This is a genomic window from Pseudomonas sp. NKUCC02_KPG (assembly GCF_019345465.1).
Classification (GTDB): Bacteria; Pseudomonadota; Gammaproteobacteria; order Pseudomonadales; family Pseudomonadaceae; genus Aquipseudomonas.
In genome coordinates this window covers 1-55,132 of the sequence record NZ_JAHKRC010000023.1, presented here as the reverse complement: position 1 = coordinate 55,132, position 55,132 = coordinate 1, and the positions used below count along the sequence as shown (strand labels likewise).

Sequence of the window (55,132 nt, the reverse complement as noted above, 5' to 3'; positions counted from 1 at the left end):
GGCAACGCGGTCTGGCTGAGCCACCGCGTTGACGCCATCGCGAGCAAGCCCGCTCCCACCGTTTGATTAGTGTTGTGCTTTCAGCCAGCTTAAAACCCCCAACCCTGCGGCACGGCCACTGGCAAAACAGCCTGTGAGCAAGTAGCCGCCGGTGGGGGCTTCCCAATCAAGCATTTCGCCCGCGCAGAACACCCCCGGCAATGCCTTGAGCATCAGGTTTTCATCCACAGCCTCAAACTTCACCCCACCGGCGCTGCTGATGGCTTCGTCCAGCGGACGGGCCTTGATCAGTTTCAGGGGCAATGCCTTGATGGCCTTGGCCAATTGCGCCGGGTCGTTGAAGTGCTCCGCTGGCGCTAACTCGCGCAACAACGCGGCTTTCACGCCATCGAGCCCCAACTGGCTGTGCAAGTGCTTGCTCATCGAGCGCGAGCCGCGGGGCTTGGCCAGTGCGGCCTGGATTTTATCCACAGGCTTGTTGGGCAACAGATCGATCAGGATCGTGGCTTCACCCCGTTGATTGATCGCCTCGCGAATCGGCGCCGACCAGGCGTAAATCAAACTCCCTTCAATCCCGCTGGCGGTGATCACGCACTCGCCCAGGCGCGGCGGGCTGTGCTCCAGGGCAATGGCGATGTTTTTCAGCGGGGCACCGGCAAACTTGCTGCGCAGCACCTCGCTCCAGCCCGCCACATCAAACCCGCAATTGCTCGGCTGCAACGGCGCCAGTTCAACACCGCGCTCGGCCAGTAATGGCATCCAGGCACCGTCCGATCCCAGTCGGGCCCAACTGCCGCCGCCCAGCGCCAGCAACACCGCGTCCGGCTTCACGTGCTTCTCGCCTTCAGGGCTGTGGATCCGCAACGGGCCATCGGCGTCCCAGCCCAGCCAGCGATGGCGAGTGTGGATAACGACGCCGGAGTCGCGCAGGCGCTTGAGCCAGGCGCGCAGCAGCGGTGCGGCTTTCATATCGGTGGGGAACACCCTGCCTGAGCTGCCGACAAAGGTCTCGATGCCCAGTTCATGAATCCACTGGCACAACGCATCGGCATTGAAGGCGCGCAGCAGCGGTGCCATCTGCGGAGCACGTTCGGCGTAGCGCGACAGGAACGCCGGGTAGGCTTCGGAGTGGGTGATATTCATCCCGCCCACCCCGGCCAGCAAGAACTTGCGGCCCACCGACGGCATGCCGTCGTACAGATCAACTCGCACGCCAGCCTGGCTCAACACTTCAGCGGCCATCAAACCGGCCGGTCCACCGCCAATAATGGCGACGTGATGGGGAAGGTAGGCAGTGGAATCAGTCATGGCAGGGCTGCAAATCGGCGAAATAGGCCGGGCATTCTACCCCAAACCCTGTAGTCGCTGACGAGGTACGAGGCTGCGATGGCCTGCGAAGCAGGCCCGAAAATATGAAAGACCTTCGGCCCTTATCGCAGCCTCGTGCCTCGTCAGCGACTACATGTGCTGCAGTTGTACGAAAAACATACAGCCCTCTGAGAGCCATGTGCTTTGTGGCCTGCAGGGGCTTTCACTCAGGTTATCCACAGGCAGTTCCACAGGCATTGTGGGTAAAAAATCACACCCTAGTGACAACCCGATGACAGCCAGACCTTTTGCGCACGGTGATGCAAAATGCCATGGCGCCGGGCCAGTGCCTTGCGGTCCTTGCTGTAACCACCGCCAATCACGCCCACCACCGGAATATCGCGGCCCAGACAGTGGCGCATCACGCTTTCGTCACGGGCGCCAACCCCTTCATCGGTCAGCTTCAAATAACCCAGGGCATCGTCTTTGTGCACATCCACGCCAGCGTCGTAGAGCACCAGGTCCGGCTGATACAGGGGCAGCAGGTAATTGAGCGCCTCGTCGACCACTTGCAAGTAGTCGGCATCACCCATCCCCATCGGCAGGCCGATATCCCAGTCACTTTGGGCCTTGCGCGCCGGAAAGTTCTTTTCGCAGTGTAGGGAAACGGTAATGGCGTCCGGGGTATGTTCAAGGATCCGCGCAGTGCCATCGCCCTGATGCACGTCACAGTCAAAAATCAGCACCCGGTTGACCCGGCCGCTTTCCAGCATATAGCGGCTGATAATGGCCAGATCATTGAAGATGCAAAAGCCTGCCGGGTGATCGTAGTGGGCGTGATGGGTACCGCCCGCCAAATGGCAGGCAAGCCCGTGCTCCAGCGCCTGCTCGGCGGCCAGCAGTGAGCCGCCTACCGCACGAATGGTGCGTCGCGCCAGCGCCTCGCTCCAGGGCAAACCCAGGCGGCGCTGATCTTCGCGGGCCAGTTCGCCCGCCATATAGCGCTCGATATAGTCGCGGTCATGGGCCAGCGCAAGGATATCCACAGGGCACAGCTCGGGCCGAAGCAGGGCCGCATCGCTGGTCAGCCCGGACTCCACAAGGTGATCGCGCAACAGGCGGAATTTGTCCATAGGGAATCGATGATCCGCCGGGAACTGCGGGCTGTAGTCATCGTGGTAAATCAGCGGTACAGGCATAGGGATTTTCGCGTCGTAACGAGCGCTGGATATTAACAGCGCTGTACACTGCCGACATATGTAAAGCCCGGTAACAAATCGGAGAGAACCGATGGAGCAAATCAAAGAGCTCGAGAGTGCCCGTTTGCACTTGCGCCCCTGGCGAGACACAGACTTGCCCGAGTTCGCTGCCATGTGTGCTGACCCCCAGGTGATGCGCTATTTTCCGGCGCCCTTGAGCCGCCTCGAAAGCGCAGCGCTGATTGGGCGGATTCGCGGCCACTTTGCCGAATACGGCTACGGGTTGTGGGCGCTGGAGCGCAAGGACACGGGTGCCTTTATCGGTTTTACCGGGCTGATGAATGTCTCTTTTGACGCCTCGTTCGCCCCGGCCGTCGAAATCGGCTGGCGCCTGGCGCCTGAGCATTGGGGCCTGGGCTACGCCAGTGAGGCGGCATGGGCGGCATTGCGCTGTGCCTTCGATCGATTGGCGCTGGATCAGGTGGTGTCGTTTACCAGCCAGGTGAACCTGGCCTCCCAGAAAGTCATGCAGGCCATTGGCATGCAGCACGATCCCGACGCTGACTTTGAACATCCACGGCTGCTTGAAGGTGACGTGTTAAAGCCCCACGTGCTGTACCGCATTTCGCGGGCGCAGTGGTTGCAAACCCTGCACGGTTAAGCAGGTGCAGTAGAGCGGCGAAAGCCGGAATTTTTGACCGACGTAACGAAGATTGCGACGGTATTGCTCTGTGTGAGGAGAATCTGAATGAGCCAAGTGTTGGATGATCTGGTCAATTTGCTGACCCTGGAACCGATCGAAGAGAACCTCTTTCGCGGCAGCAGCCAGGACTTGGGATTTCGCCAGCTGTTCGGTGGTCAGGTACTCGGTCAATCACTGTCAGCCATGAGCCAGACGGTTGAAGATGCCCGTCATGTGCACTCGATGCATGGCTATTTTCTGCGCCCGGGCGATGCAAGCTTGCCCGTGGTGTATCAGGTTGACCGGGTGCGTGACGGCGGTAGCTTCAGTACGCGCCGGGTGACCGCCATTCAAAAGGGCCAGCCGATCTTTACCAGCAGCGCTTCGTTTCAATACGACGAGGGCGGTTTTGAACATCAGATCCCTATGCCTGATGTTGTAGGACCTGAGAACCTGCCTTCGGAGCTCGACATGATTCGCCAGCGCGCGGATCTGATTCCTGAGTCGATGCGTGAAAAACTGCTGTGCGCCAAGCCCATCGAGTTTCGTCCGGTGGTGGGCGAAGACCCGTTCAACCCCAAGGTCAGCGACCCGATCAAGTACGTGTGGTTTCGCGCCGACGGCACATTGCCCGACACGCCTGCGCTGCATAAATATCTGCTGGCCTACGCCTCGGACTTTGGCTTGCTGACCACCTCCTTGCTGCCCCACGGCAAAGGCGTGTGGCAAAAGGATATGCAGGTCGCCAGTCTTGATCACGCACTGTGGTTTCACGCTGACCTGCGCGCCGATGACTGGTTGCTCTATGCAATGGACAGCCCGTGGGCCGGTAATTCTCGCGGATTCTCCCGTGGCAGCGTCTACAACCGCGCAGGCCAGCTGGTTGCGTCGGTCACGCAGGAAGGTTTGATTCGCCACCGCAAGGACTGGGCATGACACTCAAGGACGTCAAACACTGGGTTTTCGACATGGACGGCACCCTGACCGTCGCCGTGCATGATTTTGCCGTGATTCGTCGGGAGCTGGAGATCCCCGTGGGTGAAGACATCCTGACCCACCTCAACGGCTTGCCCGCCGAGGTGGCGGCGGCCAAGCACGCCTGGTTGCTGGAGCACGAACGCGAACTGGCGCTGGCCTCAACGCCTGCGCCGGGGGCGGTCGAACTGGTGCGCGATCTGGTCGCCCAGGGGTGTCGTCTGGGTGTACTGACCCGTAACGCCCAGGAGCTGGCACACATCACGCTCAAGGCCATTGGCCTGGACCAGTGCTTTGCGCCACAGGATGTGTTGGGCCGTGACAACGCGGCACACAAACCTGACCCCGATGGCCTGCTACAGCTGGCGCGGGCGTGGGACATATCCCCGGCGAAGATGGTGATGGTGGGGGATTATCACTTTGACCTGGCTTGTGGTCGCGCTGCCGGCAGCAAAACCGTACTGGTCAACGTCCCCGAAAACCCGTGGCCCGAACTGACTGACTGGCACGCCAAAGACTGCTTCGAGTTGCGCCAGTTGCTCGACTGACAGGACGCTGTGGGAGCGGGCAAGCCCTGCTCCCACAGGGTTGCTCGCTAAAGCCGTGCTGCCGAAAACGTATCGCACTGATTGATATTGCCTTGCGCAAAACCGGTCTTGAACCACTTCACCCGTTGCGCCGACGTGCCGTGGGTAAAGGAGTCGGGCACTACACGGCCCTGGCCTTGTTGCTGCAAGCGATCATCGCCAATGGCGTTTGCGGCATTCAAGGCCGATTCAATGTCACCGGGTTCCAGCCAGTTCAGGCGTTTTTGCGCATGATTGGCCCACACCCCTGCCAGGCAGTCGGCTTGCAACTCCTGACGCACCAGCAAGCCGCCATCGCCTTCCATGCGTTTACCCTGCTGGCGAGCCATCTGCATTTTCGACGAGACACCCAGCAGGGTCTGCACGTGATGGCCCACCTCATGAGCGATCACATACGCCTGGGCAAAATCCCCCCCGGCCTTGAAGCGTTGCGTCATCTCCTGGAAGAAACTCATGTCCAGATAGACCTTCTGGTCGGCCGGGCAATAAAACGGCCCGCTGGCTGCCGTTGCAAAGCCGCAGGCCGAATTGACCTGGCCGCGAAACAGCACCAGGGTCGGGTCTTTATAAGTGCGACCGGCTTGCTGAAAAATCTGGCGCCAGGTGTCTTCCGTATCGCCCAGCACTGCGCGTACAAAATCGGCCTGTTCATCATTGGCCGCAGGCGCACGCCCGGCCTGTTGAGTGACCTGGGGCGAGGACTGCCCGGTGAACTCACCGCTTAACTGCCCGAGTATCTGCATGGGGTCCTGCCCGGTTAACAGACCGAAGCCGACAATCAGCACCACGGCCATCAGGCTCAGTCCCTTGCCGCCGCCAATCCGCATGCCGCCACCGCCACCGGTGCCTTGATCGCGCACGTCTTCGACGTTATCGCTGCGTCGGCCTTTTTTCCAAAGCATGGGGGTAATCCTCTGATGAATCGTAGTCACAAGTGTTGTTGCTGAGTCGGGGCTGCGCCAGCCCGGCTGTCAGACGCTTTTGGAGAGCGTTGTATCCCGTTAAAAAGACCTGAACGCCTTAATTCAGTTCCGGGCCCCGGACTGAAGTGGTTGAATACGGCACGCCGATCCCCGCCCCGGAGTTGTTAGCCCTGTGAACATTGATACCCGCATCAAGTACCGCCACCTTGTGTGCTTTCTGGAAATGGCGCGCCAGGGCAGTTTGGCGCGGGCAGCCGATGTGCTGGCAGTCAGCCAGCCAGCCATGTCCAAAACCCTCAAGGAGCTTGAGGCGCTGCTGACGGTCAGCCTGTTTGTTCGCAGTAAAAGCGGGATCACCCTGACCGAAGCCGGCGTGGCGTTCCTGCGGTATGCGACGCCCTCGGTGCAGGCATTGCGCGAAGGCGTCAATGCCCTGCGCGGCGGTGAGTATGTAGGCGGCACGGTGCGGCTGGGGGTCTTGTCGACGGTCGAAAGCCTGTTGATACCCGAACTCGTGCAGCGTCTGCATGCACGGCATTCATCGCTGGTGGTCAGCGTTGTCACCGGGCCAAGTGCCTATCTGTTATCGCAGTTAAGGGTAGGCGATGTCGATCTGGTCGTAGGGCGCATGACCGACAGCCCGGAAATTCAGGGTATGAATTTTGAACATCTCTACAGCGAATCCATGACCCTGGTAGCCCGCGCGGGTCATCCCCTGACCCAGGGCCCGCTGGACCGTACCCTGCTTGAAAACTATCCGCTGGTTTTACCGCTGGCCAACACCACCATTCGCGCCTTTGCCGACAGCCTGTTTGTACAGTGCGGCATCAGCCAGTCCCGCCAGCGTCTGGAAACCCTGTCGATTACTCTGAGTCGGCGTTATGTGCTGCGCAACGATGCGGTGTGGATTGCACCGCTGGACGCCGTGCGTCTGGATCTGGCCAGTGGCGAACTCCAGGAAATCGACCTGGGCCAGCGCGAGCCGGGCGGTTCGATCGGTATTTGCAGTAACGCCCATGTACCGATGTCGGTGGCGGCACAGGGCTGTGTGGAAGTCTTGCGCGAATTGGGGCAGGCCTACGGTGAAGGCATTTATCCATAACTAAATGGTTATGTTTAGAGCTGGCCTTTTCAGTAGTCCTGCCTCCCCTGTTGTTTGAAACTGGCGCCTGGCCTTTATAAAAACAACAGGAGATCGACATGTCTGATGCAGACAGCCGGCGCTTTATCATCCGTGACCGCAACTGGCACCCCAAAGCCCTGACCCCCGATTACAAGACATCCATTGCCCGTTCCCCGCGCCAGGCGCTGGTGAGCATTCCGCAATCGGTCAGTGAAACCAGCGGGCCTGACTTTTCCCATCTGAAGTTCGGCAAGTTCGACAACGACCTGCTGCTTAATTTCAACAATGGTGGTTTGCCGATAGGCGAGCGGATCATCCTGGCGGGGCGCGTGCGCGATCAGTACGGCAAGCCGATTCCTCATACCCTGGTTGAAATCTGGCAGGCCAACGCAGGCGGCCGGTATCGCCACAAAAACGACCGCTACCTGGCGCCGCTGGACCCAAACTTTGGCGGCGTGGGCCGCACCCTGACCGACAGCGAAGGGTATTACAGTTTTCGCACCGTCAAACCGGGGCCCTATCCTTGGCGCAACGGACCAAACGACTGGCGCCCGGCGCATATCCACGTCTCCATCAGTGGCCCGGCAATTGCCACGCGGCTGATTACCCAGCTGTATTTCGAAGGTGATCCGATGATCCCCATGTGCCCGATCGTCAAGTCGATTACCAACGCCGATGCCGTGCAAAGCCTGATCGCCCGGTTGGACATGGCTGCGGCCAATCCGATGGATTGTCTGGCGTATCGTTTTGACATCGTGCTGCGCGGTCAGCGCCAGACTCACTTCGAAAACTGCTGAGGAGCTCCGTCATGCCTATCGAACTGCTACCCGAAACCCCATCGCAAACGGCTGGCCCCTACGTGCATATCGGCCTGGCCCTGGCTGCGGCCGGCAACCCGTCGCGACCTGATGAAATCTGGAACGAGATGGCCAAGCCCGGTGCAGCGGGCGAGCCTATCGTGCTGTTTGGCAACGTTTATGACGGCAATGGCCATCTGGTGCGCGACTCCTTTCTGGAGCTGTGGCAGGCCAACCATGAAGGGGTCTATGACGAGGCGTTTGACTCGGAAAAAGCATTCAACAGCTTTGGTCGTACCGCCACCACCTTCGATGCGGGTGAGTGGACGCTGAACACCATCAAGCCGGGGGTTGTGAACAACGCAGGCGGTGTGCCGATGGCGCCGCATATCAACGTGTCGCTGTTTGCCCGTGGCATCAACATCCATTTGCAAACTCGCCTGTACTTCAGCGACGAGCCCGAGGCGAATGCCAAGTGCCCGGTGCTCAACCTGATCGAGCAGCCACAACGGCGCGAAACCTTGATCGCCCACCGTTGCGAAGTCAATGGCAAAACCGCCTACAAGTTTGATATCCGCATTCAGGGCGAAGGGGAGACGGTGTTCTTCGACTTTTAAGCGCCTGAGACACCAGCGCAAACCTTGTAGCCGCTGAGGGAGCAGCGAGGCTGCGATCGAGCGCGAAGCGGTCGTAAACTCAGAGAACGCGGTTTTTCAGGTAATAACGCGTTCACCGATATACGACCGCTTCGCGCTCGATCGCAGCCTTCGTACCTCGGCAGCGACTACGTGACTTATGTGCGGCCGCGCCGCTGCTGCCATGCCGCCGCCAGCCCGCTGATGCAGATAATCGCAATGCCGATGCGGCTGGCCAGGTCAGGCGTGTGGTCAAAAAGCAACCAGCCCAACACCCCTGAAAACACAATCTGGCAGTAGCTGAACGGCGCCAGCAATGCGGGAGCTGCCACACGAAAAGATTGGGTCAGCAGCAAATGCGCGGTCATGCCCAGGCTGCCCAGCGCCAGCATTTGCAAGCCGTGGATCAGCGTCGGCGTTTGCCAGAAAAACGGCACCAGCGCACTCATCACCAGCACATTGAACAGCCCGGCAAAAAAGTTGCTGGTGGTGGGGCTGTCGTACGCACTGAGTTTGCGCGTGAGGATCTGATAGCAGCTGAAACACAGCGCTGCCGTCATGGGCAATAACACCGCAGGCGTAAACAACTCGCCTCCCGGATGGATGATGATCACCACCCCGATAAACCCGCACACCACGGCCATCCATTGCCCGCGGGTCACGGTCTCGCCCAGTAATGGCCCGGACAATGCCGCCACCAGCAGCGGCGCCAGAAAGTTGACCGCCGTATTTTCAGCCAGTGGGATAAACAGCAACCCATAGGTGAAAAAAAGCCCTGAACCCAGCAGGCAAATGGCCCGCAACACCTGAAGCAAAGGCCGTTTACTGCGCAGTACACGCAACCCGGACTGGGGCAGAAAGATTCCCGCCATCAGTACGGTATGCACCAGGTAACGTGCCCACACCACCATCACCACCGGGTAGAAACCACTGAGGTACTTGGACAGCGCATCGTGACTGGAGAACAGCGCTGTGGCTGTCACAATCAGCAGGATGCCCTTCAGGGGTTGGTTCACCCCCGAGAGGGGTGTGGGTAGTGTCATCGAATACCTCGTTGTTCTATGCGCTAAACCTGTGGGATTTTTCGCGGCGCCATGAAGTACATCCACACTAACGCAATGAAGTACATTGCTGGAATCATGGTGAACAGTAAGGTGTAGTTATTGTTCGTGACAGTCAGCACGTAACCCACAAACTGGGTCATGAACATCCCGCCGATGGCGGCGCACATGCCGCCAAAGCCGAACACGGTGCCCATCATGTGCTTGGGCGTGTAGTCCATCACCATGCTCCACACGTTGGCCGTCCAGGCCTGGTGCGCACCCAGTGCCAGGGCAATGGCGCCCACGGCGACCCACAGTTCGCTGGAGCCTGCGGCCATCACCACGCCGATGATGCTGATCGCGCACAACAGCATCGATACCAGCCGCGCCTTGACCGCCGCCATGCCGCGCTTGATCAGGACCGAAGACAGAATCCCGCCGCCCACACTGCCGAAGTCGGCGGTGATGTAGATGATGATCAGCGGGATGCCCATTTGGGTCACGCTGATGCCCAGGTTGTATTGCTGGTTGAGAAACGGCGGCAGCCAGTACAGGTAGAACCAGAACACGGGAGCCGTCATGGCGTAGGACAAGGCGAATGCCCAGGTGCCGCGCATCTTGAGGATGGTGCCGAAAGAGACGGTGGTTTGCTCAGGCTCTTTTTCTTGCTGGATGTAAGCCAGTTCCTCTTTGCTAACGGTTGGGTGATCTTCAGGGTTGTAGTACTTCAAGCCCCAAAAGATCAGCCAGACACCGCCCAAGGCCGCCATACACAGAAAGGCTGCCTGCCAGCCCCACACGTGCAGCACCAATGGCAGCATCATGGGGGTGAACATGGCGCCCACGTTGGTACCGGCGTTGAAGATCCCGCTGGCCACGGCCCGCTCGCTGGCCGGGAACCACAGCCGCGTGGTTTTTACGCAGGCCGGGTAATTGGCTGCTTCAGTCAGGCCGAGAATGAAGCGGCAAATCATAAAGCCCGCCGCTGACGTGGCCAGGCCATGAGCACCGGTGGCCAGGCTCCAGAGCAACACGGCGCAGAAGAACACGCGCTTGACCCCAACCCGGTCGATCAGGCGGCCTTGCAGCACGAAGCCAATGGCATAGCCCACCTGAAACCAGAAGTTGATGTTGGCGTAGTCCATCGCCGTCCAGCTCATCTCTTTGGCCAGGATCGGTTGCATGACGCCCAGGGCGGCGCGGTCGATAAAATTCAGTGTGGTAGCGAAAAACACCAGTGCGAGCATGCCCCAACGGGTTTTGCCAGTCGCCAGGGTGCCGCGAATCTTGTCACCCATTCCTGCGTTTGGAGCGTGGGCAGGGGTAGTGCGTGCAGTCGGAGAAGGGACCATGGATGTTTACCCGTTTCTTGGAATTTTTATGTGGTGTTGCACAACAGTTGACGCAAGAAGTACGGGGTTGATGGTGGCGAGTGGACAAAAAATCGTCAATTCAAGATAGGCCATAATGTTCGATAATCGCACGCAAAACTAACCGGTTGGTACAGATTGGTTGCTCAATAATAGGGCGCCCTTAATAATCAAGCCATTAAGAAATGCCGTCGCCTGCAGGCTGCGCCAATCCTGGGAGTTTTAAATGAAGCGTTCGATCGCCACGGTTTCCTTGAGCGGCACCTTGCCAGAGAAGCTGGACGCCATTGCGGCGGCAGGTTTTGACGGGGTCGAGATCTTTGAGAACGACCTGCTGTATTACGACGGCAGCCCCCGTGAAGTCCGTCAGATGTGCACCGATCTGGGGCTTGAAATCAGCTTGTTCCAGCCGTTTCGTGATTTCGAGGGGTGCCGCCGCGATCGTCTCGCCCGCAACCTTGATCGCGCCGAGCGCAAGTTTGATTTGATGCAGGAGCTGGGCACCGACCTGGTGCTGGTGTGCAGTAACGCTTCGCCCGACTCGGTGGGCGATCGCCAGATTCTGCTGGATGACCTGAGCATGCTCGCCGAACGTGCGGGGGCGCGCAACCTGCGCATTGGTTACGAAGCGCTGGCCTGGGGGCGTCACGTCAATACCTGGCAACAGGTCTGGGATCTGGTGCGCCAGATCGACCATCCGAATCTTGGGGTATTGCTCGACAGCTTCCACACCCTGTCGCTCAAGGGCGATCCAGGCGCCATTGCGCAGATTCCCGGCGACAAGATCTTCTTTGTACAAATGGCTGACGCACCGATTCTGGCCATGGATGTGCTGGAATGGAGTCGTCATTTCCGTTGTTTCCCAGGGCAGGGCGAGTTTGATCTGCCGGGCTTTTTGGCGCCGATCATACAAAGTGGCTACACAGGGCCTTTGTCGCTGGAAATCTTCAATGATGGTTTTCGGGCAGCTCCACCGCGGGCCAATGCGGCCGATGGCTTGCGTTCGTTGTTGTACCTCGAAGAGAAGACCCGCGAACGGCTTGTGCAGCAAGCGGCCCCGGCCGCGACGCTTGAACCCTTGTTTGCACCGCCTCAAGCCAGTCAGTACGACGGTATCGAGTTCCTCGAATTTGCCGTGGATGAAAGCCAGGGCGCGCAGCTGACTCACTGGCTCGAACGCCTGGGGTTCAGCAAGGCCGGGCAGCACCGTTCAAAGAACGTGAGCTTGCTGCGCCAGGGCGACATCAACCTGATCCTCAACGCTGAACCCTATTCGTTCGCCCATAACTTTTTTGAGGCCCACGGCCCATCGTTGTGCGCCACTGCACTGCGTGTGCAGGACAGCAGCAGCGCCCTGGCCCGTGCCGTGGCCTACAAGGGGCAGCCCTATCGCGGGCTGGTCGGCCCCAATGAGCTGGAGCTGGCGGCGGTGCGCGCACCGGATGGCAGCCTGATTTATCTGGTGGACAAAGACGCTGCCGGCAAGCCGCTGTATGAGTCGGACTTCACCATCACGCCAACTCCTTCAGCCCAGGGCGGGCTCAAGCGCATCGACCACATGGCAATGGCTCTGCCCGCCGACAGCCTCGACAGCTGGGTACTGTTCTATAAAAGCCTTCTGGATTTCGAGGCTGATGATGAAGTGGTGCTGCCGGACCCTTATGGGCTGGTCAAGAGCCGGGCATTGCGCAGTCGATGCAGCTCGATTCGTTTGCCGTTGAATATTTCAGAGAACAGAAACACCGCCATCTCACATGCCCTGTCGAGTTATCGTGGCTCAGGTGTGCATCACATTGCCTTTGAATGTGACGACCTGTTTGCTGAAGTCAGCCGTGCCAAGGCTGCGGGCGTGCCGCTGCTGGATATCCCGCTCAACTACTATGACGACCTGGCCGCGCGGTTTGATTTCGATGATGAGTTCTTGAGCGAACTGGCCTATTTCAACGTGCTGTACGACCGGGATGCCCAAGGCGGCGAGTTGTTTCATGTGTATACGGAAGCCTTTGAGGGGCGTTTCTTCTTCGAGCTTCTGCAGCGCAAAAATGGCTATGCCGGGTACGGTGCTGCAAACGTAGCGGTGCGTCTGGCCGCCATGGCCAAGTCGCGCAGTGGCGCGGTGCGTCAGGCAAAACTGTAGGGCGACTTCCTTCATTGAGCAGGGCGCCCCATAATCGCGGGCATTCCAATATGGCCGTGAACCTTACATGACCGACATTCCAGAACTCGACACCGGCGCCACGGCACCGGTCGTCGAACCGCGCAAGAGCCGTAAGAACAACCCTGAGAAGACGCGGGAAAATATCCTGCAAGAAGCCATTGTCGAGTTCGTGGAACAAGGGTTGGCGGGCGCTCGCGTGGACGCCATCGCAGAGCGTACCAAGACCTCCAAGCGCATGATCTATTACTACTTCACCAGTAAGGAGCAGCTCTACGTCGAGGTGCTGGAGAAGCTCTACGGCGAAATCCGCAGCATCGAAAGTCGCTTGAACCTGGATCAGCTCGAGCCGGTAGAAGCCATTCTGCGGCTGGTGGAGTTCACCTTCGACCACCACGACATGAACGCGGATTTTGTGCGCATTGTCAGCATCGAAAATATCCACAAGGGTGAGTACATCAAGCGTTCGGAAGGCATCAAGGCCATGAACGACACGATTGTGCATGCCCTGGAGAACATCCTGCGACGCGGCGTTGAACAAAAGGTATTCCGTGCGGGGCTGAACCCGCTGGATGTTCATTTACTGGTCAGTTCATTCTGTTTTTATCGAGTGTCGAACCGGTACACCCTGGGTGAGATTTTTCAGGTCGACTTTTCCGATCTGCAGGTCAAGCAGCGTCAGCGCGACATGATGTGTGACGCAGTGTTGCGTTATTTACAGGCATGACCGGGCGCCACATTTCTGGAAATGAAATCCAATACTAATTGAAAATCATTCTCGACAAAAAGTAAGATAGCCGCCCCTTTCCTTCATGCTCAGGGAGTCGGTTTGTCGGATATGGATCTCAAAGGCTTGTTCCTCAAGCATGCCGGTACCCTGCGCGGGTATCTGGCGCGCAAGGTGCGAGACCCTCAGCTGGCCGCAGACCTGGTGCAGGAAAGTTTTCTGCGCATGGCCGAGCGTGGGCGCAAGGAGCACATCGACAACACCCCCGGCTATCTGTATCGCATCGCGGGCAACCTGTTGGTCGATCACATTCGCCAGGAAACCCGACGCAAGACCGACTCGGTTGCCCACGAAGCACTGGCCGAAATCGAAGATGAACTGGCAGGGCTGGAGGCCCAGGCGATGGCTGAACAACAGCGCATGGCTCTAAAGCAGGCATTGTCCGAATTGCCGGAACGCACGCAGGAGATCTTTCGCCTCAATCGCATCGAGGGCATGACCCATGCTCAAGTTGCGCGCCATCTTGAAATTTCTGACAGCTCAGTGCAAAAGCATCTGTCAAAAGCCTTGGCCTACGTCATGCAGCGCCTACAAGAGCCTGAGAAATAATATTCAAATATGTAGATGAATGGCTTACTGAGTTTTAGCCGGCGAGACGTCACTGCTTATATATAACGAGAAATAGAGATTCACACCTGATGAGCCAAGGCCCCGAACAGCAGAGCATTACTGAAGCGGCCGCCGAGTGGGCGGTGCGTCTGCACGCGGGTGCGTTGAGCGAAGACACCCGGGCGCAACTGGACCTGTGGCTGGCCGCCGATGAGCGCCATGCCCCGGCGTTACGTTTCGCCGAGCAGACCTGGGCGGCGCTGGGGGCGCTGGCGCTGGAGGCCAGGCCCGCCGGGCATCGCCTGTCACCGCCCGCCGCCCGCCCCGTGCCGGTGACTCGACGCCGGCGCCCGCTGCGTTGGGCCGGGCGTGCGGCGGTGCTGTCGCTGGTGCTGGCGGTCGGCTGGATCAGCGGCCCGACCCTGCTGCTTCAAATGCAGGCGGACTACCGCACGGGTGCAGGAGAAATCCGAACCGTTCAACTCGCCGATGGCAGTTCGGTCGAGCTGGACGCATCCAGTGCAATCAGCATCGACTACGACACCCGCGAGCGGCGGATCAGATTGCTTTCGGGGGCGGCCGTATTTGACGTGTCGCCCATGGGCGAAGCCGAAACCCGGCCTTTTGTAGTGCAAAGTGCGGGTGGGCGAACCCGGGCGCTGGGCACGCAATTTGTGGTTGGTCGGGAAAGCAGCGACCAGGCATGGGTCGGGGTGTTGCAGCACAGCGTTGCGGTCAGCCTGTTGACCCCGCCGGTTCAAGGCGCGGCGCAGCAAACCCTGGAAGAAGGCCAAAGCGCCCGCTACAGCGCACAGGAGGGTGTACAAAAACTACCCGGTTTCGACCTCAACGCGGCCACCAGTTGGCGCCGTGGTGTACTGGTCTTTGACCGTCAACCGCTGGCCCACGTGATCGAACAGCTCAACCGCTATCGCCCCGGCCAGATTGTATTGGCCAATCCTGCCCTGGCCAGTCGACAGGTCAGCGGCGTATTCCGCCTCGAAATGCTCGACAGCGCGCTGCACACCCTCACCCAGGAGTTGCATGTGCAGCGCGTCGAACTGGCGGGCGTGAGCCTGGTGTACTGAGCCACCACCCATCCTGTGGGAGCCGGCTTGCCTGCGATGCAGACCGCGCGGTGTGTCAGGCAGATTGCAGTGCTGCTATCGCGAGCAAGCCCGCTCCCACAGGGCCCTCCAGCGCTTTTTGAACATTAATCGCAAAAACCTTTACTGACTTCACCCCGACGTTACGTCTTGCTATTGAGATTCATTCGCAAAGCAGCTCGTAAGCCTGGGGAAAATAAAAATGATGGGTAGTCAGCGCAAAGGGGTGCATTCCGCAAGCCGGTTAGCCTTTGCTGTTCATATCGCACTGTTTGCGTCGCTGGCGGTGCAAGCGCCGGTACAGGCCGCTGAAAAAGTCAGCAGCGCCGTGCAACAAGAATTTATCGCCTTCCATATTCCGGCCCAGCCGCTGGACAAGGCCGTGCTGATTTTTGCCGAGCAGGCTGGCCTGCAAGTGCTGTTCGACAGCCAGATGCTGCAAGGCCTGAAATCCGTAGCACTCAATGGCGACTTCGGCGTACAGGAAGGTCTGGCCCGTTTGCTGGGCGGCAATCCGGTGGAGTACCGCTTTACCGGCGAACGCCAGGTCACCCTGACCCGCGTCAGCGGCGAACACAATGGCGCACTGGCATTGGGCACTACTTCGGTAACGGCCAGCGAAGGCAATAGTGGGGATTGGGTGTATCAGACGCCATCTTCTGTAGCGGTCATTACTCGCGAGCAAATCAACAAGCGCGCCCCACGCCACGCAGCGGACATGCTCGAAGAAACCACGGGCGTGTACACCGCCGTCAATCAGCGTGACCAGGGCCTGTCGGTCAACATCCGCGGTATTCAGGACTACGGCCGGGTCAACATGAACGTTGACGGCATGCGCCAGAATTTCAACGTTAACGGCCACCAGCAGCGCAACGGCGTGATGTTGATCGACCCGGAAATGGTCTCCAGCGTTGAAATCGATAAAGGCGCCCAGTCCGGCATGGGCGGTGCGGGCGTATTGGGGGGCATTGCCAGCTTTAACACCCTGCAAGCCAGCGAGTTCCTGGAAGACGGCAAAGAGTACGGCGGGCGCATCCGGGCCGGCAGCGGTATCGGTAAATTGGGTAACGGCACCTATTTCAATGGCGGTGGCGTCTTCGCATTTGGCAATGAACTTGGCGATATTTTGGTTGCTTATAGCGAACGCCATTTTGGTGACTACCGTACCGGTCGGCAAAACGCCGATAACCTGGGCGTAAATATTCGCAACAAGAACAAATATCGCGAAGCCTGGACAGACTGGCTGACCAGTGAAGTAGGCGATACCGGCAGCGTGACCCGTTCGCAGATGGTCAAGCTCGGGCTGAACCTGCCCAACGACCAGCGAGCGCAGTTCACTTACCTGGAAACCGACAGCGATAGCGCTGACGCATGGACCAACCTCAATGCGACGCAGGATGGTTACGACTATGTGCGTACCGGTAAAAGCAATATCAATACCGGCAACCTGGCGCTGGATTACAGCTACAACCCGGATAACGAGCTGATCGACTTCAAAAGTAAACTTTATTACGTCAATACGCAGCTTGATCGGCGTAATGCCCCCCACAAAGCGTCGGCTAATAGTGGTAATGCATTTGATGGTTACGAAGATGAGTTTCGCACCAGCACATGGGGTTTTCAGGTAGAAAACACGTCCCGGTTTGACTTCAACAACTACGGGCAACTGAGCTGGAACTATGGCCTGGAAAGCTATCAGGACATTTTGAAATCCAAGAACAATCTGGTGCCGGCCGAGAACGAGAACGATCTGCCCTGGGTCGAGGGGGCAGACCCGGAAGGCAAACGCACCATGGCCAGCCTGTTCAATAACCTGCACTACCAGTACAGCTATTGGCTGGCGCTGGATGCCGGGTTGCGTTATGACCGCTATCGCCTGGAAGGCAAAACGGGCATGAGTTTATGGCAAGCGCCGGTCACTCCAGGGGAGAATGGTGGCGAGGTGATGACCTCGGGTTCTTCTGTAAGAAATGTTTATTTCTATGATTCAGATCGTGAAGAAGGCAAGTTTTCACCGACGTTTGGTATAGGGATAAAGCCCGGAGTTGACTGGTTGCAGTTCTATGGGCGATGGGGCCAAGGCTGGCGCCCGCCGGCGGTGACTGAGGTGTTTATGACCGGGCGGCCCCATGGGGGGAATGCACCGGAGCGGGTTTACCCCAATCCATACCTGAAAGCTGAGGAAAACCGGGAATGGGAGTTCGGTTTAAATATCTTTAAAGAATCCCTGTTCTTTAATAATGACCGGCTTGGAGTAAAAGTTGCTTACTTTGATAATAACATCAAGAATTTTTCATTTTTACACTATGGTGTCTCTCTTCCAGGGTCGGCGGATGTCGTCGGGTCGGGTCGCTCTGCGTATGTGAATAACCAAGCGGAGACCCGGTTTCGCGGCGTTGAATATCAGTTGAATTACGATATGGGACGGTTGTATACCAACCTGAGTTACACGCATATGATTGGCAGTAATGAGTTTTGCTCAAGTGGGTACTATATGGGCGGCGCCAAGAAAAGGGGCGAGGTTGTTAAGATAATCAGGACGCCCTACACCCGGCCTAATGGCAAGATTGGCTACATCAATACTAGAGTCTCTGAATGGCTCGATGACCCGGACAGAAACAACAAAATCGATTGCGGATCTACTATGGGTAATGCGGCATATATGCCCGCAGATCGAGGGTCTCTAACAGTGGGTGCTCGTTTCCTTGAGCGGCGCCTGGACACGGGGATACGCTTTCGCTACAGCCCTGGTAATGGCGCGGGTCTGAATGAATGGAGTTACTCCGGTATAGAGCAAGCACACTGGCCTAAATACAGCGTGTACGACCTGTATGCAAGTTACTGGCCGACGGACACGTTGAATATTACCTTGTCATTAGAGAACGCTACCGACGAAGCCTACTTTGTGGCCATGGGCGATGCCAATAACTTGAGTATGGCGCGCGGTCGGACATTGAGTGGCATGCTCGAATATAAATTCTAAATAACGGACTGTTTGCTTCGTTATATAAAAGATTGCTCGTTGTGAGCAAGGGCGTGCATCGCTGTGCGCCACTTCACTGAAACTATCTAAGGAAGAAGTTCAAGTCATGACTATTTCAATTAACTATAGTTCGTTTGTTGGTTCTGATTCGATTGGTGACGTGCTTAGCGATTGGGCTCAAGGTTTTAAAACTGCGGGTCACGGTCTAAGCAATACCGGTGGTTTCAATAGTGGCGGTCGTGCTCAAGATGGTGAGCAGTATGCGACGCATGGTGCCAATAATTCGGACTACGCCTTTATCGCAGGAAGCGATACCAGCAATGGCCTGCATTATGTGTATGACCCTAAAGTCTCTGCTGGCGACAACATGAATCATTACCTGTGGGGTGAACTGGACAGCGTGAGTTTGGGTGAAGTGCTGACTGGTGGTTCGGGCAGCGCGTTTGGCCTGGACGACTACACCGTCTCCTTCAACGGCCTCGACCTGTCCGCCGCCAGCGATGCCGGCCGTGCAGGCAACGCTGTTCAGGACGTGATCTACGGCCTGATGAAAGGCAACGTATCGGGTCTGGAAGGCGTGCTCAACAACCTGTTGAGCGAGTTCGGCCTGTCCACCGATTCAACCTTCGACCAGTTGGCCGCTGCTGGCCTGGCCCACTCCGATGCACCGCAGGTTGCTGATATCAGCCTGGTGGGCGTGCAAGAAGTGGTTCAGGACTGGGCTCTGGCGGCGTAACTCCCGCTCACTTCAGTGAACTCCAATCCTGTGGGAGCCGGGCTTGCCCGCGATTGCATCGCAGGCAAGCCAGCTCCCACAGGGTTTTCGGCCCACTTCCTCGGAATCCTTCCATGACCCGGCCCAAAGCCAACGAGATGCTGGCTGCCTTGACGGCCTACAAACGTGCTTTCTTCAATATCGGCCTGTTCTCGGCCGTGATCAATTTACTGATGCTGGCACCGGCGTTGTACATGTTGCAGGTGTATGACCGGGTGCTGGCATCGGGCAATCAAATGACCCTGTTGATGCTGACGCTGATGATCCTCGGCCTCTTTGGCCTGATGGGCGCGTTGGAATGGGTGCGTAGTCAGGTGGTGATCCGCCTCGGCACGCAGATGGATATGCGCTTGAATCAGCGCGTCTACGACGCCGCGTTCGAAGCGCAATTGCGCACTGGCAACCCGGCGGCCGGGCAGGCGCTGAATGACCTCACCAGCCTGCGCCAATTTGCGACCGGCAATGCCCTGTTCGCGTTCTTCGATGCGCCGTGGTTTCCGGTGTACCTGTTTGTAATTTTTATGTTCAGCCCGTGGCTGGGGCTGCTGGCCCTGGGCGGGGCGGTGCTGTTGATGATACTGGCGTGGGTCAATCAGCGCGTCTCGCAAGCCCCACTTAAAGCCGCCAGTGAGTTGTCAGTGCAAGCCACCCAGCAAGCCAGCGCCCATCTACGCAATGCCGAGGCCATCGAGGCAATGGGCATGCTCGATACCTTGCGCGAGGGTTGGTTGGCACAGCACACGGCCTTTTTGGCGCAGCAGAATCTGGCCAGTGAAAAAACCGCCACCGTCAGCGCCTGGTCAAAAGGCGTGCGCCTGGCGCTGCAATCCCTGGTGCTTGGGTTGGGCGCGCTGCTGGCCGTACAAGGCCAGATCACGGCCGGGATGATGATTGCCGGCTCCATTCTGATGGGCCGGGTACTGAGCCCCATCGACCAGTTGATCGGTGTATGGAAGCAATGGACGTCGGCACGGCTGGCCTATCAGCGCCTCGAAGCATTGCTGCACAGCTATCCGCCGCGAGCCCGGCGCATGGCATTGCCTGCGCCTCGGGGCGAACTGGCGGTGGAGCAATTGAGCGCCAGCGCTCCCGGCACCCGTCGCGCCACCCTGGCCAACTTGAGCTTCACCTTGCCGGCCGGGCAAGTGATAGGGGTGATCGGGCCTTCTGGCTGCGGCAAGTCGACCTTGGCCCGGCTGTTGATTGGGGTATGGCAACCGCTGGCGGGCAAGGTGCGGCTGGACGGGGCTGAGTTGTCGCAGTGGGACAAGCATCAGCTCGGTCCGCATCTGGGGTATTTGCCCCAGGACATTCAGTTGTTTGCCGGGACCATCGCGCAAAACATCGCACGCTTTGCCGAGGTGGATGCCGACAAGGTGTTGGCCGCTGCGCAACTGGCCGGAGTGCATCAGCTGATTCTGCAATTGCCCGACGGCTATGAAACACGCCTGGGTGAAGGCGGCGCGGGGCTGTCCGGCGGGCAGAAGCAACGCATCGGCCTGGCCCGTGCACTTTACGGCTTGCCAGCGGTGATCGTGCTCGACGAACCCAACTCCAACCTCGATGAAGCCGGGGAACAGGCCTTGTTACAGGCCATTGCCCAGCTCAAACAGCACAAGCGAACACTGATTTTGATCACCCACAAACCCAATGTGCTGACCCTCACCGACTACCTGTTGATTCTGCGCGAAGGCCAGCTACAAGCCTTTGGCCCGACGGCCAAGGTGCTTGGTGCGCCCGCTGCAGCGAAACCTGCGGCGCCCAAGCCTGCGATGAATGTGAGCTATCGGCTCGGTACGGCAGAGGCGGGCAAGGCATGAAGTATTCGAACGCCAAGGTCCCTGGGGACAGCAATGTGCTGCAACTGGATGACACCCGCTATTCGCGTTTGGGTTGGCTGCTGATGCTCGGCGGCTTTCTCGGGTTTCTCGGCTGGGCCGCTTTGGCGCCGCTGGACAAGGGCGTCGCGGTGTCGGGCAAGGTGATGGTTTCGGGCCATCGCAAAGTGGTGCAACACCCCAGCGGCGGGATTGTTGAGCGGATCGATGTGCGTGACGGCGACAAGGTGGATGCCGGTCAGGTCTTGATCCGGTTGAAGGAAACCCCGCTGCTGGGGCAGGCTCAGTCGTTGCGCAGCCAGTTTTATGGCTCGCTGGCCAGTGAGGCGCGGCTAAATGCCGAGCGCGATGGCGCCGCCAGCGTGAACTTTCCTGTCGAGTTGACGGCCTTGGCGACCGAGCCGGAAGTGGCATCGAATCTGGTATTGCAGCGGCAACTGTTTGATAGCCGCCGTCAGGCGTTGCTGCTGGATCAGCAAGGGGTCGACGAGAGTATCGCGGGCGCCGAGGCGCAGTTGCGCGGGGTGCGTGAATCCCAGACCAGCAAGGTGTTGCAACGCACGGCCCTTGCCGAACAACTGCAAGGTTTGCGTGAGCTGGCGAGGGAAGGGTATATCCCGCGCAATCGCCTGCTGGACAGCGAGCGGGTGTACGCCCAGGTACTGGGCTCCATCAGTGAAGACTACGGTCGCATCGGTCAATTGCAGCGACAAGTGTTGGAGATGCGTCTGAAAATTCGGCAACTGGCCGAGGAGTATCAAAAGGAAGTCCGTACCCAACTGGCCGACACCCGAGTGCGCACCGAGGATCTGCGCAACCGGCTGGCTTCGGCCGAGTTTGAGTTGGCCAACAGCCAGTTGCGCGCTCCCGTGGCCGGAATTGTGGTGGGGCTGGATGTGTTTACGGAGGGCGGCGTGATCAAGCCCGGTCAGGCACTGATGGAAATCGTGCCCCAGGGAGAACCCCTGCTGGTCGAGGCGCGCGTGCCGGTTGAACTGGCCGACAAGGTTCACCCGGGCTTGCCGGTGGAGTTGATGTTCTCGGCCTTCAGCCAAAGCACCACGCCAAGGGTGGCGGGCGAGGTGACACTGGTGTCGGCGGATCGCCAGGTCGATGAGCGCACGGACGAGCCGTATTACACGCTGCGCGCACAGGTCAGCGATGCGGGCATGGCCCAACTGGCCGGGCTGCAGATTCGCCCGGGCATGCCGGTTGAAGCATTTGTGCGCACGGGCGAGCGTTCGATGCTCAATTATCTGTTCAAGCCGTTGCTCGACCGTACGCATATGGCGTTGGTGGAGGAATGACGGTGCGCCAGTTCTTATGTGGATTACTGATGGCGTGTGCTGGGCCGGTACAGGCGATGGGGTTGCTGGAAGCCTACGATCTGGCGATTCGCAACGACCCGACCTTTCAGGCCGCCATTGAAGAGCGGGCGGCAGGGGAGGAGAACCGCGCCCTGGGTCGCTCGGCGTTGCTGCCCACCCTGTCGTGGAACTACAACAATTCGCGCAACGAGTCCGAAGTCACCCAGGCCAGCACTCGGACCGACCGCGACTACCGCAGTTATGCGGCGACCTTGACCTTGCAGCAACCGCTACTGGACTACGAAGCCTACGCACGATTCCGACAGGGAGCAGCGCAGGCGCTGTTTTCTGATGAGCGCTTTCGCAGCAAAAGTCAGTATCTGGCGGTGCGCGTGCTCAGTGCCTACAGCCAGGCGCTGCTGGCGCAGGAGCGGATCGAATTGAGCCGGGCGCAAAAGCGCGCCTTTGCCGAGCGCCTGCAACTCAACCAACGGCTTCTTGAAGGCGGTGAGGGTACTCGCACCGATGTGCTGGAAACCCAGGCGCGCCTGAGCATGGCGGTGGCTGAAGAAATCGAGGCGCAAGATAATCAGGACGCAGCCTTGCGTGAGCTGGAGGCGATGCTTGGTGAGCCGCTGCAGGTCGAGCAGCTTGCCCCACTGGTGGCGCATTTTGTGATTCTGCCACTGGAACCTCGGCGCTTCGAAAGCTGGCGCGAACTGGCGCTGGCCAATAACCCGGAGCTGGCGTCGCAGCATCACGCGTTGACCTCGGCCGAGTATGAGGTGGAACGCAAGCGGGCCGGGCATCTGCCCAAGCTCAGCTTGTATGCCAGCAGCCGTCAGACCAGCTCCGATTCGGAGAGCACCTACAACCAGAAGTACGACACCAACAGCGTGGGCATTCAGCTCACCGTGCCGTTGTTTGCAGGGGGATCGGTGTCGGCATCGACCCGTCAGGCTGCGCGGCAACTGTCCCAGGCTCAGTACGAACTGGACGCGCAAACAGCGACCACGCTGGTGGACCTGCGCAAGCAATACAACCTCAATAGCAGCGCGGCGGCCAAGGTGCGTGCGTATGAAATGGCCGTTGAGTCTGCCGGTGCACTGGTGCAGGCGACGCAGAAAAGCGTGAGTGGGGGCGAGCGGGTCAATCTGGATGTGCTGGATGCCGAACAGCAGCTGTTCAGTGCCAAGCGGGATTTGGCTGAGGCGCGCTATGCCTATTTGCTGGCGCGGGTGCAGCTCAAGTACTACGCGGGGTTATTGAATGAAGGGGATTTGCGGCAGGTGGCGGGGTATTTTCGGGCCCATTAAACATGGCCATAGTGCGGCGTGGCCATCGCGGGCAAGTCCGCTCCCACAGGTATTGCGCTGATCCTGTGGGAGCGGGCTTGCCCGCGATTCGGTCGACACGGTGTATCAGAACCTGTGTTTACCGGCGAACCAGCAACACGCCCGACTCCATGTGGTGAGTCCACGGGAATTGGTCAAATACTGCGCAGCGCTCAATCCGGTGAGTATCGTGCAGTTGGGCGATGTTCTCGGCCAATGTTGCAGGGTTGCACGAGATATACAGGATGTTATCGAAGCGGCGTGTCAGTTCGCAGGTGTCCGGGTCCATGCCCGCACGCGGCGGGTCAACGAAAACGCTGCCGAACTCGTAGCTTTTCAGGTCAATACCCTGCAAGCGACGGAATGGACGTACTTCATTCAGGGCTTCGGTCAGTTCTTCTGCCGACAGGCGCACCAGCGTGACGTTATCCACAGCGTTGTCGCGCAGGTTGTTGAGCGCGGCGTACACCGATGTCTTGCTGATTTCGGTAGCCAGCACTTTGCGCACGCGAGTTGCCAGCGGCAGGGTGAAGTTGCCGTTGCCGCAATACAGTTCCAGCAGATCATCCGAACGTTCGCCCAGCGCTTCGTATGCCCAATTGAGCATCTTCTGGTTGACCGTGCCATTGGGCTGGGTGAACGCGCCTTCGGGCTGTTGATAAGTGAAGGTGCGACCCGCCACTTCCAGCGCTTCGACCACATGATCGCGGCCGATCACGACACGTTTGCCCTTGGAGCGGCCGATCACGCTGATATCGAGGTCTTTGGCCAACTGCTCGGCAGCGGTTTGCCAGTGCTCGTCCAGCGGGCGGTGATAGCACAGAGTGACCATCGCATCGCCTGCCAGGGTGGTCTGGAACTCAACCTGGAACAGCTTGTGGCTCAGGGCTGAGCTGGCTTTCCAGGCGGCCTTGAGTTGGGGCATCAATTGGTTGATGCGCAGGCTGGCAATCGGAAACTCTTCGATCAGGATCGGTGTGCGCTTGTCATCTTGCGCGAACATGGCGTAGTGACGCTCGCCCCCTTCGCGCCACAGGCGAAATTCGGCCCGCAGACGAAAGTGCTTCAGGGGCGAATCGAACACCTGGGGTTCTGGCGCATCGAAAGGCGCCAGCAACTCGCGCAGACGATTGGCCTTGGCCTCAAGCTCAACGGCGTAGGTAGCAGGATCAAATGGCAGAGCACTCATGCAGGAAACCAACCTAGCTTGACGACAAACAGAACCGACAGAATGATCAGCGGCGCATTCAGCTCACGGGCGCGGCCCGACAGCAGCTTGATCACGGTCCAGGAAATAAAGCCGAAGGCAATGCCGTTGGCGATGGAGTAGGTAAACGGCATGGCCAGTGCGGTGATCACTACCGGTGCGGCAACGGTGACGTCGTCCCATTCGATTTCGGCCAGGCCGCTCATCATCAGCACGGCAACAAACATCAGCGCAGGTGCGGTGGCGAAGGCTGGAACGCTGGCGGCCAATGGCGAGAAGAACAACGCCAGCAGGAACATGATGCCGACCACGATGGCCGTCAGACCGGTACGGCCACCGGCGCTCACGCCTGCCGCCGACTCGATGTAGCTGGTGGTGGTCGAAGTACCCAGCAACGAACCGGCCATGGCTGCGGTGCTGTCAGCGATCAGGGCGCGGCCCATTTTTGGCATGTGGCCGTCTTTGCCCATCAAGCCAGCGCGCTTGGCGACGCCGATCAATGTGCCGGAGTTGTCGAACAGGTCAACGAACAGGAAGGCGAAGATCACGCTGATCAGGCCTATGTCCAGAGCCCCCTTGATGTCCAGTTGCAGGAAGGTCGGGGCCAGGGAAGGTGGCATCGACACGACGCCACCGAAATCGGTGACGCCCATTGCAATGGAAGCAATGGTCACGGCCAGAATGCCGATCAGCACCGCGCCGCGGACTTTCATTGCCTCAAGGGCAACAATCAGGGCAAAGCCCAGGGAGGCCAGGATCACTTTTGGCTGAGCCAGATCGCCCATGCCGACCAAGGTTGCCTTGTTGGCAACCACGATACCGGCGTTACCCAGGGCAATCAGCGCCAGGAACAGGCCGATACCGGCGGCAATCGCCGAACGCAGTGGCAGGGGGATGCTGTTGATGATCCATTCGCGGATGCGAAAGATCGACAACAGGAAGAACAGCACCGCCGAGATAAACACCGCACCCAGCGCTACCTGCCAGGTGTGGCCCAAGTGCAGCACCACGGTGTAGGTGAAGAAGGCGTTCAGGCCCATGCCCGGTGCCAGTGCAATCGGGTAGTTGGCGATAATGCCCATGGTCGCCGAACCGATAGCCGCCGCCAGACAGGTGGCAACAAATATGGCGCCTTTGTCCATGCCCGTCTCGCCGAGAATGCTCGGGTTGACGAACAGGATGTAGGCCATCGCCAGGAAGGTGGTGATACCCGCAAGAATCTCGGTACGCACATTGGTGTTGTGTGCTTTGAGTTGAAACAGCCTTTCCAGCATGCCAGTCCCCGTGGCGCCAAATGCGCCGTGATTAAATCGTTTTCAACAGCAAAGCACAGACGTGGACCGTCTGAAGAATTTCTGTCTGTCGGAAAAAGCCGCGCATCATACCAGCAGCTCGTACATATGGCTGCTTTGGTTACCCTGCTGGGCCTTGTTTTATAACCTTGATGTCGCAGGCATACTGCGTGCCAGTTTTAGGAGGGATCCATGAAGCACGTCATCACGTCGATTTCAGCCTGTGTCGGCTTCCTTATAAGTGCCGCGATCAGCGCCGCGCCCGCGACACCCCTGAGCACCCTGGAAATTCTCAAAGTGGCGTCTGTTTCCTGCGCTGTAGAGGATGTGTCCGATGGTCGTGAGCAGACCCGCTGCGACCACAAGGGCCCTGGTATCAAGGTCTATGTGCTGGAGCGCGGTTACGGCGGCCAGCCGAATGTCACGCTCGATGGCCAGGAAGTGGACGGTGTGCGGGCTGCGGTCTGTAACCAGGGCGAGGGGCTGGTGGCCTGCAACGGTGCGGGCACCACGGTGGGGCACGTGTATACCTTTGACCTGGGTAACAAGGACGGTGGCTGGTTCGAGTTCAGCAACACCTCGCTGGTGCCGCCGCACAACCGGCTGGGTGTGCGGCTATATATAAAGTGAGATCCTCACCTGTAGTCGCTGCCGCAGGTTGCGATCGGGCCCGCAGGAGCCGCTCTTTTTAAAGAACGAAGGTCCTTCGGCCCTTATCGCAGCCTGCGGCAGCGACTACAGGGTTTTGTGCTCTTCTACCATCCGGTCCCGGTTGGCCAGCCCCGGGAACAGTTTTATCCACAGCCCGGTGACGACCAGCGTGCCAACCCCGCCCAACACCACGGCGGGCACTGTGCCCAGCCAGTGGGCCGTCACTCCGGATTCGAATTCCCCCAGCTGGTTGGACGCGCCGATAAACAATCCGTTGACCGCGCTCACCCGGCCACGCATTTCATCCGGGGTCTCCAGTTGCACGAACGAGGCGCGGATCACCATGCTGATCATGTCCGCCGCGCCAAGAACCACCAGCACTGCCATTGAAAACCAGAACGAGGTCGACAGGCCGAACGCGATGGTGGCGACCCCGAATATCCCCACCGCGGTAAACATGACGCGCCCCACCTTGCGCTCCACCGCGAATCTGGCCAGCCACAATGACATCAGCAGGGCGCCGACCGCCGGTGCCGAGCGCAGCATGCCCAGGCCCCAGGGGCCGGTCAGCAAAATATCCTTGGCAAACACAGGCAGCAGCGCCGTGGCCCCGCCCAGCAGGACGGCAAACAGATCCAGGGAGATGGCGCCGAGGACGTCAGGGCGACTGCGAATGAAGCGAATGCCCGCGAGCAGGGAGTCCAGCGTGGCCTTGGCTTTGTTCAGCGGCAACTGGCGGGCGGGGAGGTTACTCATCAGCAGTGCCGCAATCAGATACAGCGCAACGCTCGGGCCATACACCCAGACGCTGCCAAACGCATACAACAAGCCCCCAAACGCTGGCGCGACAATGGTGGCCGATTGTTGCGCCGCTTGTGCCGCCGCCACTGCGCGCGGGAACAGCTCAACCGGCACGATCGAAGGCAGCAGCGCCTGGGTGGCGGGCATTTCGAAGGAGCGGGCGGCACCCAGCAAAAACGCCAGGATAAAGATCATTTCCCGGGTGATGTGATCGCCTGCGCTGCTGGTGGCCAATGTCAGGGCGATCATTGCCTGTACCGACTGGCACAGGGCCGCCACTCTGCGACGATCATAGCGGTCGGCCACATGCCCGGTGTGCAACATAAACAGCAGGCGCGGCGCGAACTCGATCAAGCCCACCCATCCCAGGTCCATCACGTTGCCAGTCAGTTGGTAGAGGTTCCAGCCAATGGCCACGGTGAGCATTTGAAATGCACTGGCGGTGAAGATACGGGCAAACCAGAAGGCCACAAATGGCCGGTGATGGCGGAGCAGAAGGGGCTGGCTGGTCATTTAAAAGAGGTCGTGGCCGAGGGTGGGGGGACGTTGAGATTATCATTGTCTTGTAACAAATAATGACTCGAAATATCACATATCCCCAGCGCCCCACGTTGGGTCAAACAGGGCTTTTGCGCGATTCCTTGTGGTTCTTGCAACGGTCTATATCAAGGCCTGAGGCATCGTGTCACGCGACAACAAACCACATTAGCCGTGTGTCAGGAATGGACTACTCTTTCATCCATGCTTGATCCAGATCAAAGCCTTTGGGTTTTTGTCTGAGTGGCCAGCCGGCCAGATCCCTTGGTGTTGTGGTTTTGAAAGCGAGCAGCGATTCGCGGTGGCCACGGCGTGCAGGGTAGTTGGATTCAGGCGCGAAGTCTGGGTCCTCAACGACCTGATACCTGATAGAGGAAGACTTATGTTCGGTTTGGATGCTCTCGAGCTCGCCCGAATTCAGTTCGCGTTTACCATATCGTTCCACATCATTTTTCCCGCCATTACCATCGGTCTCGCCAGTTATTTGATGGTGCTCGAAGGCATGTGGCTGAAAACCCGTGACGATACCTACCGCGACCTGTACCACTTTTGGTCGAAGATTTTCGCCGTCAACTTCGGCATGGGCGTTGTATCGGGCCTGGTCATGGCCTACCAGTTCGGCACGAACTGGTCGAGGTTCTCGGATTTTGCCGGTGCTGTTACCGGGCCGCTGCTGACCTATGAAGTACTGACTGCATTCTTCCTTGAAGCGGGTTTTCTGGGCGTCATGCTGTTTGGCTGGAATCGCGTGGGCCGGGGGATGCACTTCTTCTCGACCGCGATGGTGGCCCTGGGAACGCTGGTCTCTACCTTCTGGATCCTGGCCTCCAACAGCTGGATGCAAACCCCGCAAGGCTTCGAAATCATCGATGGTCGAGTGATTCCGGTGGACTGGCTGGCGGTCATTTTCAACCCGTCGTTCCCTTACCGTCTGGCGCATATGGCCACGGCCGCCTTTGTCGCCACGGCATTTTTCGTCGGCGCGTCAGCGGCCTGGCATCTGTTGCGCGGTCGTAACACGCCGGCCATTCGCCGCATGTTCTCGATGGCCATGTGGATGGCCCTGGTGGTTGCGCCGGTACAGGCGCTGATCGGTGATGCCCACGGTTTGAATACCCTCAAGTATCAGCCAGCAAAAATCGCGGCCATGGAAGGTCACTGGGAAAACAAACCCGGTGAGCCAACGCCGCTGATTCTGTTTGGTATCCCGAACATGAAGACCGAAACCACGGACTACAAGATTCAGATCCCGTACCTGGGCAGCCTGATTCTGACGCACAGCCTGGACAAGCAAATCCCTGCGTTGAAGGAGTTCCCGCCAGAGGATCGCCCCAACTCGACCATCGTGTTCTTTAGCTTCCGCATCATGGTGGCGCTGGGCATGTTGATGATCTTCGTCGGGCTTTGGAGCGTATGGCTGCGCAGGCGCGGCACCCTGTACGAGAACCGCTGGTTCCTGCGTATGGTGCTGTGGATGGGACCATCGGGCCTGATCGCGATCCTTGCGGGTTGGTTCACCACCGAGATCGGTCGCCAGCCGTGGGTGGTTTACGGGCTGATGCGCACTTCGGATGCGTCGTCCAACCACAGCGTCATGCAAATGAGCGTCACGCTGGTCATGTTTGTCGTGGTGTATTTCGCGCTGTTTGGTGCGGGTCTGGGTTACATGATGCGTCTGGTACGCAAAGGTCCGATTACCCACGAAGGCGAAGAAGACACCCACGGTGGCCCAGGCCAGCAACGCACGCCTGCCCGTCCTCTGTCTGCGGCCCATGAGGGTACAGATGAAGGCCACAGCGACAGCCTGACTAAGGGGAATTGAGTCATGGGTATTGATCTGCCACTTATCTGGGCAATCATCATCATCTTCGGGATCATGATGTATGTGGTCATGGATGGTTTCGATCTCGGGATCGGCATCCTCTTTCCCTTTATCAAGGGCGAGAGCGACCGCGATGTGATGATGAATACGGTCGCCCCTGTCTGGGACGGTAACGAAACCTGGTTGGTACTGGGCGGCGCGGCATTGTTTGGTGCCTTCCCGCTGGCCTACTCGGTCGTGTTGTCGGCACTGTACTTGCCACTGATGCTGATGCTGATGGGGTTGATCTTTCGGGGCGTCGCCTTTGAGTTCCGCTTCAAGGCACGGCCAGAAAAACGCCATCTCTGGGACAAGTCCTTTATTGGCGGCTCGCTGGTGGCAACCTTCTTCCAGGGGGTGGCGCTGGGGGCCTTCATTGATGGGATTCCGGTGGTTAACCGTCAGTATGCGGGGGGCGGGCTGGACTGGCTTTCACCGTTCACTGTGTTCTGCGGGATTGCCCTGATCGTGGCCTATGCATTGCTTGGCTGCACCTGGCTGATCATGAAAACCGAAGGCCACTTGCAGGAGCGCATGCACAAGTTGGGTCGCCCGCTGGCGTTGGCCGTACTGGTGCTGATGGGCATCGTCAGCCTGTGGACGCCACTGGCGCACACTGACATTGCTGCACGCTGGTTCACACTGCCGAACCTGTTCTGGTTCTTGCCGGTGCCGATCCTGGTCTTGGTGACGATGTATGGTCTGCTCAAGGCGATAGCGCGCAAGGCTCACTACACGCCGTTTCTGTTGACCCTGGTGTTGATCTTCCTGGGTTACAGCGGTCTGGGTATCAGCTTGTGGCCGAACATCATCCCGCCTTCGATCTCGATCTGGGATGCAGCGGCACCGCCCCAAAGCCAGGGCTTCATGCTGGTAGGCACCTTGTTTATCATCCCGTTTATTCTCGGTTACACCTTCTGGAGCTACTACGTGTTCCGCGGCAAGGTGACTCACGAAGACGGTTATCACTAGTCGTACATGCCGCTGTGGCCTGAGGGCCACAGCCTTTTCCCCAGAGGAGGCCCGAACATGGCTGGCAAGGATTATCTAAACGACGTTCAAGAGTGCGAAAAAAAGCCCTTGTGGCAACGCATTGGCTGGTTGCTGGTGATCTGGACCGCCAGTGTGGCGAGCCTGGCAGTATTTGCCTGGCTGATCCGCCTGTTCATGACCGCCGCAGGCATGAAGAGCCACTGACTTCCCATCCCGTAGCCTTGCGGCTACGGTTTTATGACCCGCCCAGGCGGGTTTTTTTATTACTTGCGCGCCTTGAGGATCACAAACTTGGGAGTGGCGGCCACTTGTTCTACGCCCCGAAACAGTTTGGCCAGCTTGCTGTGATAGCCCAGGTGACGGTTGCCGACGATGTGCAGCGCCCCCCCCACTACCAGCGCCTCACGGGCCTGCTGGAACATGCGCCAGGCCAGAAAGTCTCCCACCACTTGTTGCTGATGGAACGGCGGATTGCACAGCACTACGTCCAGTGAGTCCGGTGCCTGGCTCGCCAAACCGTCGTCAGCCCGCACAATGACCTCGCGATCACCCAATGCGGCCTGCCAGTTCTCGCGGGCAGACTGCACGGCCATGAACGACTCATCGACCAGCGTGTACTGCGCTTGCGGGTTATTCAGCGCGCTGGCAATGGCCAGTACACCATTGCCGCAGCCCAGGTCGGCAACCCGTGCAGTGCCCAGGTTTTTTGGCAGGTGGGGCAGGAATGCCCGAGTGCCGATATCGAGGTCTTCGCGGCAGAACACGTTGGCGTGGTTGAGCAGCTCGATGGCCGGCTTTTCCAGTCGATAGCGCGTGGGGTACGGCGATGTAAATGGCCCCAGGGCCTGGGACGTGGACACCAGCAAACGGGCTTTTTTGACCGCCAGCGAGGCCTGTACCGGGCCAATGTAGCGCTCCAGCAGATCGCCTGCGGCGCGGGGCAAGTGTTTGACCATCGCGCCTGCGATGACCTGTGCTCCGGGTGCCAATTGGCCTTGTAGGCGGATCAGTTGCTCTTCAAGCAGCGCCAGGGTCTTGGGAACACGCACCAGTACACAGTCGAAAGGCCCGACCAGAGGCTGGCTGGCAGGGATGATCGATACCGCATCGTAAGCATGGCCATTGCGCACCAGATTCTTTTCCAGCGCCTGAATGGCGAGAAAGGAGTCGCTGCTGCTGGTGACATGCAGGGTGTTGACCAGACTGACCGCCAGGGCACCAAAACTGTCATTGAGCACCAGCACCCGGCTGTTTGCGGGCAACGCCTGCTCAGCCAGGTGATTAAGCAAATACTCATCTGCCGCATCAAAGGCCTGCAAGGGCTCGTTTTGCTGCTCGGGTTGGCGGATCAGGCGAAGTTGGGCGAAGGGGCTTTCTAGCACAGGCATTTATACAAACTCTGAGGAATCGACAACTGCATGTCTTGCCCCTGAGGGGGAGGCTGGCAAACAGAGGAGTCCGTGGTTTTACAGGTAGGCGTGATTTTACTTTTTTTTGCCGCAGATTGCCTGACGGGTTTATCCACTTTAGCGCAGTGTCCGTTTACAGCAGGCCAAACCTGGCCGCCATGACCACGGCCGAGGTTTTGTTGCTGGCCCCCAGTTTTTTCATTGCACCACTGATATGGAAGTTCACGGTGCGGGTGCTCAGGCTCAGAATCATGGCAATGTCGGAAGCGATTTTGCCTTCGGCAGTCCACTTGAGGACTTCCAACTCACGTTCGGACAAACGCATGATGTTGATCGTCAGCCTATGGCGCAGGTGAAAGCGTTCGAGCATGGCGCTGTGTAACTGATTGCACAGCCACAGCACGCTGGCAGCTTTGCCCGAAAACTCGTCCTGCGACACAGGAGGGTCTTTTCTGGCAAGGCTCAACATGCTCACTGCGCCATTGGGGTCATGCACCGACTGCGACCAGCCATAGGTCAGCCCGCAGGTTTGGGTGGCTTTCCACTGGTCGGGAGCATCACGAAAAACATCGGCGCTCCAAATAATGGGCAGGATCGATAGTTGGCAGTGAGTCATGAGTGGATTTTTTTGCGTAAGAGGCCCTTTTTCATACCGCTCGACATAATCATTTGGATAGTTTGTTAATACTTTACTATTCGTTATTACATTGCCATGTCGAGGGATCGTGCGAAAGAAGAAATAATTAAAGCCGTACTCTTCTATTCGTTTGAGTGTGTCGGAACCCAATTCAGCTTCGCTTCTGCAGGCGAAGTGTTGGTTCTGGTTGATTAAATGATGTGCGGTCATAAGGCGCTCCGGCGGCCCGGCAGTAAGTGGGTGACAATAGGCGGTGTGTTACTAAGTTTATTCTAGATGGTGTTTGAAATGTTGTTGTTGGTTACAAAATATAAATAGGGGGGGTGGGTAATATGGCGTGTTTATAGATGCGGGTGATAATTTAAACAGTGAGTTTAATTATGCTTTTTCGGGTTTATATATATAGCTGTGTGTTGCTTTAGATAAATTGGATCCGGGCGCTGTGTGAGTTAATTAATACGAACCTTGTCGGCGACCCCTTGTTTGCCCCTGGAAGGCTGTCTCAAAGCCATCACAAACCATCGGTGTTTCTCCTGGCGTCTTTGGGCGACACTAGAGGCATTCGTCAATGGAGTGCCCCATGACTGCCAGCGCAGAAAAATTTACCCAGCAGACGCTTCTCGATGTCACACCGCTGACCCCCAGCCTGTTCACATTGCGTACCACTCGCGACCCGGGCTTTCGCTTTACCGCAGGCCAGTTTGCAAGGCTTGGCGTGACCAAGGCGGATGGCAGTACGGTTTGGCGCGCCTATTCCATGGTCTCTTCACCCCATGACGAGTTCTTGGAGTTCTTTTCGATTGTGGTACCGGGGGGAGAGTTCACCAGTGAGCTCAGTCGTCTTGAAGTGGGTGACACCTTGCTGGTGGAGCGCCAGGCATTTGGTTTTTTGACCCTGGATCGTTTTGTTGACGGGCGTGATCTGTGGTTGCTGGCAACGGGGACCGGCATTGCACCGTTCCTGTCGATCCTCCAGGATTTTGAAGTATGGGAAAAATTCGAGCGCATTGTGCTGGTTTACAGTGCCCGCGAAGCGCGCGAACTGGCCTATCAGGATCTCATCGCAGGCTTATTTTCCCGTGATTACCTTGCTGAGTATGCACACAAGTTTGTGTATGTTCCGATCGTCACCCGTGAGCGAGTGCCCGGTGCATTGAACGGGCGAATGACCACCTTGATCGAAAATGGTGAACTTGAGCAGGCGGCGGGTGTTGATCTGACCCGCGAACATTCGCGGGTGATGTTATGTGGCAATCCACAAATGATTGATGACACACGCAAGTTGTTGAAGGCCCGTGACATGCAGTTGAGTCTGAGTCGTCGGCCCGGACAAGTTGCTGTTGAGAACTACTGGTAGTGTAAGTTTTATATGTCGAGCAGCATGAAATAAATAACGGCGCCCTGGGGCGCCGTTATTCATGTTGGGCAGTTAAGGTCGGTTGTTTTGAACTTTAAGCAGGTCACGAATTTCGCCCAGCAGTTCTTCTTCTTTAGAAGGAAGAGGCGGGGCGCTTGGCGCGACTGCCTCTTCGCGCTTCAGGCGGTTGATTGCCTTTACACCCATAAAGATGGCAAACGCCACGATGATAAAGTCGATCACGCTCTGGATGAATTTGCCATATGCCACGACCACGGCCGGGGCATCGCCAACGGCCGCTTTCAGCGTAATGGCCAGGTCACTGAAGTCCACACCGCCAATCAACAGGCCCAGCGGTGGCATGACCACGTCACCCACGAAGGACGAAACGATTTTGCCAAATGCCGCGCCGATGATGATACCGACGGCCATATCGACCACGTTCCCTTTGACCGCGAAGGCCTTGAACTCACTTATCACGCTCATTGGATATTCCTTGTTACAGATGAAGTTGGTGGGTGCAGTGTAATTCAGCATGGCAGATCATGCCCGCGCCGCACTGATCAAAGCTCAGTGGGCTATCATCGCGTTTTTTCCCTGGAGTTCAGATGGCCAAACCCAAGCGCATTTACGGCTGCACAGAGTGCGGCGCAACCTTTCCCAAGTGGGCAGGGCAGTGCGGCGAGTGCGGCGTCTGGAACACCCTGGTCGAGACCATTGTAGAAAGCGGCGGCGCCGCGCCGCCCAGTGGCCGTACCGGCTGGACAGGGCAACAGGCCCAGATCAAAACCCTGGCCGAAGTCAGCATTGCAGAAATCCCGCGCTTCTCCACCGCTTCCGGTGAGCTGGATCGGGTACTCGGGGGCGGTCTGGTCGATGGTTCGGTGGTGTTGATCGGCGGTGACCCGGGTATCGGCAAGTCCACTATCTTGCTGCAAACCTTGTGTCAGATGGCTACGCGCATGCCTGCGCTGTATGTCACTGGCGAAGAGTCCCAGCAGCAAGTGGCCATGCGCGCCCGACGCCTGGGGCTGCCCCAGGATCAGCTCAAGGTGATGACCGAAACCTGTATCGAAAACATCATCGCCACCGCCAAGCTCGAAAAACCCAAGGTCATGGTGATCGACTCAATCCAGACCATCTTCACCGAGCAACTGCAGTCGGCGCCGGGCGGTGTGTCCCAGGTGCGAGAAAGTGCGGCATTGCTGGTGCGCTATGCCAAGTCGAGCGGCACGGCCATTTTCCTGGTGGGCCACGTGACCAAAGAGGGTGCGCTGGCCGGACCGCGGGTGCTGGAGCATATGGTCGACACCGTGCTGTATTTCGAGGGTGAGTCTGACGGTCGCTTGCGTCTGTTGCGCGCAGTGAAAAATCGGTTTGGCGCGGTCAACGAGCTGGGTGTGTTCGGCATGACCGACAAAGGCCTGAAAGAAGTCTCCAACCCGTCAGCTATTTTTCTTACCCGTGCTCAGGAAGAAGTGCCGGGCAGCGTCGTCATGGCCACCTGGGAGGGCACCCGTCCCATGCTGGTGGAAGTGCAGGCACTGGTGGACGACAGCCATATGTCCAACCCGCGCCGTGTGACCCTGGGTCTGGATCAGAATCGACTGGCCATGCTGCTGGCTGTCCTGCATCGCCACGGCGGTATTCCCACTCATGATCAGGATGTATTCCTTAACGTGGTGGGCGGGGTCAAGGTGCTGGAAACCGCGTCCGACCTGGCGCTGATGGCGGCGGTGATGTCCAGTCTGCGCAATCGACCGCTGCCCCATGATCTGCTGGTGTTTGGTGAGGTTGGCTTGTCCGGCGAAGTGCGCCCGGTACCCAGCGGTCAGGAGCGGCTTAAAGAAGCGGCCAAGCACGGTTTCAAGCGTGCCATCGTGCCCAAGGGCAACGCCCCCAAAGAGTCTCCGCCGGGCTTGAAGGTCATCGGTGTGACCCGCCTTGAGCAGGCACTGGATGCGTTGTTTGAATAGGGTTTCATACCTGTAAAAAAATCTGCAGGGTTTGATCGCGGGTCTTGGCCAGGAGGCCGGAACTGACAGTGGCGTTGCACGGGACAACTATGCAGCGCCAGCCAGCACAAACCCACAAAAGAAGGCTCTAGACCAACGTTAGGGGCTGGTCTTTAGAGCCAAGAGCGCTAAACTCCGGGGGCAGTCTTTCTTGTCCAACTGGCCGGAATTAAAAAATGAATAATAAAAATAGCCTGCTACGCCACATTCCGTGGCTGGTGCTGGCAATTGTAGGAGCCTGCGCCCTTGGCGTAGTTGCGTTACGCCGGGGCGAGGCGATCAACGCCTTGTGGATCGTAGTGGCAGCGGTTGCCATTTATCTGGTTGCTTACCGTTATTACAGCCTGTTTATTGCCACCAAGGTGATGCAGCTCGACCCCAGTCGCGCTACCCCTGCAGTGCTCAACAACGATGGTCTGGACTATGTGCCGACCAACAAGCACATTCTTTTTGGTCACCACTTCGCCGCCATCGCTGGCGCCGGACCGTTGGTGGGGCCGGTTTTGGCCGCGCAAATGGGCTATCTGCCGGGCACGCTCTGGCTGATCGCCGGTGTTGTTCTGGCCGGTGCGGTGCAGGACTTCATGGTCCTGTTCATGTCCACTCGCCGCAACGGTCGCTCTTTGGGCGACATGGTGCGTGAGGAAATGGGCAAGATCCCGGGCACCATCGCGCTGTTTGGTTGCTTCCTGATCATGATCATCATCCTGGCGGTGCTGGCGCTGATCGTGGTCAAGGCCCTGGCCGAAAGCCCGTGGGGCATGTTCACCGTGATGGCGACCATCCCGATTGCGATGTTCATGGGCATTTACATGCGCTACATCCGCCCGGGCCGCATTGGTGAGATCTCCATTGTCGGTGTGCTGCTGTTGCTCGGCTCGATCTGGCTGGGGGGCCAGATTGCGGCAAGCCCTGAATGGGCTCCGGTGTTTACCTTCACCGGTACGCAGATCACCTGGATGCTGATCGGTTATGGTTTTGTTGCAGCCGTGCTGCCGGTTTGGCTGGTTCTGGCACCGCGTGACTACCTGTCGACCTTCCTTAAAATCGGCACCATCGTGGCACTGGCCATCGGCATTCTGGTCACCATGCCTGAGCTGAAAATGCCAGCATTGACCCAGTTCACCGACGGTACTGGCCCAGTCTGGAAAGGCGGTCTGTTCCCGTTCCTGTTCATCACCATTGCCTGCGGTGCGGTATCGGGTTTCCACGCACTGATTTCTTCGGGTACTACACCCAAGTTGCTGGATAACGAATGCAACTCCCGATACATCGGCTACGGCGCGATGTTGATGGAGTCCTTCGTGGCCATCATGGCCATGGTTGCCGCTTCGGTCATCGAGCCGGGCGTGTACTTCGCCATGAACAGCCCGGCGGCCATCGTCGGCGGTGATGTGGTGACTGTTGCGCAAACCGTTAGCAGCTGGGGCTTTGCAATTACCCCGGATGCACTGACCGCACTGGCCAAGGATATTGGTGAAACCACCGTTCTGGCCCGTGCCGGCGGCGCACCGACACTGGCTGTGGGTATCGCTCAGATCCTGCATAACGTGTTGCCGGGCGAAAACACAATGGCGTTCTGGTATCACTTCGCCATTTTGTTTGAAGCCCTGTTTATCTTGACGGCGGTTGACGCCGGTACCCGTGCCGGTCGCTTTATGCTGCAAGACTTGCTGGGCAGCTTTGTGCCTGCACTCAAGCGCACCGAGTCCTGGGGCGCCAACATGCTGGCAACAGGCCTTTGTGTAGCGATGTGGGGTTACCTGCTTTATCAGGGCGTGATCGATCCATTGGGCGGCATCAACACCCTGTGGCCGCTGTTCGGTATCTCTAACCAGATGCTGGCGGGTATCGCGCTGATGCTGGCAACCGTTGTGCTGATCAAAATGAAGCGTCAACGCTACATTTGGGTGACCATGCTGCCAGCGATCTGGCTGCTGATCTGCACCACCGTTGCAGGTTTTATCAAGCTGTTCGACGCCAACCCTGCGGTCGGCTTCCTGGCCCTGGCCAACAAGTACAGCACTGCGCTGGAAGCGGGCCAAGTCATTGCCCCGGCGAAAAACATCGACCAGATGCAGCACGTGATCATCAACGCCTACACCAACGCCGGTCTGACCGTGCTGTTCCTGTTCGTGGTGTTCAGCATTCTGTTCTTTGCGATCAAGGTGGGCGTGGCAGCATGGGGCAGTAAAGTACGTACGGATAAAGAGTCGCCGTACCAAGTCATGCCGGATGCATAACAGAGGGTTGCAATCATGTTCAATGACCTGAGTCGCCTCGGTAAATACCTCGGTCAGGCCGCGCGCCTGATGGTCGGCATGCCCGACTACGACAACTACGTCGAGCATATGCAAACCAAGCACCCGGACAAGCCTGTCATGAGCTACGAGGCGTTCTTCCGCGAACGCCAGGAAGCCCGTTACGGCGGCAAGGGTGGGCCCAAGTGCTGCTAGCCCCTCAGGGCTAAGTTGCATCTGACTGTGGGAGCGGGCTTGCTCGCGATGAGTGCGCTGCGGTGTATCCGTTACACCGCGCTGCTTGAGTCGCGGGCAAGCACGCTCCCACTTTTTTTTGCGTCATTTCAAGGAGACTGTGCATGTCCTCTCCAATCCCCGTCACCATCCTCAGTGGCTTTTTGGGTGCCGGTAAAACCACCTTGTTGCGTTACCTGCTCAAGGCCGAACATGGCCTGAAAATCGCCGTGATCGAGAACGAATTCAGCGATGCCGGGATCGATACCCAGTTGTTGGGTGATGAGCCCGTGCAAGTCATGACACTGGCCAATGGCTGTGTGTGCTGCACCATTCACACCGACCTGACCAAGGCGCTGTACCTGCTGCTGGAGCGTCTGGACAGTGGCGAAATAGCGTTCGACCGCCTGGTGATCGAATGCACCGGCCTGGCCGACCCGGCACCGGTGGCGCAAACCTTTTTCATAGACGAAGAACTGCGCGAGCGTTACCTGCTGGACGGCATCATCACCCTGGTGGACGCCGCGCACGCCGATGTACACCTGAGCCAAACCATCGCCCAGGCACAAATCGGTTTTGCTGACCGCCTGTTGGTGAGCAAGCGCGACCTGGTGGATGACGCCACCTTTGATGCCTTAAGCGAACGCTTGACCCGTATCAACCGCCGGGCGCCGATTCGTGTGGTTGAGCACGGCCAGATAGATCTGGCCGAGTTGCTGGATGTCCGAGGGTTCAATCTCAATGCAGACTTGGGCGGTAGCCTGAATTTGCGTCCGGTGCAGCCTGCGTCATCTATCGACCGCATCTCAAGCCTTGTGCTGCGCACCGAAACACCGCTGGATATCGACAGCCTCAGCGCGTTCATGAACGAACTGCTGGAAGATCACGGCAAGCAATTGCTGCGTTACAAAGGCGTGCTGAGCATTGCCGGTGAAGATCGACGGTTGGTGTTTCAGGGCGTGCTCAAGCTCTATGGCTTCGACTGGGACACTGAGTGGGCTGAGGGTGAGGTGCGCGACAGCGTGATGGTATTTATTGCCGATGACTTGCCTGAAGCCAAGATTCGCGAGGGGTTTGATGTTCTAGCCTCACGAAAATAGCGGGTTTTTCGCACCGCTTTGCCAATGGCTGCGACGCTGTTGCTTCGCGCCGGTTGTGACCTGCTGAACGTATTGGGCTGGCGTTTGCTACCCGAATAAAAACGTCACGTACTACATTGTGTGGGAGCGGGCTTGCTCGCGATGATATCGACACGGTTTGTCTGAAAGACCGCATTGCCTTAATCGCGAGCAAGCCCGCTCCCACATAAAGATGACCCGGTGTGGGTTAGTAAGCCCCGTTTCTTTCTATCACACTTAAAAGAAATACCATTTTGTGGCTTTCAGCGGTTTCTCCCAAGTATGAGTGAGGCGAGCCCTTGGCTCTTTTTACCCCTATATACTTATTGTTGTGAGTTTTTAGAGTGATCAGTGTATGAGCTTGACTTAAGTTGTCAGCTGTAACGGCCGTATTGTTTTCATCAAGCAACGTGAAGGTAAGTGGGTGTTTTAGTGTCGGACTTCTCGCATAGAGTATATCCATATGGTTTTTGGCCAGCCGGTGCCGATCATACTGGCCGGCGTGTTTGATATGTATTTCATACCCTTTTACGGTATGCCGGAAATATAGTTTGAGTACCGTCTTGACCCCGCCTGTGGCGTGGGCCTGAATCCCCACGGCTGCGGAGTCGTCTCTGGTCTGCGGCCGGCCGGTGAAGAAACCGCCGCTGGCAAATACGTCAGTGACTGTTACAGGCTGGCCGTGAAGCGTCCCTAATAGATGAAGGTTATGGTTCGGTACTTGTAAGGTGGCGATGAATGATTGTTGTGTATCGTTAGTCATTGTCTGAACTCTGTTGTTGGTGAAAAGCATAAAGTTCAGATTAGGTCGTTATCACCCATGGATATATGGCGATATGTTTCAAAATAACTGGGGCAATAAAAAGCCCGGCTCAAGAGCCGGGCTTTTTATTCAGCTATTTACACTTAGTTGCCGTATACCGGCAGCTTGGCGCAGATGGCTTTGACTTTTTCGCGAACGGCGTCGATAACGGCTTCGTTGTTGATATCAGCCAGGATGTCGCAGATCCAGTTAGCCAGTTCACGGCACTCTTCTACTTTGAAGCCGCGAGTGGTAACAGCCGGAGTACCGAAACGCAGACCCGAGGTCACGAACGGGGAGCGTGGATCGTTCGGCACGGAGTTTTTGTTCACGGTGATGAACGCTTTGCCCAGTGCGGCGTCAGCGTCTTTGCCGGAGATTTCCTGCTTGATCAGCGACAGCAGGAACAGGTGGTTTTCAGTACCGCCCGATACCACGTCAAAGCCGCGCTCGATAAACACCGATGCCATGGCTTGGGCGTTTTTCACGACTTGTTGCTGGTAAGCCTTGAACTCTGGTTGCAGAGCTTCTTTGAAGCACACGGCCTTGGCGGCGATGACGTGCTCCAGTGGGCCGCCTTGCGAACCCGGGAAGACAGCCGAGTTCAGCTTCTTCTCGATGTCGGCGTTGGCCTTGGCCAGGATCAGGCCGCCACGTGGACCGCGCAGGGTTTTGTGAGTGGTGGTGGTGACCACGTCAGCAAACGGAACCGGGTTAGGGTAAACGCCAGCCGCTACCAGACCGGCTACGTGAGCCATGTCGACGAACAGGTAGGCGCCAACCTTGTCAGCGATAGCGCGGAAACGCGGGAAGTCCAGGATCTGCGAGTAGGCAGAGAAACCGGCCACGATCATTTTTGGCTTGTGCTCAACGGCCAGACGCTCTACTTCGTCGTAGTCGATCAGGCCGTTGGCGTCGATGCCGTACTGGATGGCGTTGTACAGCTTGCCCGAGGACGAAACGCTGGCGCCGTGGGTCAGGTGACCGCCGTGTGCCAGGCTCATGCCCAGGATGGTGTCGCCAGCCGACAACAGGGCCAGGTAGACAGCGCTGTTGGCCTGGGAACCGGCGTGTGGCTGAACGTTGGCGTAATCGGCGCCGAACAGCTCTTTTGCACGGTCGATAGCCAGTTGCTCAACGACGTCGACGTATTCGCAGCCGCCGTAGTAGCGCTTACCCGGGTAGCCTTCGGCGTATTTGTTGGTCAGAACCGAGCCTTGAGCTTCCATGACCGCTGGGCTGGTGTAGTTTTCCGAAGCGATCAGCTCAATATGTTCTTCCTGGCGCTGAGCTTCTTGCTCCATGGCGGCAAAAAGGTCGGCGTCGAACTTGGCAAGTGTCAAATCACGGCTGAACATGGCGGTCCTCAGGGATCGGGGGGCAGAAAAGGAGGGCATTCTAACTCAATGGGTTTTATCTGGCATATGAATGCGATTCACGGTGATGAGAGGCAGGATTCACATGTGCAGTTCATCACTGGCCGCTTGCAGTTGCTTGACCAGTAGATGTGCTGGCATCGGGCGACCAAACAGATAGCCTTGCACTTCATCGCACCCATGCTCGCGCAAGAAATCCAACTGCTCCTGGGTCTCCACGCCTTCGGCGATGACGGCCAGGTTTAGGCTATGGGCCATTGCAATGATTGCACGGGCAATCTGCGCGTCCTGTTCGCCTGAGGGCAGGCCATCGACAAAGGTACGGTCGATTTTCAAGACATCGATCGGGAATTGCTTGAGGTAGTTGAGCGATGAATAACCGGTGCCAAAGTCGTCCACGGCAATGCTGAGGCCGAGGTTTTTCAGACTGGCCAGAATGTGCAGGGCTTCGCTGACTTCGCGCATCAGGATACTTTCGGTCAGCTCAAGCTCCAGGCAGGCAGGGGACAGGCCGGTCTCCTTGAGGATCGTGGCGATGCGCGTGCCCAGTTGGCCATCGGAAAACTGGCGCGCCGAGATGTTGACCGAGACTTTGGGCACGCGCACTTTGGCCTGGTGCCAGAGCTTGAGCTGGCGACAGGCCTCGGCCAGCACCCAGTCACCCACTTCGACCACCAGGCCCAGCTCTTCGAGCACCGGGATAAAGTCACCGGGCGGCACCAGTCCGCGCCTGGAGTGGTTCCAGCGCAGCAGTGCTTCAACCCCGGTCAGCCGTTTGCCGTCGCCGCTGAATTGCGGCTGGTAAAAAAGGATGAACTCTTGCTGTTCAAGGGCGTGGCGCAGGTCGCTCTCAAGTTCCAGGCGCTCAAGGGCGCTGGCGTTCATGTCTGCCTGATAGAACTGGAAGTTGTTTTTGCCGCGCTCTTTGGCGTGGTACATCGCGGTGTCGGCGTTCTTCATCAACTGGCTGAGTTCGTTGCCGTCTTGCGGGCTCAAGGCAATGCCAATACTGGCGGTTACAAAGAACTCGCGACTTTCCAGTACAAAGGGTTTTACCAGGCTGGCAAGGATTTGCTCGGCCACGCTGATGGCCCGGTTCAAGGCCAGTTGACGGGTGGCTCGTGGTTGCAGGAGCAGGGTGAACTCGTCACCGCCCATACGCGCCACGGTGTCGTCGTCACCGACGCAGGCCAGCAAGCGGATGGCCATGTCCTTGAGCATTCGATCGCCTGCGGCGTGGCCCAGGGAATCATTGATCGGCTTGAAACGGTCGAGGTCGAGGAACATCAGCACAACCCACGACTTGTTGCGTTCGGCCTGTTGCAACGCAGTGTGCAGGCGATCCTGAAACAGCGTCCGGTTAGGCAGGTGCGTCAGGGCGTCGTAGTAAGCCAGGCGGTGAATTCGCTGTTCACTGGCTTTGCGCTCGCTGATGTCACTGAAGAAGCACACGTAGCTGGCCAGATCACCCTCGTCATCGAGCACGGCAGTGATGCCGACCCACGCCGGGTAGTGTTCGCCGTTGAGACGCTTGAGCCAGACTTCGCCCTCCCATGTGCCATTGACATGCAGTTGCTTGAGCACATAGGTCAGGTGCGCGCGTTGTTGGGCATCAACGGTCAACATGCTCGGCAATTGGTCGAGCACCTGGGCCACGGCGTAGCCGCTGACCCGGCTAAAGGCTTCGTTGGCCTGCACGATATAACCGGCGGGGTCGGTAATCAGGATGGCCGAGGTGGAGTGCTCAAACACCGTAGCGGCCATGCGCAGGTCTTTTTCAGCACGACGTTGCTGACTGATATCACGGCCAACGCCCAGAATGCCTTCGAAGCCATCGTTTTCATCCCACACCAGTACCAGCCGCAGCTCGATGGGGACTTTATGCCCGTCAGCGCGCAAGCAGTCGAACAGGAACAACTGGGTTTGCACCTGGGCGCGCAGGGCCGAGAGTTGTCGAGGTGTGTGCAGGGCGGCGCGGATACGTTCGATCAGGCTGTAGATACCCTCCAGTTGTTGCGGGGTCGCGATAATTGACTGCCAGCCATTGTCGAACACCCATTGTGCGTCGTACCCCAGCACGGTCTGGATGGAGGGGCTGAGGTAGTTCATGCGCAACGTGCTGTCGGTGGAGAAAATCACGTCGCTGATGCTTTCGGCCAGCATCCGGTAGCGCTGCTCGCTGTCACGCAGTGACTCACTGGCTTCGATCTGGTCGGTGATGTCTTTGGCCACCCCGACAATGCGCGTGACTTGATCCCCGGTGTCACGGGCAAAGGCCTGTTCACGGATGTCAAAGCGCCGCCAGGTGCCTTGCTGATGACGAAAGCGCAACTGGCACTGCATCAAGTGCTTATAGCCATCTTCCCGTTGCTGCTGGCGCAGCTGGTGATAACGTTCGGCGTCATCCGGGTGCAGCAACAGTTCCCAGAAATATGCGCCCATTTCCTGAAGTTCGATGGCGCTGTAGCCCAGGGTCTGCCCAAGGTGATGGTTGCTGAATATGATCCGCTGGCTGATTACATTTTGCACATAGAGGTGGTCAGGTACGGTACGCACGACATCCGACCAGAAACTTTCGCGCTCTTGCAGGGACAATTCGATCAGCTTGCGGCTTGTGATGTCGCTGATGCTCAGGATGACCGCGTGATAGTCCTGAGGGTCTTCAGGCAGGCGCAGCACCAGCCACACATGTTGATCCCGGCCGCTGGCATCGCTCAGCTTTACTTCCAGTTCAAGTTGCTGCTGTTGATCCAGTACGGTTTCGACGATTTGATAGCCAATGGCCGAACTGGTTTGGGGGCAGCCGTTAATCAGCTTTAGCCAGGCACCGTCCCCGGATTCGACCTCCAGCAGCTGCATGGCGACCTGATTGACTTCAGTGATGCGCAGTTGCGCAAATAATTGACTACGAAGCTGGGGGTGGTCGCTTAGCCATTGCTTGAGGTCACTGCTGTCGTGGAGTTTTTCGCGCTCAAGAAACCCCGGCAAGCTGGACAGATCGAGCACGCACAGGGCAACCCCGGTGCCTTCGAAAATATCGTGATAACGGCGGCGGCCTTCATGCAGTTGGCGTTGGCGGCGGCGCATGTTGAGCAGCGCAATGATCGGCAGCAACGAAAAGAGCAAGCCGAGCAGGCATTTGACGATCAGTCCGGGCAGCAGTCGTTCAACCGCTTGGCGTTCATTGAACAGCCCGCGTAACTGCCAGTCGCTGTGATTGATGGGGCTCAGTTGTACGGTGTCGCTTTCATCCTGCTGGCTCAGGGTTGAGGCTGGCGAAATGGGGCTGTAGGCACGCTTCAGGACCTTGCGGGTTTTCACGTTTTCAATCAGCCATTGTGGCCGACTGCTGCTGGCGTTCTGGTGTGTCATGTTTTGCAGCAGTTCCGGGCTCATGCGCAGCAGCCAGTAACCACCGATATCGCCTGCGGGCTGGCGCAGCAACAAATAGAACATGCTGGCGTCAGCGTTATTGCTGAAGTAATAGCCGTCGGTACGTTTTCGCGAGGGGATCAGGCTTGCCCATTCAGCCAGGAATGCAGCGTCGGGGGTGGTGCCAGCGCTGTCGAACACGACCTGCCCGGCAGTGCTGAGCAAGACCAGGCTCTGGAGCGAGGGTACGTATTGATGCAGTTGATTGACCAGTGCCTGCTGTTGGCGCAGGGTTTTCGGCAGCGTATCGACAGGAAGCAGATTAAGGGCGGTTTCGGCCCGTACTTCCATGCTCAGGCTGATGTGGTCGGCCAGATCGGCACTGTAGTTGATGCTGTTTTGACGCTCTTGCTGGAGCGTTTCCTGGAACTGCTCAATCAACAACCAGAACAACATCGCCAGCAGCAACAGAACCAGAGTGGCCAATGCACTTTTCAACGTTCCGCGCACAGGCGTCCCAAGAAGTGGGTTGGACGCTTTATTCAGAGTGGGCGGCGTGACATTGGGCAACGTGTGATCCTGCAATTTGGCGGCATTGGCGCCAGGCCCCCTAAAGACGCCCAGAGGGCGCCTAGCATGCCTTGGGTTGTGGCAAAGTGCCAGCCCTCTGGTCTGCACTGGTTTGCCCTGTTCAGCGCATTCAGGTAGATTCGGGCGTCTACATTTATGCATTTTCTGCGAGCAGGCATTGATTTCGATCAGTCCCTGACTTTCTGCTATGGCCTGATCCGGGCATTGCTCGCACCTTATTCACTCGTCTCTGACCCTAGGTTCTCCATGGCTCAATACGTTTTCACCATGCATCGGCTGAGCAAAGTTGTTCCGCCGAAGCGGGAAATCCTGAAAAACATCTCCCTGTCGTTTTTCCCTGGCGCCAAGATTGGCGTACTCGGCTTGAACGGTTCGGGTAAATCCACCCTGTTGAAAATCATGGCGGGTGTCGATACCGAGTTCGACGGCGAAGCCCGTCCGATGCCCGACCTGAACATCGGTTACCTGCCGCAGGAACCGCAGCTGGATCCGAGCAAAACCGTGCGCGAAGTGGTTGAAGAAGCCGTGAGCGTCATCAAGGACGCTCAAGCGCGCCTGGATCAGGTTTACGCCGAATACGCAGACCCGGATGCCGATTTTGACAAGCTGGCTGCTGAACAGGCCAAGCTTGAGTCGATCCTGCAAGCGAGCGACGGTCACAACCTGGAGCGCCAGCTGGAAGTCGCTGCCGACGCCCTGCGTTTGCCAGCCTGGGATGCCAAGGTTGAGCACCTGTCGGGTGGTGAGAAGCGCCGTGTGGCCTTGTGCCGCCTGCTGCTGTCGGCCCCGGACATGCTGCTGCTCGACGAACCAACCAACCACCTGGATGCCGACTCTGTAGCCTGGCTTGAGCACTTCCTGCACGACTTCCCGGGTACCGTGGTTGCGATTACGCACGACCGTTACTTCCTGGATAACGTGGCGGGCTGGATCCTTGAGCTTGACCGTGGCGCGGGCATTCCTTACGAGGGCAACTATTCGGGTTGGCTTGAAGCCAAGTCCGATCGTCTGGCTGCCGAATCCAAGCAGCAGTCGGCCCATGAAAAGGCCATGAAAGACGAGCTGGAATGGGTCCGTAAAGGTGCCAAGGCGCGTCAGTCGAAGTCCAAGGCTCGTCTGCAGCGTTTCGAGGAACTGCAATCGCAGGAATTCCAGAAGCGCAGCGAGACCAACGAAATCTACATCCCGGCTGGTCCGCGCCTGGGTGACAAGGTTATCGAGTTCAAGAACGTGTCCAAGGGTTACGGCGATCGCGTGTTGATCGACAACCTGTCGTTCGCGATGCCTAAAGGCGCCATCGTTGGCGTGATCGGCGGTAACGGTGCCGGTAAGTCGACCTTGTTCCGCATGCTGATGGGCAAGGAACAGCCGGATTCGGGCAGCATCGAAGTCGGTGAAACCGTGCAACTGGCGTGCGTGGACCAGAGCCGTGACGATCTGGACGGCAGCAAGACTGTGTTCCAGGCGATTTCTGACGGTTCCGATGTGATCCGCATCGGAAACTATGAAATCCCGTCGCGTACCTATGTAGGTCGTTTCAACTTCAAAGGTGGCGATCAGCAGAAGTTCGTCAAGGACCTGTCCGGTGGTGAGCGTGGTCGCCTGCACCTGGCCCTGACCTTGAAAGAGGGCGCCAACGTGCTGCTGCTCGACGAACCGTCCAACGACCTTGACGTTGAGACGCTGCGTTCGCTCGAAGAAGCGCTGCTGGACTTCCCTGGCGCCGCCATTGTGATCTCTCACGATCGGTGGTTCCTTGACCGCGTTGCGACTCACATCCTGGCGTACGAAGACGACTCGCAAGCAATCTTCTTTGAAGGTAACTACACCGAGTACGAAGCTGATCGTAAAAAGCGCCTCGGCGAAGCGGCCACTCAGCCGCACCGTGTGCGTCACAAAAAACTGGCCCAGTAAGGCCGGTTTGCAAGAAAAGACGGAGCCCCTCGGGGCTCCGTTTTTTTTGCAGAGCAATACTGACCCTGTAGGAACAGAAGGTGGGTTTTTAGTGGTGCAAAAGTGAGTACAAGAAGCTTTTTTTTGGTGCGCAAAAGCCCGTGAAATCGGTTTAATTTATATAAATGCACCATTTAAATTCAGAACTGCGACATTTTGCGCTGTCGCGGTGCCACATGAATTGATAAAGTTCCGGTCAATCTCTGTTTAACGACAATAAATTTGCCGAGAATTAACCATGATCGAATCCGTCGACCAGTTCCTTGCCCGCCTGAAAAAACGTGACCCGGACCAGCCTGAATTCCACCAGGCAGTAGAAGAAGTCCTGCGCAGTTTGTGGCCGTTTCTTGAAGCCAATCCCCATTACCTCACTTCAGGCATTCTTGAGCGCATTTGTGAACCTGAGCGCGCGATCGTGTTCCGCGTATCCTGGGTTGATGATGAAGGCAAAGTGCGGGTTAACCGTGGTTTCCGTATCCAGATGAACAGCGCCATTGGCCCTTACAAGGGTGGTCTGCGGTTCCATCCGTCGGTGAACCTTGGCGTTCTGAAGTTCCTGGCGTTCGAGCAAACCTTCAAGAACTCCCTGACCTCGTTGCCTATGGGCGGCGGCAAGGGCGGCTCTGACTTCAACCCCAAGGGCAAGAGCGACGCTGAAGTCATGCGTTTCTGTCAGGCCTTCATGAGCGAGCTGTACCGCCACATTGGTTCGGACGTTGACGTGCCGGCAGGCGATATCGGTGTAGGCGCCCGTGAAATCGGCTTTATGTTTGGCCAGTACAAGCGCCTGAGCAACCAGTTCACCTCGGTGCTGACCGGCAAGGGCATGAGCTACGGCGGCAGCCTGATCCGCCCTGAAGCCACCGGCTTTGGTTGTGTGTACTTCGCGCAGGAAATGCTCAAGCGCAGCGGCCAGCGTATCGATGGCAAGCGCGTAGCGATCTCTGGCTCCGGTAACGTGGCGCAGTATGCGGCGCGCAAAGTCATGGACCTGGGCGGCAAAGTGATCTCGTTGTCGGACTCCGAAGGCACGTTGTACTGCGAAGCCGGTTTGAGTGAGGAGCAGTGGGAAGCGCTGATGGAGCTCAAAAACGTCAAGCGCGGTCGTATCAGCGAATTGGCCGGGCAGTTTGGTCTGGAGTTTCTGGCGGGCCAGCATCCGTGGAGCCTGGCGTGCGACATCGCATTGCCATGCGCCACTCAGAACGAACTGGACGCTGAAGCGGCCCGTACATTGTTGAGCAATGGCTGTGTGTGCGTGGCAGAAGGCGCGAACATGCCGACTACCCTCGAAGCGGTTGATCTGTTTATCGAGGCCGGTATCTTGTTTGCACCGGGCAAGGCATCCAATGCCGGCGGCGTGGCGGTGAGCGGTCTGGAAATGTCGCAAAACGCCATGCGCCTGCTGTGGACGGCAGGAGAGGTCGACAGCAAACTGCATAACATCATGCAGTCGATCCATCATGCGTGCGTTCACTACGGCGAAGAAAACGGTCGGATCAACTACGTCAAAGGTGCGAACATTGCGGGCTTCGTGAAAGTCGCTGACGCGATGCTGGCCCAGGGCGTGGTGTAAGCCGGTTCCGTTCTTCTGTGGGAGCGGGCTTGCTCGCGATGCAAGCGACGCGGTGTATCTGTTGCATCACGTCGATCCAATCGCGAGCAAGCCCGCTCCCACACGGTCTCTATCTAGTTGGCAAGCGCCTTGTGCTCAGCCAGTTCTTGCTCGATAAAGGCTGCAATCATGGCGCGGTAAACTTCTTCGGTGACGTTCGGGTTAGCGCCCAGTTCTGAGGCCAGCGCCCGGACTTTTGCAATCACCTGCTCAACCCGTTGCGGCGCCCTGACCGCATCGCTGTCTTTTTTGAACAGCGCCGCTTGCGATACGCAGGCACCCCGTTCGGCGATCAAGCCGACAATCTGGCGATCCAGCCCGTCGATTTTCTCGCGCACCTGTTCAAGGGAATCGTAGTTAACAGCCATGTCTTAAAACCTCCTTTCAGTAGTGATACCACTTCAACTCCAGCATCACTTCGTTGACGGGTGAGGTCAGCTTGCTGAACTCACGTTGTGCACTCAGTCGCAGGCCCAGATTGCGCGAAATTTCCCATTGCTGGTTCAGGCTGAGGCTGCGGCGGACTTCACCGTTGGTGAAGTAATCACCTTTGGCTTCAAGACTCAGGTTGCCCACCGGATTGCGCCAGAGAAGCCCTGTGTTAAACCCCGCTGCCGGTGAAACAAAGGCGGCGAAATCGTTGTTGTGCTCCACGCGCAGGGTGCCGAGGGCAAAGCCCAGCAGGTTTTCGCCCAACTGCCAGGTGCCGCCCGCGCCCCCATTGACGTGGCTGACCAGGCTTTCATCGCCATGCTTGCCCAGCACCCGTTCCAGCCCGCCGCCCACTTGCCAGGACCAGGGTTGCAGCAAGTCGTTACGCGGGGTCAGGGAGCGAATGTTGGCCAGGTCCAGTTGCTGAACTTGCCACTTGTTACCTTCGTACTGGCGCAGCTTGAGTTGCAGGATTTCAATCTGCGCGCCCAGCGGAAAGCCGGGCGCGTTGTCGTTCAAGTCGTGGTAAGCCATGCGCAGGCCGTACTCGGCAAAGGCCTTGTCGTCACGGCTACCGGCCCCCAGTTGCCAGGTGCGCGATTCGTGGCCGTTTTCGGGCAACTCGGGTTGTTCGACCTGCAGTTCAGGAGCTGGATTCTGGTTGATGGCGCGCAGCAGTTCGAAGCTGCGCTGGGAGCGGGCCGGGTCACGTTCGAGACCGTTTGCCCGGTAGCGTTCAAGACGATAAGCGGCGTCGATAATCAGCGCCTGGCGTTCTTTTGGCAGCGCCTTGAAGGTCGGGTTTTGCAACCGGGCCTGATCGGCGCTGATCTGCAGCACCCATTGCTGTTCCTCAGGATCGAGGGTTTTGGCGCGATCCAGCAGTTCACGCTCCCGGGAAGGGCGGTATTCGATACTTTCAACCAAGCCCGCTTCCTTGACCGCTTTGACGGTGTCGGTGGGGATCGCGGTCAGCGGGAACTGGGTGGTCAGTTGCAAGCCGGGACGTGCCACTTGCAACAACTCCAGCAGGCGATACGAGCAGTTTTCGTCAAAGAAGAAATAGTCGAACTGGATCTGTTTGAGCTCCCACACATGCTCGACCATGCGCTGGGTTTCTTCGGGAGTCAGATTGAGTCGGTATTCCCACAGGTCACGGTTTTCGAGGCTGCGGTACTCGGAGAGCTTTTCCTGGTAGGGCACCAGCGCGAACAGGCCGGGATAGCCACCGGCCAACCCCTTCCAGGCATACAAAATGCTGTTGTCGGAACCCTCAATGTAGGCGCCGAAATTGATCGCGTAGCTGAGCAGGGCGGTCTTGTTGTTCTGCACATCGGCCTGGTCGATACGCAACAAGGTGTGGCCGAACATCGAGGACGGGCTGTTCAGGTAGGCCGCCGGGAAAATCATCACCGTGCTGTGCGGTGCAACGTCCTTGAACCATTGCGTGAACTCTGCGCATTCGGCCTTGGGCAGGTCGGTCAGGTTCAACTGGGCCTTGAGCCAGCGGGTGCGGGCCGGGTACACGCACTGCGGGTGTTTGTCCCCCAGGCTCAAGGGCGAATACAAGGCCTGGACGGTGGCACGCAGTTCGGCGTCCGGGTGATGGGCGCCGTCGGGGGCCAGAAAGAATTTGTCGTCGCTGACATAGCTGCGCCAGCCGCTCAACTTGCCGGCTTCATAGTGTCCCAGAGAGATCCAGAACGGGTCGTTGGCCAACTGCTGAATACGTTGATCGTCAATATGGGGTGCGGCATACAGCGGGGCGCAGGCACAGAGCGCCAGATAGGCAAGGCGTTTGAGCATGTTCGGCAACTGTTGTCAGACGAAGAGGGGTGACGCAGGAGAATACCCGCTCCCAGAGGAGCGGGCAGATCTCATTTACTACGCAGCAGTGGCGTATTTGGCCAGGCGGGCATCGCCTTTGAGGATAGCCAGGGTGTTGTTGTGAACATCTTCAGCCGTTACATCGGCCTTGCTGAAGATTTGCTGGAAGTGCTCGTGGGTGACGGCGGCAAAATGCGCGCGATCTTCAGGGGCGACGCCCAGTACCACCGCGTAGGTGGTCAGTGCTTCGCCATTGCCTTTGGCCATGTCTTCGGACAGTTCGTTGATCATGCCATTCATGGCAATCCACGATTTGCCGCCGTAGGTCAGGGCGTCCTTGGTCGTACAGCCGTTGGTGCCGGAGGTCATGCCGAAGGTGGCGTTACCGGACGTGCCGTTGGTGGTGGATGCCAGGAAGTGTGCAGGGGTGCCGCGCTGACCTTCAAACAGCATGTTGCCCCAACCGCAGTTCGGACCGCCCGGGGCTTGCGCCATGGCATTGAGGGAAACAACTGTAAAGAGAGTACCGAGAAGAATCCGTTTCATAAGCTTTGTTCTCTATATGTGTGCAACCAATGGACAAGGGTTTCTGGCCCTGAAGCGCCAGTACGAGCCGGTTATGCCTTCCAGCCGCGTAACAGCTTGGAGTCTAGGCACGATCGGCAGGTTCCGTGGTTTTTTGTAAAACAATCTCTGTTGATGCACATTTTTTGCCCGTAAATACGATGGGGTGAACTTTCCCGTGTTGTACGCCTTGCCAGTGATGTACAGCCAGCGCCAGAATGCTGCCATCTGCCCCGCCCGATGTAAGGAAGCCCGATGCCTGATTCTGTTGCCACCAGCTTGCGTCTAGCGCCTGATGCGCTAACCCGTCCTTTCTCTGCTGAACAGTTCAGCTTCTCGAATACCAATGATTTAGAACCTTTTCGCGGCATTCTCGGCCAGGAGCGTGCGGTCGAAGCCCTGCAGTTTGGCGTGGCCATGCCACGTCCGGGTTACAACGTATTTGTGATGGGCGAGCCGGGTACGGGCCGCTTCTCATTCGTCAAACGCTACCTCAAGGCCGAGGGCAAGCGCCTGAAGTCCCCGAGCGATTGGGTGTACGTCAATAATTTTGACGAGCCCCGTGAGCCACGTGCCCTGGAACTGCCTTCGAGCAGCGCGGGTGCATTTATTGCCGATATCAACCACCTGATCGACAACCTGCTGGCGACCTTTCCGGCGGTGTTTGAGCACCCGACGTATCAACAGCGCAAAAGCGCGATCGATCGGGGCTTCAATCAGCGGTACGACCGGGCGCTGGATGTGATCGAGCGGCTGGCGCTGGAAAAAGGCGTTGCGTTGTATCGCGACAGCAGCAACGTGGCCTTCACGCCGATGAGTGATGGCAAGGCGCTGGATGAGGCCGAGTTTTCGCAATTGCCTGAGGTTGAGCGAGAGCGCTTCCATGAGGATATTTCCGGACTGGAAGAGCGGCTGAACGAAGAACTGGCCAGCCTGCCGCAATGGAAGCGCGAGTCGAACAATCAGCTGCGCCAACTGAACGAAGAAACCATCACCCTGGCGTTGCAGCCGTTGCTGTCGCCGTTGTCGCAGAAGTACGCCGAAAATGGTGCGGTCTGCGGTTATCTGCAAGCCATGCAGGTGTACTTGCTGAAAACCGTGGTCGAGCAATTGGTCGACGACAGCAAGACCGACGCCCAGGCCCGCAAGTTGCTCGAAGAGCAGTACCTGCCCAGCCTGGTGGTAGGCCAGCCGCTGAGCGGTGGTGCGCCGGTAGTGTTTGAGCCGCACCCCACGTATGACAACCTGTTCGGTCGTATTGAGTACAGCACTGACCAGGGCGCGCTTTACACCACGTACCGGCAGTTGCGCCCGGGCGCGCTGCATCGTGCCAACGGTGGGTTTTTGATTCTTGAAGCCGAGAAAATGCTCAGTGAGCCCTTTGTGTGGGATGCCCTGAAGCGTGCCCTGCAATCGCGCAAGTTGAAGATGGAGTCCCCGCTGGGCGAGATGGGCCGTCTGGCGACCGTCACCCTCAATCCGCAAGTCATTCCCTTGCAGGTCAAGGTCGTGATCATTGGTGCCCGCCAGCTGTATTACACGCTGCAGGACCTTGATCCGGACTTCCAGGAGATGTTCCGGGTGCTGGTGGACTTCGACGAAGACATCCCGATGGTCGATGAAAGCCTTGAGCAGTTCGCTCAGTTGCTGACCACCCGGACTTCAGAAGAAGGCATGGCGCCGCTGACCGCCGATGCGGTAGCGCGTCTGGCGACCTACAGCGCACGCCTGGCCGAGCATCAGGGTCGTTTGTCGGCGCGTATCGGTGATCTGTTCCAGCTGGTCAGCGAGGCGGATTTCATTCGTCACCTGGCGGGCGATGAGATGACCGATGCCGGCCATATCGAGCGTGCGCTCAAGGCCAAGGCCACGCGTACCGGTCGAGTGTCGGCGCGCATTCTTGATGACATGCTGGCAGGGATAATTCTCATCGACACCGATGGCGCGGCCGTGGGCAAGTGCAACGGCCTGACCGTGCTGGAAGTCGGCGACTCGGCCTTTGGTGTACCTGCGCGGATATCCGCCACGGTGTATCCGGGTGGCAGCGGTATCGTCGATATCGAGCGTGAAGTTAACCTGGGTCAGCCGATTCACTCCAAGGGCGTGATGATTTTGACCGGGTACCTGGGCAGCCGTTATGCACAGGAATTCCCGCTGGCGATTTCAGCCAGTATCGCGCTGGAACAGTCCTACGGTTATGTCGATGGCGACAGTGCCTCGCTGGGTGAGGCCTGTACGTTGATTTCGGCGCTGTCCAAAACGCCACTCAAACAGTGTTTTGCCATCACCGGTTCCATCAACCAGTTTGGTGAAGTGCAGGCGGTGGGCGGGGTCAACGAGAAGATCGAGGGCTTCTTCCGACTCTGTGAAGCGCGGGGGCTTACAGGCGAGCAGGGGGCAATTATCCCGCAGGCCAACGTGGCGACCCTGATGCTGGATGAGAAGGTGCTGCAGGCGGTGCGTGATGGCAAGTTCCACGTGTATGCGGTGCGTCAGGCCGATGAAGCGTTGAGCCTGTTGGTGGGTGAGCCTGCCGGTGAGCCGGATGAAGAGGGCCAGTTCCCTGAAGGCAGCGTCAATGCGCGCGTGGTAGAGCGGTTGCGGGTGATCGCTGAAATGATCAACGACGACGACCTCAAGGAGGCCGAGAAAGAGTTGCTGGCTGAGGCCCTGGCAGCAAAGAAACCGGCCTGACCCCCTGAAAGATGTCATGTGTGGGGGCGGGCGTGCTCGCGCGCCCCACGCGCGCGACCCCCCGCCCCCACAACACCC

At 58.2% G+C, this 55,132-nt stretch carries 44 protein-coding genes; 27 read left to right on the top strand and 17 right to left on the bottom strand.

The features are described from left to right. Positions 1-66: 66 nt before the first annotated feature. Entirely contained in the window at positions 67-1,308 is a 1,242-nt protein-coding gene (locus KO536_RS23350; protein WP_219263157.1) for a TIGR03862 family flavoprotein, read from the bottom strand. Positions 1,309-1,586: 278 nt separating this feature from the next. Continuing rightward, entirely contained in the window at positions 1,587-2,507 is a 921-nt protein-coding gene (locus KO536_RS23345) for a histone deacetylase (RefSeq protein WP_133076971.1), read from the bottom strand. Positions 2,508-2,598: 91 nt separating this feature from the next. On the opposite strand from KO536_RS23345, the gene KO536_RS23340 reads away from it, so the two are divergent. From KO536_RS23340 to KO536_RS23330, 3 genes are all read left to right on the top strand, one after another. Further along, positions 2,599-3,168 carry a GNAT family N-acetyltransferase gene (locus tag KO536_RS23340; RefSeq protein ID WP_133076970.1) on the top strand — a complete coding sequence of 190 codons (570 nt, stop codon included), beginning with the start codon at positions 2,599-2,601 and terminating at the stop codon, positions 3,166-3,168. A gap of 87 nt (positions 3,169-3,255) precedes the next feature. Beyond that, the gene (gene tesB, locus KO536_RS23335) at positions 3,256-4,125 is read left to right on the top strand and encodes an acyl-CoA thioesterase II (RefSeq protein ID WP_133076969.1); all 870 of its coding nucleotides are present in this window, start codon (positions 3,256-3,258) and stop codon (positions 4,123-4,125) included. Beyond that, a complete protein-coding gene (locus KO536_RS23330) occupies positions 4,122-4,712 on the top strand; it encodes an HAD family hydrolase (protein ID WP_133076968.1) in 591 nt (196 codons plus the stop codon). The genes tesB and KO536_RS23330 overlap by 4 nt, the downstream gene beginning before the upstream one ends. Positions 4,713-4,759: 47 nt before the next feature. Here KO536_RS23330 and KO536_RS23325 read toward each other — a convergent pair whose 3' ends face one another. Further along, positions 4,760-5,653 carry a neutral zinc metallopeptidase gene (locus KO536_RS23325; RefSeq protein ID WP_133076967.1) on the bottom strand — a complete coding sequence of 298 codons (894 nt, stop codon included), beginning with the start codon at positions 5,651-5,653 and terminating at the stop codon, positions 4,760-4,762. Positions 5,654-5,846: 193 nt separating this feature from the next. Here KO536_RS23325 and pcaQ point away from each other — a divergent pair, with 193 nt between their 5' ends. From pcaQ to pcaG, 3 genes are all read left to right on the top strand, one after another. Continuing rightward, positions 5,847-6,776: a pca operon transcription factor PcaQ gene (gene pcaQ / locus KO536_RS23320; RefSeq protein ID WP_133076966.1), complete on the top strand. Its 930-nt coding sequence runs from the start codon at positions 5,847-5,849 to the stop codon at positions 6,774-6,776. A 98-nt stretch (positions 6,777-6,874) separates the two neighbouring features. Beyond that, positions 6,875-7,594 (top strand): protocatechuate 3,4-dioxygenase subunit beta, encoded by a 720-nt coding sequence (gene pcaH, locus KO536_RS23315; protein ID WP_133076965.1) that lies wholly within the window; start codon positions 6,875-6,877, stop codon positions 7,592-7,594. A gap of 11 nt (positions 7,595-7,605) precedes the next feature. Continuing rightward, positions 7,606-8,211, top strand: a complete 606-nt coding sequence (gene pcaG / locus KO536_RS23310; RefSeq protein WP_219263156.1) for a protocatechuate 3,4-dioxygenase subunit alpha — start codon at positions 7,606-7,608, stop codon at positions 8,209-8,211. A gap of 176 nt (positions 8,212-8,387) precedes the next feature. Here pcaG and KO536_RS23305 read toward each other — a convergent pair whose 3' ends face one another. Then, positions 8,388-9,272 carry a DMT family transporter gene (locus KO536_RS23305; RefSeq protein ID WP_133076963.1) on the bottom strand — a complete coding sequence of 295 codons (885 nt, stop codon included), beginning with the start codon at positions 9,270-9,272 and terminating at the stop codon, positions 8,388-8,390. A 23-nt stretch (positions 9,273-9,295) separates the two neighbouring features. Further along, a complete protein-coding gene (locus KO536_RS23300; protein WP_133076962.1) occupies positions 9,296-10,624 on the bottom strand; it encodes an MFS transporter in 1,329 nt (442 codons plus the stop codon). Positions 10,625-10,868: 244 nt separating this feature from the next. Here KO536_RS23300 and quiC point away from each other — a divergent pair, with 244 nt between their 5' ends. From quiC to KO536_RS23255, 9 genes are all read left to right on the top strand, one after another. After that, positions 10,869-12,779: a 3-dehydroshikimate dehydratase QuiC gene (gene quiC / locus KO536_RS23295; protein WP_133076961.1), complete on the top strand. Its 1,911-nt coding sequence runs from the start codon at positions 10,869-10,871 to the stop codon at positions 12,777-12,779. 67 nt (positions 12,780-12,846) lie between these two features. Beyond that, a complete protein-coding gene (locus KO536_RS23290) occupies positions 12,847-13,524 on the top strand; it encodes a TetR/AcrR family transcriptional regulator (protein ID WP_133076960.1) in 678 nt (225 codons plus the stop codon). Positions 13,525-13,626: 102 nt separating this feature from the next. Further along, positions 13,627-14,133: an RNA polymerase sigma factor gene (locus tag KO536_RS23285; RefSeq protein ID WP_046810569.1), complete on the top strand. Its 507-nt coding sequence runs from the start codon at positions 13,627-13,629 to the stop codon at positions 14,131-14,133. Positions 14,134-14,219: 86 nt separating this feature from the next. Beyond that, positions 14,220-15,221: a FecR family protein gene (locus KO536_RS23280; RefSeq protein WP_219263160.1), complete on the top strand. Its 1,002-nt coding sequence runs from the start codon at positions 14,220-14,222 to the stop codon at positions 15,219-15,221. Positions 15,222-15,441: 220 nt separating this feature from the next. Further along, positions 15,442-18,222, top strand: a complete 2,781-nt coding sequence (locus KO536_RS23275; RefSeq protein WP_219263155.1) for a TonB-dependent receptor — start codon at positions 15,442-15,444, stop codon at positions 18,220-18,222. Between the two features lie 106 nt (positions 18,223-18,328). Then, positions 18,329-18,958, top strand: a complete 630-nt coding sequence (locus KO536_RS23270) for a heme acquisition protein HasA (RefSeq protein ID WP_133076957.1) — start codon at positions 18,329-18,331, stop codon at positions 18,956-18,958. Positions 18,959-19,071: 113 nt separating this feature from the next. Continuing rightward, positions 19,072-20,817, top strand: coding sequence for a type I secretion system permease/ATPase (locus tag KO536_RS23265; RefSeq protein ID WP_219263153.1), 1,746 nt, complete (start codon positions 19,072-19,074; stop codon positions 20,815-20,817). Continuing rightward, positions 20,814-22,142: an HlyD family type I secretion periplasmic adaptor subunit gene (locus tag KO536_RS23260; RefSeq protein ID WP_219263152.1), complete on the top strand. Its 1,329-nt coding sequence runs from the start codon at positions 20,814-20,816 to the stop codon at positions 22,140-22,142. The genes KO536_RS23265 and KO536_RS23260 overlap by 4 nt, the downstream gene beginning before the upstream one ends. 29 nt (positions 22,143-22,171) lie before the next feature. Continuing rightward, a complete protein-coding gene (locus KO536_RS23255; RefSeq protein ID WP_219263159.1) occupies positions 22,172-23,458 on the top strand; it encodes a TolC family outer membrane protein in 1,287 nt (428 codons plus the stop codon). A gap of 118 nt (positions 23,459-23,576) precedes the next feature. On the opposite strand, the gene trmA is transcribed toward KO536_RS23255, so the two are convergent. Beyond that, positions 23,577-24,665, bottom strand: a complete 1,089-nt coding sequence (trmA, locus tag KO536_RS23250; protein ID WP_219263151.1) for a tRNA (uridine(54)-C5)-methyltransferase TrmA — start codon at positions 24,663-24,665, stop codon at positions 23,577-23,579. After that, positions 24,662-25,957: an NCS2 family permease gene (locus KO536_RS23245; RefSeq protein ID WP_133078620.1), complete on the bottom strand. Its 1,296-nt coding sequence runs from the start codon at positions 25,955-25,957 to the stop codon at positions 24,662-24,664. The genes trmA and KO536_RS23245 overlap by 4 nt, the downstream gene beginning before the upstream one ends. Positions 25,958-26,167: 210 nt before the next feature. Here KO536_RS23245 and KO536_RS23240 point away from each other — a divergent pair, with 210 nt between their 5' ends. Then, positions 26,168-26,605, top strand: a complete 438-nt coding sequence (locus KO536_RS23240; protein WP_133078619.1) for a DUF4879 domain-containing protein — start codon at positions 26,168-26,170, stop codon at positions 26,603-26,605. Between the two features lie 105 nt (positions 26,606-26,710). On the opposite strand, the gene KO536_RS23235 is transcribed toward KO536_RS23240, so the two are convergent. Beyond that, entirely contained in the window at positions 26,711-27,940 is a 1,230-nt protein-coding gene (locus KO536_RS23235; protein ID WP_133078618.1) for an MFS transporter, read from the bottom strand. Positions 27,941-28,346: 406 nt separating this feature from the next. Here KO536_RS23235 and KO536_RS23230 point away from each other — a divergent pair, with 406 nt between their 5' ends. The 3 genes from KO536_RS23230 to KO536_RS23220 are packed head-to-tail and all read left to right on the top strand — an operon-like array spanning position 28,347 to position 31,022. Beyond that, entirely contained in the window at positions 28,347-29,786 is a 1,440-nt protein-coding gene (locus KO536_RS23230; RefSeq protein WP_133078617.1) for a cytochrome ubiquinol oxidase subunit I, read from the top strand. Positions 29,787-29,789: 3 nt separating this feature from the next. Next, positions 29,790-30,797: a cytochrome d ubiquinol oxidase subunit II gene (cydB, locus tag KO536_RS23225; protein ID WP_133078616.1), complete on the top strand. Its 1,008-nt coding sequence runs from the start codon at positions 29,790-29,792 to the stop codon at positions 30,795-30,797. Between the two features lie 57 nt (positions 30,798-30,854). After that, positions 30,855-31,022, top strand: a complete 168-nt coding sequence (locus tag KO536_RS23220; protein WP_133078615.1) for a DUF2474 domain-containing protein — start codon at positions 30,855-30,857, stop codon at positions 31,020-31,022. A 59-nt stretch (positions 31,023-31,081) separates the two neighbouring features. On the opposite strand, the gene KO536_RS23215 is transcribed toward KO536_RS23220, so the two are convergent. Together KO536_RS23215 and KO536_RS23210 are read right to left on the bottom strand one after the other, a co-directional pair. Further along, entirely contained in the window at positions 31,082-32,206 is a 1,125-nt protein-coding gene (locus KO536_RS23215) for a class I SAM-dependent methyltransferase (protein WP_219263149.1), read from the bottom strand. Positions 32,207-32,360: 154 nt separating this feature from the next. Continuing rightward, positions 32,361-33,074 (bottom strand): autoinducer binding domain-containing protein, encoded by a 714-nt coding sequence (locus KO536_RS23210; protein ID WP_133078613.1) that lies wholly within the window; start codon positions 33,072-33,074, stop codon positions 32,361-32,363. 370 nt (positions 33,075-33,444) lie between these two features. Here KO536_RS23210 and KO536_RS23205 point away from each other — a divergent pair, with 370 nt between their 5' ends. Continuing rightward, positions 33,445-34,221 (top strand): ferredoxin--NADP reductase, encoded by a 777-nt coding sequence (locus tag KO536_RS23205; RefSeq protein WP_133078612.1) that lies wholly within the window; start codon positions 33,445-33,447, stop codon positions 34,219-34,221. Positions 34,222-34,293: 72 nt separating this feature from the next. On the opposite strand, the gene mscL is transcribed toward KO536_RS23205, so the two are convergent. After that, complete coding sequence (gene mscL / locus KO536_RS23200; protein WP_133078611.1) at positions 34,294-34,707, bottom strand: large-conductance mechanosensitive channel protein MscL; 414 nt, start codon at positions 34,705-34,707, stop codon at positions 34,294-34,296. Between the two features lie 122 nt (positions 34,708-34,829). Here mscL and radA point away from each other — a divergent pair, with 122 nt between their 5' ends. The 4 genes from radA (at position 34,830) to yjiA (ending at position 39,810) form a co-directional block, all read left to right on the top strand. Then, on the top strand, positions 34,830-36,197 hold the full coding sequence (gene radA, locus KO536_RS23195) for a DNA repair protein RadA (RefSeq protein ID WP_133078610.1): 1,368 nt from the start codon (positions 34,830-34,832) through the stop codon (positions 36,195-36,197). A gap of 215 nt (positions 36,198-36,412) precedes the next feature. Next, positions 36,413-38,479, top strand: a complete 2,067-nt coding sequence (locus tag KO536_RS23190) for a carbon starvation CstA family protein (RefSeq protein WP_133078609.1) — start codon at positions 36,413-36,415, stop codon at positions 38,477-38,479. A gap of 15 nt (positions 38,480-38,494) precedes the next feature. Then, positions 38,495-38,692 (top strand): YbdD/YjiX family protein, encoded by a 198-nt coding sequence (locus KO536_RS23185; protein ID WP_007937254.1) that lies wholly within the window; start codon positions 38,495-38,497, stop codon positions 38,690-38,692. A 143-nt stretch (positions 38,693-38,835) separates the two neighbouring features. After that, on the top strand, positions 38,836-39,810 hold the full coding sequence (gene yjiA / locus KO536_RS23180; protein WP_219263147.1) for a GTPase: 975 nt from the start codon (positions 38,836-38,838) through the stop codon (positions 39,808-39,810). 226 nt (positions 39,811-40,036) lie between these two features. On the opposite strand, the gene KO536_RS23175 is transcribed toward yjiA, so the two are convergent. The 3 genes from KO536_RS23175 to KO536_RS23165 form a co-directional block, all read right to left on the bottom strand. Next, entirely contained in the window at positions 40,037-40,591 is a 555-nt protein-coding gene (locus KO536_RS23175) for a hypothetical protein (protein ID WP_219263146.1), read from the bottom strand. Positions 40,592-40,734: 143 nt separating this feature from the next. Further along, the gene (gene glyA, locus KO536_RS23170; RefSeq protein ID WP_133078606.1) at positions 40,735-41,988 is read right to left on the bottom strand and encodes a serine hydroxymethyltransferase; all 1,254 of its coding nucleotides are present in this window, start codon (positions 41,986-41,988) and stop codon (positions 40,735-40,737) included. A gap of 99 nt (positions 41,989-42,087) precedes the next feature. Then, entirely contained in the window at positions 42,088-45,948 is a 3,861-nt protein-coding gene (locus tag KO536_RS23165; protein ID WP_219263145.1) for an EAL domain-containing protein, read from the bottom strand. Between the two features lie 267 nt (positions 45,949-46,215). Between KO536_RS23165 and ettA the strand changes: the two genes are divergently transcribed. Continuing rightward, the gene (gene ettA, locus KO536_RS23160; RefSeq protein ID WP_133078604.1) at positions 46,216-47,883 is read left to right on the top strand and encodes an energy-dependent translational throttle protein EttA; all 1,668 of its coding nucleotides are present in this window, start codon (positions 46,216-46,218) and stop codon (positions 47,881-47,883) included. A gap of 277 nt (positions 47,884-48,160) precedes the next feature. After that, entirely contained in the window at positions 48,161-49,498 is a 1,338-nt protein-coding gene (gdhA, locus tag KO536_RS23155; RefSeq protein WP_133078603.1) for an NADP-specific glutamate dehydrogenase, read from the top strand. A gap of 113 nt (positions 49,499-49,611) precedes the next feature. Here gdhA and KO536_RS23150 read toward each other — a convergent pair whose 3' ends face one another. The 3 genes from KO536_RS23150 to KO536_RS23140 form a co-directional block, all read right to left on the bottom strand. Beyond that, positions 49,612-49,905, bottom strand: coding sequence for a chorismate mutase (locus tag KO536_RS23150; protein ID WP_133078602.1), 294 nt, complete (start codon positions 49,903-49,905; stop codon positions 49,612-49,614). Between the two features lie 16 nt (positions 49,906-49,921). Next, complete coding sequence (locus KO536_RS23145) at positions 49,922-51,775, bottom strand: DUF4105 domain-containing protein (protein WP_219263144.1); 1,854 nt, start codon at positions 51,773-51,775, stop codon at positions 49,922-49,924. 78 nt (positions 51,776-51,853) lie between these two features. Further along, on the bottom strand, positions 51,854-52,342 hold the full coding sequence (locus KO536_RS23140) for a DUF3015 domain-containing protein (protein WP_019824032.1): 489 nt from the start codon (positions 52,340-52,342) through the stop codon (positions 51,854-51,856). A gap of 273 nt (positions 52,343-52,615) precedes the next feature. Here KO536_RS23140 and KO536_RS23135 point away from each other — a divergent pair, with 273 nt between their 5' ends. Further along, positions 52,616-55,054 (top strand): Lon protease family protein, encoded by a 2,439-nt coding sequence (locus KO536_RS23135; RefSeq protein ID WP_133078599.1) that lies wholly within the window; start codon positions 52,616-52,618, stop codon positions 55,052-55,054. Positions 55,055-55,132 lie beyond the last annotated feature (78 nt).

Excerpts from the sequence above, each read along its gene's own strand:
- KO536_RS23350 (WP_219263157.1), bottom strand. The coding sequence starts at position 1,308 with ATGACTGATTCCACTGCCTACCTTCCCCATCACGTCGCCATTATTGGC.
- KO536_RS23345 (WP_133076971.1), bottom strand. The coding sequence starts at position 2,507 with ATGCCTGTACCGCTGATTTACCACGATGACTACAGCCCGCAGTTCCCG.
- KO536_RS23340 (WP_133076970.1), top strand. The coding sequence starts at position 2,599 with ATGGAGCAAATCAAAGAGCTCGAGAGTGCCCGTTTGCACTTGCGCCCC.
- tesB (WP_133076969.1), top strand. The coding sequence starts at position 3,256 with ATGAGCCAAGTGTTGGATGATCTGGTCAATTTGCTGACCCTGGAACCG.
- KO536_RS23330 (WP_133076968.1), top strand. The coding sequence starts at position 4,122 with ATGACACTCAAGGACGTCAAACACTGGGTTTTCGACATGGACGGCACC.
- KO536_RS23325 (WP_133076967.1), bottom strand. The coding sequence starts at position 5,653 with ATGCTTTGGAAAAAAGGCCGACGCAGCGATAACGTCGAAGACGTGCGC.
- pcaH (WP_133076965.1), top strand. The coding sequence starts at position 6,875 with ATGTCTGATGCAGACAGCCGGCGCTTTATCATCCGTGACCGCAACTGG.
- pcaG (WP_219263156.1), top strand. The coding sequence starts at position 7,606 with ATGCCTATCGAACTGCTACCCGAAACCCCATCGCAAACGGCTGGCCCC.
- KO536_RS23305 (WP_133076963.1), bottom strand. The coding sequence starts at position 9,272 with ATGACACTACCCACACCCCTCTCGGGGGTGAACCAACCCCTGAAGGGC.
- KO536_RS23300 (WP_133076962.1), bottom strand. The coding sequence starts at position 10,624 with ATGGTCCCTTCTCCGACTGCACGCACTACCCCTGCCCACGCTCCAAAC.
- quiC (WP_133076961.1), top strand. The coding sequence starts at position 10,869 with ATGAAGCGTTCGATCGCCACGGTTTCCTTGAGCGGCACCTTGCCAGAG.
- KO536_RS23290 (WP_133076960.1), top strand. The coding sequence starts at position 12,847 with ATGACCGACATTCCAGAACTCGACACCGGCGCCACGGCACCGGTCGTC.
- KO536_RS23275 (WP_219263155.1), top strand. The coding sequence starts at position 15,442 with ATGATGGGTAGTCAGCGCAAAGGGGTGCATTCCGCAAGCCGGTTAGCC.
- KO536_RS23270 (WP_133076957.1), top strand. The coding sequence starts at position 18,329 with ATGACTATTTCAATTAACTATAGTTCGTTTGTTGGTTCTGATTCGATT.
- KO536_RS23265 (WP_219263153.1), top strand. The coding sequence starts at position 19,072 with ATGACCCGGCCCAAAGCCAACGAGATGCTGGCTGCCTTGACGGCCTAC.
- KO536_RS23260 (WP_219263152.1), top strand. The coding sequence starts at position 20,814 with ATGAAGTATTCGAACGCCAAGGTCCCTGGGGACAGCAATGTGCTGCAA.
- KO536_RS23255 (WP_219263159.1), top strand. The coding sequence starts at position 22,172 with ATGGCGTGTGCTGGGCCGGTACAGGCGATGGGGTTGCTGGAAGCCTAC.
- trmA (WP_219263151.1), bottom strand. The coding sequence starts at position 24,665 with ATGAGTGCTCTGCCATTTGATCCTGCTACCTACGCCGTTGAGCTTGAG.
- KO536_RS23245 (WP_133078620.1), bottom strand. The coding sequence starts at position 25,957 with ATGCTGGAAAGGCTGTTTCAACTCAAAGCACACAACACCAATGTGCGT.
- KO536_RS23240 (WP_133078619.1), top strand. The coding sequence starts at position 26,168 with ATGAAGCACGTCATCACGTCGATTTCAGCCTGTGTCGGCTTCCTTATA.
- KO536_RS23235 (WP_133078618.1), bottom strand. The coding sequence starts at position 27,940 with ATGACCAGCCAGCCCCTTCTGCTCCGCCATCACCGGCCATTTGTGGCC.
- KO536_RS23230 (WP_133078617.1), top strand. The coding sequence starts at position 28,347 with ATGTTCGGTTTGGATGCTCTCGAGCTCGCCCGAATTCAGTTCGCGTTT.
- cydB (WP_133078616.1), top strand. The coding sequence starts at position 29,790 with ATGGGTATTGATCTGCCACTTATCTGGGCAATCATCATCATCTTCGGG.
- KO536_RS23220 (WP_133078615.1), top strand. The coding sequence starts at position 30,855 with ATGGCTGGCAAGGATTATCTAAACGACGTTCAAGAGTGCGAAAAAAAG.
- KO536_RS23215 (WP_219263149.1), bottom strand. The coding sequence starts at position 32,206 with ATGCCTGTGCTAGAAAGCCCCTTCGCCCAACTTCGCCTGATCCGCCAA.
- KO536_RS23210 (WP_133078613.1), bottom strand. The coding sequence starts at position 33,074 with ATGACCGCACATCATTTAATCAACCAGAACCAACACTTCGCCTGCAGA.
- KO536_RS23205 (WP_133078612.1), top strand. The coding sequence starts at position 33,445 with ATGACTGCCAGCGCAGAAAAATTTACCCAGCAGACGCTTCTCGATGTC.
- mscL (WP_133078611.1), bottom strand. The coding sequence starts at position 34,707 with ATGAGCGTGATAAGTGAGTTCAAGGCCTTCGCGGTCAAAGGGAACGTG.
- radA (WP_133078610.1), top strand. The coding sequence starts at position 34,830 with ATGGCCAAACCCAAGCGCATTTACGGCTGCACAGAGTGCGGCGCAACC.
- KO536_RS23190 (WP_133078609.1), top strand. The coding sequence starts at position 36,413 with ATGAATAATAAAAATAGCCTGCTACGCCACATTCCGTGGCTGGTGCTG.
- KO536_RS23185 (WP_007937254.1), top strand. The coding sequence starts at position 38,495 with ATGTTCAATGACCTGAGTCGCCTCGGTAAATACCTCGGTCAGGCCGCG.
- yjiA (WP_219263147.1), top strand. The coding sequence starts at position 38,836 with ATGTCCTCTCCAATCCCCGTCACCATCCTCAGTGGCTTTTTGGGTGCC.
- KO536_RS23175 (WP_219263146.1), bottom strand. The coding sequence starts at position 40,591 with ATGACTAACGATACACAACAATCATTCATCGCCACCTTACAAGTACCG.
- glyA (WP_133078606.1), bottom strand. The coding sequence starts at position 41,988 with ATGTTCAGCCGTGATTTGACACTTGCCAAGTTCGACGCCGACCTTTTT.
- ettA (WP_133078604.1), top strand. The coding sequence starts at position 46,216 with ATGGCTCAATACGTTTTCACCATGCATCGGCTGAGCAAAGTTGTTCCG.
- gdhA (WP_133078603.1), top strand. The coding sequence starts at position 48,161 with ATGATCGAATCCGTCGACCAGTTCCTTGCCCGCCTGAAAAAACGTGAC.
- KO536_RS23150 (WP_133078602.1), bottom strand. The coding sequence starts at position 49,905 with ATGGCTGTTAACTACGATTCCCTTGAACAGGTGCGCGAGAAAATCGAC.
- KO536_RS23145 (WP_219263144.1), bottom strand. The coding sequence starts at position 51,775 with ATGCTCAAACGCCTTGCCTATCTGGCGCTCTGTGCCTGCGCCCCGCTG.
- KO536_RS23140 (WP_019824032.1), bottom strand. The coding sequence starts at position 52,342 with ATGAAACGGATTCTTCTCGGTACTCTCTTTACAGTTGTTTCCCTCAAT.
- KO536_RS23135 (WP_133078599.1), top strand. The coding sequence starts at position 52,616 with ATGCCTGATTCTGTTGCCACCAGCTTGCGTCTAGCGCCTGATGCGCTA.